38 protein-coding genes are annotated in these 40,691 nt (G+C 59.0%); 26 read left to right on the forward strand and 12 right to left on the reverse strand.

Annotated elements, in window-relative coordinates:
* Together RYB66_RS22830 and RYB66_RS22835 are read right to left on the reverse strand one after the other, a co-directional pair.
* On the reverse strand, nt 1-319 hold a 319-nt coding region (locus tag RYB66_RS22830), incomplete at its 3' end, for a contractile injection system protein, VgrG/Pvc8 family (RefSeq protein ID WP_316884662.1).
* Nucleotides 320-592: 273 nt separating this feature from the next.
* Nucleotides 593-1,540, reverse strand: a complete 948-nt coding sequence (locus RYB66_RS22835; protein WP_057404215.1) for a LysR family transcriptional regulator — start codon at nt 1,538-1,540, stop codon at nt 593-595.
* Nucleotides 1,541-1,698: 158 nt separating this feature from the next.
* Between RYB66_RS22835 and RYB66_RS22840 the strand changes: the two genes are divergently transcribed.
* The 3 genes from RYB66_RS22840 to ggt all read left to right on the forward strand — a co-directional run bounded on the left by RYB66_RS22840 (nt 1,699) and on the right by ggt (nt 6,079).
* A complete protein-coding gene (locus tag RYB66_RS22840) occupies nt 1,699-3,225 on the forward strand; it encodes a CoA-acylating methylmalonate-semialdehyde dehydrogenase (RefSeq protein ID WP_044295225.1) in 1,527 nt (508 codons plus the stop codon).
* 33 nt (nt 3,226-3,258) lie between these two features.
* Nucleotides 3,259-4,146, forward strand: a complete 888-nt coding sequence (mmsB, locus tag RYB66_RS22845) for a 3-hydroxyisobutyrate dehydrogenase (RefSeq protein ID WP_044295228.1) — start codon at nt 3,259-3,261, stop codon at nt 4,144-4,146.
* Between the two features lie 205 nt (nt 4,147-4,351).
* Nucleotides 4,352-6,079 carry a gamma-glutamyltransferase gene (ggt, locus tag RYB66_RS22850; RefSeq protein WP_005777773.1) on the forward strand — a complete coding sequence of 576 codons (1,728 nt, stop codon included), beginning with the start codon at nt 4,352-4,354 and terminating at the stop codon, nt 6,077-6,079.
* A 66-nt stretch (nt 6,080-6,145) separates the two neighbouring features.
* Here the strand turns inward: ggt and phnE are convergent, their stop codons facing one another.
* From phnE to RYB66_RS22870, 4 genes are read right to left on the reverse strand one after another with little or no spacing between them, the layout of a single operon-like run.
* Complete coding sequence (gene phnE, locus RYB66_RS22855; RefSeq protein ID WP_010203014.1) at nt 6,146-6,913, reverse strand: phosphonate ABC transporter, permease protein PhnE; 768 nt, start codon at nt 6,911-6,913, stop codon at nt 6,146-6,148.
* Nucleotides 6,910-7,737 (reverse strand): PhnE/PtxC family ABC transporter permease, encoded by an 828-nt coding sequence (locus tag RYB66_RS22860; RefSeq protein ID WP_005777778.1) that lies wholly within the window; start codon nt 7,735-7,737, stop codon nt 6,910-6,912. Before RYB66_RS22860 ends, phnE begins: the two co-directional genes overlap by 4 nt.
* Nucleotides 7,731-8,528 (reverse strand): phosphonate ABC transporter ATP-binding protein, encoded by a 798-nt coding sequence (locus RYB66_RS22865; protein WP_005777780.1) that lies wholly within the window; start codon nt 8,526-8,528, stop codon nt 7,731-7,733. The genes RYB66_RS22860 and RYB66_RS22865 overlap by 7 nt, the downstream gene beginning before the upstream one ends.
* Nucleotides 8,525-9,376 (reverse strand): putative selenate ABC transporter substrate-binding protein, encoded by an 852-nt coding sequence (locus tag RYB66_RS22870; protein WP_005777781.1) that lies wholly within the window; start codon nt 9,374-9,376, stop codon nt 8,525-8,527. Before RYB66_RS22870 ends, RYB66_RS22865 begins: the two co-directional genes overlap by 4 nt.
* A gap of 235 nt (nt 9,377-9,611) precedes the next feature.
* Here RYB66_RS22870 and selD point away from each other — a divergent pair, with 235 nt between their 5' ends.
* From selD to RYB66_RS22895, 5 genes are all read left to right on the forward strand, one after another.
* Nucleotides 9,612-10,646: a selenide, water dikinase SelD gene (selD, locus tag RYB66_RS22875; protein ID WP_054076516.1), complete on the forward strand. Its 1,035-nt coding sequence runs from the start codon at nt 9,612-9,614 to the stop codon at nt 10,644-10,646.
* Nucleotides 10,646-11,746, forward strand: a complete 1,101-nt coding sequence (gene mnmH, locus RYB66_RS22880; protein ID WP_117140706.1) for a tRNA 2-selenouridine(34) synthase MnmH — start codon at nt 10,646-10,648, stop codon at nt 11,744-11,746. The genes selD and mnmH overlap by 1 nt, the downstream gene beginning before the upstream one ends.
* Nucleotides 11,747-11,779: 33 nt before the next feature.
* On the forward strand, nt 11,780-12,544 hold the full coding sequence (locus RYB66_RS22885) for a sulfite exporter TauE/SafE family protein (protein WP_117140707.1): 765 nt from the start codon (nt 11,780-11,782) through the stop codon (nt 12,542-12,544).
* A 198-nt stretch (nt 12,545-12,742) separates the two neighbouring features.
* The gene (locus RYB66_RS22890; protein ID WP_011167644.1) at nt 12,743-13,330 is read left to right on the forward strand and encodes an NAD(P)H-dependent oxidoreductase; all 588 of its coding nucleotides are present in this window, start codon (nt 12,743-12,745) and stop codon (nt 13,328-13,330) included.
* A gap of 58 nt (nt 13,331-13,388) precedes the next feature.
* Complete coding sequence (locus tag RYB66_RS22895; protein ID WP_117140708.1) at nt 13,389-14,285, forward strand: LysR family transcriptional regulator; 897 nt, start codon at nt 13,389-13,391, stop codon at nt 14,283-14,285.
* An 81-nt stretch (nt 14,286-14,366) separates the two neighbouring features.
* On the opposite strand, the gene RYB66_RS22900 is transcribed toward RYB66_RS22895, so the two are convergent.
* On the reverse strand, nt 14,367-15,335 hold the full coding sequence (locus tag RYB66_RS22900; RefSeq protein ID WP_117140709.1) for a polyprenyl synthetase family protein: 969 nt from the start codon (nt 15,333-15,335) through the stop codon (nt 14,367-14,369).
* A 239-nt stretch (nt 15,336-15,574) separates the two neighbouring features.
* Between RYB66_RS22900 and rplU the strand changes: the two genes are divergently transcribed.
* The 5 genes from rplU to RYB66_RS22925 all read left to right on the forward strand — a co-directional run bounded on the left by rplU (nt 15,575) and on the right by RYB66_RS22925 (nt 19,340).
* Complete coding sequence (gene rplU / locus RYB66_RS22905) at nt 15,575-15,886, forward strand: 50S ribosomal protein L21 (protein WP_002551971.1); 312 nt, start codon at nt 15,575-15,577, stop codon at nt 15,884-15,886.
* Between the two features lie 32 nt (nt 15,887-15,918).
* Complete coding sequence (gene rpmA, locus RYB66_RS22910; protein WP_002551972.1) at nt 15,919-16,194, forward strand: 50S ribosomal protein L27; 276 nt, start codon at nt 15,919-15,921, stop codon at nt 16,192-16,194.
* 216 nt (nt 16,195-16,410) lie between these two features.
* On the forward strand, nt 16,411-17,634 hold the full coding sequence (gene cgtA / locus RYB66_RS22915) for an Obg family GTPase CgtA (RefSeq protein ID WP_002551973.1): 1,224 nt from the start codon (nt 16,411-16,413) through the stop codon (nt 17,632-17,634).
* An 89-nt stretch (nt 17,635-17,723) separates the two neighbouring features.
* On the forward strand, nt 17,724-18,842 hold the full coding sequence (proB, locus tag RYB66_RS22920) for a glutamate 5-kinase (RefSeq protein WP_005746379.1): 1,119 nt from the start codon (nt 17,724-17,726) through the stop codon (nt 18,840-18,842).
* A gap of 27 nt (nt 18,843-18,869) precedes the next feature.
* Nucleotides 18,870-19,340: a CreA family protein gene (locus RYB66_RS22925; protein ID WP_117140710.1), complete on the forward strand. Its 471-nt coding sequence runs from the start codon at nt 18,870-18,872 to the stop codon at nt 19,338-19,340.
* Nucleotides 19,341-19,541: 201 nt separating this feature from the next.
* Here the strand turns inward: RYB66_RS22925 and rpsT are convergent, their stop codons facing one another.
* Entirely contained in the window at nt 19,542-19,820 is a 279-nt protein-coding gene (rpsT, locus tag RYB66_RS22930; RefSeq protein ID WP_003344603.1) for a 30S ribosomal protein S20, read from the reverse strand.
* Nucleotides 19,821-20,070: 250 nt separating this feature from the next.
* On the opposite strand from rpsT, the gene murJ reads away from it, so the two are divergent.
* The 6 genes from murJ to ispH all read left to right on the forward strand — a co-directional run bounded on the left by murJ (nt 20,071) and on the right by ispH (nt 27,483).
* Nucleotides 20,071-21,609 (forward strand): murein biosynthesis integral membrane protein MurJ, encoded by a 1,539-nt coding sequence (murJ, locus tag RYB66_RS22935; RefSeq protein ID WP_044324238.1) that lies wholly within the window; start codon nt 20,071-20,073, stop codon nt 21,607-21,609.
* 122 nt (nt 21,610-21,731) lie between these two features.
* Nucleotides 21,732-22,658, forward strand: coding sequence for a bifunctional riboflavin kinase/FAD synthetase (gene ribF / locus RYB66_RS22940; protein ID WP_004659638.1), 927 nt, complete (start codon nt 21,732-21,734; stop codon nt 22,656-22,658).
* Nucleotides 22,659-22,678: 20 nt separating this feature from the next.
* Nucleotides 22,679-25,510: an isoleucine--tRNA ligase gene (gene ileS / locus RYB66_RS22945; RefSeq protein WP_004659637.1), complete on the forward strand. Its 2,832-nt coding sequence runs from the start codon at nt 22,679-22,681 to the stop codon at nt 25,508-25,510.
* Nucleotides 25,503-26,009 carry a signal peptidase II gene (gene lspA / locus RYB66_RS22950; RefSeq protein ID WP_316895536.1) on the forward strand — a complete coding sequence of 169 codons (507 nt, stop codon included), beginning with the start codon at nt 25,503-25,505 and terminating at the stop codon, nt 26,007-26,009. Before ileS ends, lspA begins: the two co-directional genes overlap by 8 nt.
* On the forward strand, nt 26,002-26,478 hold the full coding sequence (locus tag RYB66_RS22955; RefSeq protein WP_002551981.1) for a peptidylprolyl isomerase: 477 nt from the start codon (nt 26,002-26,004) through the stop codon (nt 26,476-26,478). Before lspA ends, RYB66_RS22955 begins: the two co-directional genes overlap by 8 nt.
* 57 nt (nt 26,479-26,535) lie before the next feature.
* Complete coding sequence (gene ispH, locus RYB66_RS22960) at nt 26,536-27,483, forward strand: 4-hydroxy-3-methylbut-2-enyl diphosphate reductase (RefSeq protein WP_004659634.1); 948 nt, start codon at nt 26,536-26,538, stop codon at nt 27,481-27,483.
* 6 nt (nt 27,484-27,489) lie between these two features.
* Here ispH and RYB66_RS22965 read toward each other — a convergent pair whose 3' ends face one another.
* Nucleotides 27,490-27,990: a GspH/FimT family pseudopilin gene (locus RYB66_RS22965; protein ID WP_004659633.1), complete on the reverse strand. Its 501-nt coding sequence runs from the start codon at nt 27,988-27,990 to the stop codon at nt 27,490-27,492.
* A 131-nt stretch (nt 27,991-28,121) separates the two neighbouring features.
* Here RYB66_RS22965 and RYB66_RS22970 point away from each other — a divergent pair, with 131 nt between their 5' ends.
* Genes RYB66_RS22970 through thiO form a run of 7 tightly spaced genes read left to right on the forward strand, consistent with a single transcriptional unit; the run spans nt 28,122 to nt 35,065 of the window.
* Nucleotides 28,122-28,598 (forward strand): GspH/FimT family pseudopilin, encoded by a 477-nt coding sequence (locus RYB66_RS22970; protein ID WP_004659632.1) that lies wholly within the window; start codon nt 28,122-28,124, stop codon nt 28,596-28,598.
* Complete coding sequence (pilV, locus tag RYB66_RS22975; RefSeq protein ID WP_016981462.1) at nt 28,588-29,103, forward strand: type IV pilus modification protein PilV; 516 nt, start codon at nt 28,588-28,590, stop codon at nt 29,101-29,103. Before RYB66_RS22970 ends, pilV begins: the two co-directional genes overlap by 11 nt.
* The gene (locus RYB66_RS22980) at nt 29,100-29,807 is read left to right on the forward strand and encodes a PilW family protein (RefSeq protein WP_004659630.1); all 708 of its coding nucleotides are present in this window, start codon (nt 29,100-29,102) and stop codon (nt 29,805-29,807) included. Before pilV ends, RYB66_RS22980 begins: the two co-directional genes overlap by 4 nt.
* Before the next feature lie 11 nt (nt 29,808-29,818).
* Complete coding sequence (locus tag RYB66_RS22985; protein ID WP_004663457.1) at nt 29,819-30,325, forward strand: PilX N-terminal domain-containing pilus assembly protein; 507 nt, start codon at nt 29,819-29,821, stop codon at nt 30,323-30,325.
* Nucleotides 30,312-33,512, forward strand: coding sequence for a pilus assembly protein (locus RYB66_RS22990; RefSeq protein ID WP_010202108.1), 3,201 nt, complete (start codon nt 30,312-30,314; stop codon nt 33,510-33,512). Before RYB66_RS22985 ends, RYB66_RS22990 begins: the two co-directional genes overlap by 14 nt.
* Before the next feature lie 11 nt (nt 33,513-33,523).
* The gene (locus RYB66_RS22995; protein WP_039847603.1) at nt 33,524-33,925 is read left to right on the forward strand and encodes a type IV pilin protein; all 402 of its coding nucleotides are present in this window, start codon (nt 33,524-33,526) and stop codon (nt 33,923-33,925) included.
* 27 nt (nt 33,926-33,952) lie between these two features.
* Nucleotides 33,953-35,065 carry a glycine oxidase ThiO gene (gene thiO / locus RYB66_RS23000; protein WP_117140714.1) on the forward strand — a complete coding sequence of 371 codons (1,113 nt, stop codon included), beginning with the start codon at nt 33,953-33,955 and terminating at the stop codon, nt 35,063-35,065.
* A 2-nt stretch (nt 35,066-35,067) separates the two neighbouring features.
* On the opposite strand, the gene RYB66_RS23005 is transcribed toward thiO, so the two are convergent.
* The 3 genes from RYB66_RS23005 to RYB66_RS23015 all read right to left on the reverse strand — a co-directional run bounded on the left by RYB66_RS23005 (nt 35,068) and on the right by RYB66_RS23015 (nt 39,962).
* A complete protein-coding gene (locus RYB66_RS23005; RefSeq protein WP_005746391.1) occupies nt 35,068-38,157 on the reverse strand; it encodes an efflux RND transporter permease subunit in 3,090 nt (1,029 codons plus the stop codon).
* Entirely contained in the window at nt 38,154-39,263 is a 1,110-nt protein-coding gene (locus tag RYB66_RS23010) for an efflux RND transporter periplasmic adaptor subunit (RefSeq protein WP_316895538.1), read from the reverse strand. Before RYB66_RS23010 ends, RYB66_RS23005 begins: the two co-directional genes overlap by 4 nt.
* Nucleotides 39,264-39,344: 81 nt before the next feature.
* The gene (locus tag RYB66_RS23015; RefSeq protein ID WP_002551994.1) at nt 39,345-39,962 is read right to left on the reverse strand and encodes a TetR/AcrR family transcriptional regulator; all 618 of its coding nucleotides are present in this window, start codon (nt 39,960-39,962) and stop codon (nt 39,345-39,347) included.
* Between the last annotated feature and the right edge of the window lie 729 nt (nt 39,963-40,691).

Genomic DNA, 40,691 nt, shown 5'->3' on the forward strand with positions numbered 1-40,691 from the left:
TGCGATGCCCGAGCCGGGCCAGATGCGGGCGCAGGGTGATCGAGTAGTGCGTGAGACGTCTGCCGGAGTCGCCTTGAGATACCTGATCGATCAAGCCATGAATGCCCCCTTCGTCAGGTGCGAACTGCAGAAACGCAGGACGATTCAGCAGGTCTTCAAGGTCGAGCGACATGCGCTCGCTGACCAGCTCAAGCGTAAAGCAGAAGGGCTTGTTGATGGCCTCATGGCCGGTAAACGCCATTACCTGAAAACCATGATCAATGCCGTTGTGGCTATCGATGTTCAGGCTGAAACGAGGCTGACTGGCAGGTGCGAACATCCGAAACTCTCCGCGGTAACGGACGAATGCGCCCGCTGAATAGCGTGAGAGATAACAAGAAAGGTGCCAGATAATATTTTTATATATGAATCAGTAGGTTGGCGACGTTAGGGATGGGTTTTAGGTGCGTGGAGCAAAAAAAGCAGCAAAATCTGCGCATCATCTTGCGCGCTTTTTCGCGATGTTGCGCAGCGCCTCGAAACGTACGTGAAGCTTGCTCCTCAGCTATCCAGTGCCTCTATTACACAGCATGACAAGGCAACTTCTTGCGCATCATCTTGCAAAGCGTAATTCCGGCTTATCCCCCAACAAAAAACCCTTGTTCAACTCTGTCACCTCCCGGATGTACTCCCACAACAATGTAATCCGCTTGAGCTTCCTGAGGTCCTCCCGACAGTACATCCAGAATTGACGAGTGATGTTCACTTCTTCTGCCAGCACCGGCAACAGCCGCGGGTCTTGAGCGGCCAGAAAGCATGGCAGGATCGCCAGTGCGCGGCCTTGTAGCGCGGCGGTGTATTGGGCGATGACGCTGGTGCTGCGCATTTGTGCCTGGGCGTTGGGCAGCAGGTTGCTCAGGTACAGCAGCTCGGAGCTGAACGCCAGATCGTCGACGTAGCTGATGAAGACGTGTTCGCTCAGGTCAGCTTTTTGCTCGATGGCCGGGTGGCTATCCAGATACGCCTGGGTCGCATACAGGCGCAGGCTGTAGTCGCAGAGTTTGCAACACACGTAGGGGCCGTGTTCCGGGCGCTCCAGGGCGATGACGATATCCGCCTCGCGCTTAGACAGGCTGATGAAGTGCGGCAGCGGCAGGATGTCCAGCGAAATGCTCGGGTAGCTGTCGAGAAAGTGGCTCAGTTGCGGGGTGATGAAGAAGCTGCCGAAGCCTTCGGTGCAGCCCATGCGCACATGCCCTGATAGCGCGACGCTGGACCCGGAAACCTGTTCGCAAGCCATGTGCAGTGTGCTTTCGATGGACTCGGCATAACCCAGCAGGCGCTGACCTTCGGCGGTCATGATGAAGCCGTTGTTGCGCGATTTCTCGAAGAGCAGTGTGCCCAGTGAGGTTTCCAGCGAGTTGATGCGCCGCGACACGGTGGTGTAGTCAACGCCCAGACGCCGGGCCGCGCTGCTGACTTTTCGGGTGCGTGCCACTTCGAGGAAAAACTTCAGGTCATCCCAGTTCAACAGCCCCAGGGAGGTGATGTTTTTTTGCATGTTGACCCTGCTTTTATCTGCATTCTTGTTAGAAGTTTGCACATCTATACTCCAAAGCACGCCCCCTGACCAACTCAAAAACAAGACTGCCGGGAGACCACGGCGATCCATCTGCACATGCGCTGGATGCGTGGTTTGCTGGAGGGAGAACCGCTGAAATGAACGCCTCGTTGAACGACACCACAACCACCGTTGCTCGCGTAAAACTGCTGATCAACGGCGAGTGGATAGACTCGCAAAGCAGTGAATGGCAAGACATCGTCAACCCTGCGACTCAGGAAGTCCTCGCCCGGGTGCCATTTGCCACGGCCAGTGAAGTGGACGCTGCTGTCGCTGCGGCTCACGCGGCCTATCGCACCTGGCGCGAAACGCCTGTCGGTGTGCGTATGCGCATCATGCTCAAATTGCAGGCGCTGATCCGCGAACACTCCAAACGCATTGCGGCAGTATTGAGTGCCGAGCAAGGCAAGACCCTGGCCGATGCCGAGGGCGATATTTTTCGCGGCCTTGAGGTGGTCGAGCACGCGTGTTCGATCGGCACGCTGCAAATGGGCGAGTTTGCCGAAAACGTTGCCAATGGCGTGGATACCTACACCTTGCGCCAGCCCATCGGCGTCTGCGCGGGCATCACGCCGTTCAACTTCCCGGCGATGATTCCGCTGTGGATGTTTCCGATGGCGATTGCCTGTGGCAATACCTTTGTCCTCAAACCTTCTGAGCAGGACCCGCTGTCGACGCTGTTGCTGGTTGAGTTGGCGATTGAGGCCGGAGTGCCGGCCGGCGTGCTGAATGTGGTGCATGGCGGCAAGGAGGTGGTGGACGCGATCTGCACTCACAAGGACATCAAGGCTGTTTCCTTTGTCGGTTCGACCGCTGTCGGCACGCATGTCTACGATCTGGCCGGTCGGCACGGCAAGCGTGTGCAGGCGATGATGGGCGCGAAAAATCACGCGGTCGTGCTGCCTGATGCCAACCGTGAGCAAACGCTGAATGCATTGGTGGGCGCAGGTTTTGGTGCAGCGGGCCAGCGTTGCATGGCGACCTCAGTAGTGGTGCTGGTCGGTGCGTCGAAACAGTGGCTGCCGGACCTCAAGGCGCGGGCGCAGAAACTCAAGGTCAATGCCGGCCAGGAGGCAGGGACGGACATCGGGCCGGTGATTTCCAGAAAGGCAAAGCAGCGCATTCTGGACCTCATCGAGAGCGGTGTGCGTGAAGGCGCGACGCTTGAACTGGATGGTCGGGAGGTTTCGGTGCCGGGTTACGAGCGCGGCAACTTCGTAGGGCCGACGCTGTTCTCGGGTGTCACCACCGACATGCAGATCTACACCCAGGAGATTTTCGGTCCGGTGCTGGTGGTGCTTGAGGTCGACACCCTTGATGAGGCTATCGCGCTGGTTAACGCCAACCCGTTCGGCAACGGCACTGGCTTGTTCACCCAGAGCGGGGCGGCGGCGCGCAAGTTTCAAAGCGAGATTGATGTCGGGCAGGTCGGGATCAATATTCCGATTCCCGTGCCGGTGCCGTTTTTCAGTTTTACCGGCTCGCGAGGTTCCAAACTGGGCGATCTGGGCCCGTATGGCAAACAGGTGGTGCAGTTCTACACTCAGACCAAGACCGTTACCAGCCGCTGGTTCGATGACGACAGCGTGAACGACGGCGTGAACACCACGATCAATTTGCGTTGAGCACAGCCTGTCAGTCGGGCCAGGAGAACAATAATGAACATCGCATTTATCGGTCTGGGCAACATGGGCGCGCCCATGGCCCGCAACCTGATCAAGGCCGGACACACCTTGCAGGTGTTCGATCTCAACAAGAGCGTGCTGGCTGAATTCGCCGGTCTGGGCGCACAGGTCAGCGACTCACCCCGGCAGGCCGCCGAAGGCAGCGAGCTGCTCATCACCATGCTGCCTGCTGCGGCGCATGTGCGTAGCGTGTACCTGAACGACGACGGCGTGCTGAAAGGCATCTCACCCGGCGTTCCGGCGGTTGATTGCAGCACCATCGACCCGCAGACCATCCGTGACATCGCCGCTGTCGCCGCACAGCAAGGCGTGGTGTTGGGCGACGCGCCGGTGTCAGGCGGCACCGGTGGCGCGCAGGCCGGGACGTTGACGTTCATGGTCGGCGGATCTGCCGAGCATTTTGCCGTGCTCAAACCGGTACTGGAGCAGATGGGCCGTAACATCGTGCATTGTGGCGACGTGGGCACCGGCCAGATTGCCAAGATCTGCAACAACATGCTGCTGGCGATTTCCATGATCGGCGTGTCCGAGTCCATGGCATTGGGCAATGCGCTGGGCATCGATACTCATGTGCTGGCCGGCATCATCAATACCTCGACTGGCCGTTGCTGGAGTTCCGAGGCGTACAACCCGTGGCCCGGCATTGTCGAAACCGCTCCAGCGTCACGCGGTTACAGCGGCGGCTTTGGCGCTGAGTTGATGCTAAAGGATCTTGGCCTGGCAACCGAGGCTGCGCGCGCTGCGCATCAACCGGTCATCCTCGGCGCAGTGGCGCAACAGCTGTACCAGGCCATGGGCCTGCGCGGTGATGGCGGCAAGGATTTCTCGGCGATCATTGAGGGGTATCGCCCGAAAGCCTAGGCGTCACCCGTGTCGGGAATCAGTGGGGCGTAGCTTTGTATCCGGTTTTTACATTAGGAAAACGTGGCAGAACCGGCTACTTTGGACCTCGTCAGATCAGCGCAGGGATGCTCGGTACGCTTCGACGAGAAGCGCCGCATCCTCGCCTGGAGGCTGGCGCTCCACTCATCAAACGTCCCTGACTCAGAAAAAGAAGAGATCGACCATGAAGTTCGAACCCCTCGCCAGATCGCTGATAGCGACGGCATTGATCGTCGCTTATTCCCCCTCATTTGCTGCATCACAAGCCCCGGTTGCCGCCGAAAACGGCATGGTTGTGACGGCTCAGCACCTGGCTACCCATGTGGGTGTCGATGTGCTCAAGGCTGGCGGCAACGCCGTCGATGCGGCTGTAGCGGTCGGTTACGCGCTGGCGGTGGTCTACCCTGCGGCCGGTAACCTCGGTGGCGGCGGCTTCATGACCGTCCAGTTGGCGGACGGGCGCAAGACTTTCCTCGACTTCCGCGAAAAGGCACCTCTGGCCGCGACGGCCAACATGTACCTGGACAAGGACGGCAAGGTCATTCCTGATCTCAGTGCCAAAGGTCATCTGGCCGTTGGCGTGCCGGGCACCGTGTCCGGCATGGAAATGGCCCTGAGCAAGTACGGCACCCGCAAACGCGAAGAAGTTATCGCCCCGGCGATCAAGCTGGCCGAGGAGGGCTTTGTGCTGGGTCAGGGCGATGTCGACATGCTGTCGAGCGCCACGGAGGTGTTCAAGGCAGATATGGCTGATTCCGGGTCGATCTTCCTCGACAAGGGCGAGCCGATGCAGGTTGGTCAGAAGCTGGTGCAGAAAGACCTGGCCAAGACTCTTAAAGAAATCTCCGATAAGGGCAGCGACGGTTTCTACAAGGGCTGGGTCGCCAAGGCGCTGGTCGATTCAAGCCAGGCTGGCAAGGGCATCATCACCCAGGCCGACCTCGATCATTACAAGACCCGCGAGCTGGCTCCGGTCGAATGCGACTACCGTGGCTACCACGTCGTGTCAGCGCCACCTCCAAGTTCCGGTGGCGTGGTCATCTGCCAGATTCTGAACATCCTCGAGGGCTACCCGATGAAAGAGCTGGGCTTCCGCTCGGCGCAGGGTATGCATTATCAGATCGAAGCCATGCGTCATGCCTACGTAGACCGCAACAGCTATCTGGGCGACCCCGATTTCGTCAAGAACCCGGTCGAGCACCTGCTGGACGTGAAGTACGCGGCCAAGCTGCGTGAGGCCATCGAGCCGCAAAAAGCCGGCGACTCGAACAAGATCAAACCGGGCGTCGCGCCCCATGAAGGCAGCAACACCACCCACTATTCGATTGTCGATAAATGGGGCAATGCGGTCTCGGTGACCTACACTCTGAACAACTGGTTCGGCGCGGGCGTCATGGCCAGCAAGACCGGTGTGATTCTCAACGACGAAATGGATGACTTCACCGTCAAGGTCGGCGTGCCCAACATGTACGGTCTGGTGCAGGGCGAAGCCAACGCCATCGCGCCGGGCAAGACGCCGCTGTCTTCGATGAGCCCGACCATCGTCACCAAGGACGGCAAGGCCGTGATGGTTGTCGGCACGCCAGGTGGCAGTCGCATCATTACCGCGACGTTGCTGACCATGCTCAACGTCATCGACTACGGTATGAACATTCAGGAAGCTGTGGACGCGCCGCGTTTCCATCAGCAATGGCAGCCTGAGGCGACCAACATCGATACCTTCGCGGTCAGCCCCGACACGCTGAAGATTCTTGAGAGCTGGGGCCACAAGTTTGCCGGTCCGCAGCCACTCAATCATGTGGCAGCGATTCTGGTAGGCGCGCCTTCGCTGGGCGGCAAACCGGTCGGTAACAACCGCTTCTACGGTGCCAACGACCCGCGTCGCAACACCGGGTTGTCACTGGGCTACTGAGTCACTCTGTGATCACGCCACGGTTCCGAGCTTCAGGACCGTGGCGTTTTCGTTTCTGGTGCCGGGTCAGTTGCTTACCCAACGCTGTCTGCTCCAGCCGCTCAACGCGTCAACGGCGAACACCAGGATCAGCATCGCCAGAATCACGGTGCTGGCCTGCGCTTCCTGAAACAGGCTGAGACTTATGTAAAGCATCTGGCCCAACCCACCCGCGCCAACAAAACCCAGCACGCTGGCCATGCGAATGTTGTTCTCCCAGCGGTACAGCGTGTAGGCCAGCAACTGCGGCCACAGGTTGGGCAGGGTGCCATAGCCGAATGCCTGCCAGGCACTACCGCCTTGCATGCGAATGGCAGCGGCGGGCTCGGGTGCAGTGTTTTCCAGTGCCTCGGCAAACAATCTGCCGAGTACGCCAGTGGTGTGCAGTGCAAGCGCCAGAGTGCCCGCGTTGGGTCCAAGACCTGCGGCGAGCACCATCAACACGGCCCACACCAGTTCCGGAATGGCACGCAGTGCATTGAGCAGCAGACGACTCACGCTGCGCAACGGCCAGCCCAGGCGACCGGCAGCGGGCAATGCCAGCAACAAACCTGCGATGGCCGCCAGCAATGTGCCCAGTGCAGACATTGCCAGAGTTTCCAGAGCGCCCTGGCCGATTGCCTGCAAATGCTCACTGCTGAGGTCCGGGCTCATGAAGCGCAATGCGTAACGGCCCATCTGCGTCAGGTTGTCGTGACTGCCCAGGGTGAAGAGGTCGAGGCCGAGGTACATAAACGATGCGATCACTGCCTTAATCATCGCCAGCACCAGCAGCAGATTGCCTGCGCGCTTCATGTGAACTGCCTGCGCAGCAGGCGGCTGAGCTGGTCGGCGAGCAGCACCAGCAGCAGGAAGGTCAGCAGCATGCTCGCCACTTCGTCACCGGCGAACATGCGCATCGACAGGTCGATCTGCTGACCCAGTCCGCCTGCGCCGACGAAACCCATGACCACCGAAGCGCGCACGGCGCACTCCCAGCGGTACACAGTGTAGGACGTCAATTCGGCTGCCGCACTGGGCAGGATGCCGTAAGCCAGCGCGGCGAGGCGTCCGCTGCCCGATTGAAGCAGGGCGTGGGCCGGGCGTTGGTCCACCGATTCGAAAATCTCGGCGTATACCTTACCGAGCATGCCTGCGTAAGTGATGGCGATTGCCAGCACGCCCGCGGTCGGACCCAAGCCGACCGCGCGCACGAACAATAGCGCCCAGACGATTTCCGGCACGCTGCGCAGGAAGATCAACATGCCGCGCACCGGCCAGCGCAGGCATTGGCCGAGCCAACCGGGACGCCCGCCGCGTGAGGCGGCCGACAGGGACAGCGCCTTGCTGGCGAGCAGGCTTGCCGGTACAGCCAGCAGCAGAGCAAGGGCGATGCCAGCCGTGGCGATAGCCAGCGTTTGCAATGTCGCCTCCAACAACAGCCCGAGGAATTCTGCAGAGTGCGCCACAGGCCAGAACCCAGCGAGAAAGCTGCCCATCGTCCGCGCATTATCGGCTTGCAGCAGTACCAGCGGATTCAGTTCGGCCAGACGAATGCCCGGCCAGAGCAGGGCGACCGCCAGCAGCGTCAGCAACAGGCGTGGCGTTGCCGCCGGGTCGCGCTGATCCTGAGTCAGCATCGCGGCGTCCAGGGTGTTTCAGACACATCCGGGGCAGGCTGAGGGCTCAGTTGTTCATTGGCATACAGGGTGTCGAGATGCTGCCGGTCGACCTCGTTTGCGGCGAGGTCGAAGTGAACTTGCCCGTCGCGCACCCCGATGATTCGCGGAAAGTGCGCCAGCGCCAGCTCCACCGCATGCAGGCTGGCGACCAGCGTCACGTGGTGCTCGATGGCGTGCTGGCATAACAGCGCAAGGGTGTGATCGGCCAGACGCGGGTCCATCGCCGAAACCGGCTCGTCGGCCAGCAGCAGTTCAGGTGCCTGATACAAGGCGCGGGCGATGCCAACGCGTTGCAGCTGCCCGCCAGACAACTGCTGGCAGCGCTCGAACAGTTTGTCCGCGAGGTCCAGACGTGCCAGCACTTCGCGGGTGCCAGAAACGTCCAGTGGGTGCAGCAGGTTCAGCAGACTTTTGCCCAGCCCCCATTGACCAAGTTTGCCCGCCGACACCGCAGTGATGACCCGTTGGCGCGCGGGTAACGGCGGTGCCTGATGAATCAGCGCAATGCGGCTGCGCAGGCGCTGGCGGCGTTTGCTGGAAAGCTGCCAGGGATCAGCCCCCAGCACTTCCAGTTGTCCGGCACTGGGCGGCAACGCGCTGGCCAGCAGGTTGAGCAGCGTTGTCTTGCCCGCACCCGACGGCCCGATGATCGCGACCCGCTCGCCACGAGCGATGTTCAGATCAAGGCCGCGCAACGCCAGTGTGCCGTCGCTGTGGCGCAGTTCGATGCCGGACAGACGCAGGGTCATTTCAGCAGGTCGGCAGCGCGAGCGGCTTCTTCGATGCCTTTGTAGTTCTCTGGTTTGGTCTCGATGAAGCGGCTGGCAGCCTGAAGATCAAGGATTGCCTTCTGCTCCGGGTTAGCCGGGTCAAGGTCAAGGAAGGCCTGTTTGATCTTCGCCGCCAGCGCCGGGTCGATGCTGCCGCGTACAGTCCAGTTGTAGTCGAAATACGTTGGCGTGGTTTCGAAGACGTGAACCTTGCTGGTGTCGACCTTGCCGCTGGCGACCAGTTTGTCCCAGACGCTGGCGTTGAGCACGCCCGCATCGACCTTGCCCGCCTGAACCCATGCGGCAGTTGCGTCATGCGCGCCGGAATAGGCGACGCGGCTGAAGAACGTTTCCGGCTTGATGTTTTCCTTGAGCATGAAATAACGCGGCATCAGGCTGCCGGATGTCGACGACACCGAGCCGAAAGCAAACGTCTTGCCCTTGAGGTCCGCCAGGGTTTTCACGTTCGGGTCGGAGGTGATGAATTTGCTGGTGAATTTCGCATCCTGCTCACGCTGTACCAGTGGCACCGCATTACCGGTCTTGAGGTTGACCTGAACGAAGGTGAAGCCGCCCAGCCAGGCCATGTCGAGCCGGTCAGTGGCCAGTGCTTCGACCACTGCCGGGTAGTCGGCGACCGGAACGAACTCGACTTTCATGCCCAGTCGTTGTTCCAGATAGGCACCCAGCGGCTTGAACTTGCGCAGCAGTTCGGTGGGCGCTTCATCGGGAATGGCCGAGACGCGCAGGGTGTCGGCAGCGTGGCTGGTCAGGGCGGAGAAGGACAGGGCAAGGCCGGCGGCGAGCGCCAGGGTACGCTTGAGCATGGAGGTTCTCCGGTTCAATAGCGGAAAAAGGATAACGTGACGCCCGCCAGCACGAGCAGGCGGCGCTTCACAGGATTCGGTGGTGATGCGCGGGGATTATAAGATGCATGGCGAGAAAGGCCAGTTCGGCAGATTCATCGCCCGAGTGCACGATCGGCGCACGACGCGGTTTGCGCTGATAAGGGAACAGCCCCTAGACTCCACAGCCTGTTTCCCAGTAACCGAGAGTGTCGCAATGAATGAGCCAATCCGCCTGACCCAGTACAGTCATGGAGCAGGGTGTGGCTGCAAGATTTCCCCCAAGGTGCTGGACGTGATCCTCGCTGGCAGCGGCGCTCAGAACCTCGACCCCAGGCTCTGGGTTGGCAATGCTTCGCGTGATGACGCAGCGGTCTATGCGCTGGATGACGAGCGCGGCGTGGTCTCGACCACTGACTTCTTTATGCCTATCGTCGATGACCCGTTCGACTTCGGCCGTATCGCCGCGACCAATGCCATTAGTGATATCTATGCGATGGGCGGCGATCCGCTGATGGCCATCGCCATCCTCGGCTGGCCGGTCAATATCCTCCCGCCAGAAGTGGCGCGTGAAGTCATTCGCGGTGGTCGTGCCGTCTGCGACGCTGCCGGTATTCCTCTGGCGGGCGGGCACTCCATCGACGCGCCGGAGCCGATCTTCGGTCTGGCTGTAACTGGCGTGGTGCAGAAAAAGCACATGAAACGCAACGACACCGCCCAGGCGGGGTGCACGCTGTACCTGACCAAGCCGTTGGGCATTGGCATTCTCACTACTGCCGAGAAAAAGTCGAAATTGCGCGATGAAGACATCGGTCTGGCGCGGGACTGGATGTGCACCTTGAACAAGCCGGGCAGTCGCTTCGGCAAGCTGGCCGGGGTGCTGGCAATGACCGATGTCACCGGCTTCGGTCTGCTCGGGCATCTGGTTGAAATGGCTGATGGTGCAGGCCTGACCGCTCGTCTGGATTACGCCGCTGTACCGCGCCTGCCCGGCGTCGAGCATTACATTGCCGAGGGCTGTGTGCCGGGCGGCACGTTGCGCAATTTTGAAAGCTATGGCGACAGGATCGCTGCGCTGAGCGATGCCCAGCGCGACCTGCTGTGCGACCCACAGACCAGCGGCGGTCTGCTGGTCGCGGTCAGCCCTGAAGGTGAGGCGGAGTTTCTGACGGTGGCTGCCGAACTGGGCCTGCTGCTCAACCCTATTGGCACCCTGCGTGAGCGACAGACCCACGCCGTCGAGGTGTTCTGATGGCCGACAACAGCAGCGACTACCGCACACTTTTTCTCAATGACGTGCCGATGATGGACGCTCGCGCTCCGGTCGAGTTTTCCAAGGGCGCGTTTCCGGGCGTGATCAACCTGCCGCTGATGAATGACATCGAGCGGCAGAAGGTCGGTACCTGCTACAAGCAACATGGTCAGGACGCCGCTATCCAGCTCGGGCATCAATTGGTCTGCGGTCAGGTCAAGGACGAACGTGTCAGCGCGTGGATCGAGTTCGCCAGGGCGAATCCGGATGGCTACCTGTATTGCTTTCGCGGCGGGCTGCGCTCGCAGACGGTACAGCGCTGGCTGAAGGATGCCGGGGTCGACTACCCGCGCGTTCTTGGCGGCTACAAGGCGATGCGCACGTTTCTGCTGGATACCCTGCACGAGGCGGTGAGCGAGTGCGATATCGTCGTGCTCGGCGGAATGACCGGCACGGGCAAGACCGAAGTGTTGACGCAGCTGCGCAACAGCCTGGACCTGGAAGGCATCGCCAACCACCGCGGCTCCAGCTTCGGCAAGCGTGCCACCGGGCAACCGGCGCAGATCGACTTCGAGAACCGGCTGGCCATCGACCTGCTCAAGAAGCGCGCAGCCGGTATCGAACAATTCGTTGTGGAAGATGAAAGCCGTCTGGTCGGTAGTTGCAACGTGCCGCTGGAGCTGCACCAGGCGATGCAGGGCTGCGCGATGGTCTGGCTGGAAGACAGCTTCGAGAATCGCGTCGAGCGGATTCTCGATGATTACGTGATCAACCTCTGCGCAGAGTTCATCAGCGTCAAAGGCGAATCGCAGGGCTTTGGCCTGTTCGCCGAGCGTCTGTTGCAGAGCCTGAACAACATTCACAAACGCCTGGGCGGCGAGCGTCATCAACGCTTGTCCGGCCTTATGCAGGCAGCGCTGGACGAGCAACAGCGCAGCGGTAAGGTTGATCTGCACAGGGGCTGGATCGAGGGCCTGCTCGGCGAATATTACGACCCGATGTACGCTTATCAGCGCGAACATAAAGCTGCGCGTATCGAATTCGCCGGCAACCAAATGGACGTGCTGGCCTATTTGCGCGAGCGGTCTGACAAACGTTAGGCCCCACCCTTTATCAACGTGGCCAGGGATGCCATGCATTCGATCTTCGACTTCTATCAAACCCTCGGCTGGGGCTTTTCGGCGCTGGTGATCGGCACTTTTCTGCTGGCCGGCACGGTCAAAGGTGTCATTGGCCTCGGCCTGCCCACTGTAGCGATGGGCTTACTGGGGCTGGCCATGCTGCCGGCGCAGGCTGCGGCGCTGCTGATCATTCCATCGACCTTCACCAACGTCTGGCAATTGGCGACGGGCGGAAACCTGCGACCGCTGCTGAAGCGGCTATGGCCGATGCTGGGCATGATTCTCATTGGTACTCTGGCCGGGGCTTTCTGGCTTGGCATGAGCGGCAGTCATTCGATGACGCGAGCGTTGGGTGGCGCATTGTTTCTCTACGCACTGAGCGGGCTGTTTTTGCCGACCTTCAAGGTTGCTGCCGCTGCCGAGCGCTGGCTGGGCCCGCTGTGCGGCCTTATTACCGGGGTTATCGCTTCGGCCACCGGCGTGTTCGTGATTCCCGTGGTGCCTTATTTGCAGACCTTGGGGCTTGAACGCAATCAACTGGTGCAGGCGCTGGGGTTGTCCTTCACTGTTTCCACGCTGGCGTTGGCAGCGGGCTTGTCGTGGAACGGTGCGCTGGGCGGCGCAGAACTGGGCGCATCCACATTGGCGCTGATGCCAGCCCTGTTGGGCATGCTGCTGGGGCAATGGCTGCGCCAGCGAATCAGTGCGGTGCTGTTCAAGCGCGTGTTCTTCATCGGCATGGGCCTTTTGGGGCTGCACCTGCTGATAAAAGGTTGAGCCTGATGAGGTAAACCTGTCTTCATCCGCTCACGCATTTCGCTCAATAGTCTTCGCGCCATTCGTGACTGTGAGGCAAGAGTATTTTGCCCTTCGCTGTCTTACTCACAGGCGCGCATCTCTTTACTCTCTGCTCATCCATTAATCACCTCCACCTCAGCCTCAAGACGGCCGGGGTCGGGTTGCGAGAGATCAGCCATGAAAAAAGTATTGTTCCTCAACGGCGGCAAGCAGTTCGCGCACTCCGATGGTCGCTACAACGCGACCCTGCACGAGGCGGGCGTAGCGTTCATGGACCGCGCCGGTTTTGATGTGAAGGAAACCTTCATTGACGGCGGTTACAACGTGGCCGAGGAAGTGCAGAAGTTTCTCTGGGCCGATGTCATCGTCTGGCAAATGCCTGGCTGGTGGATGGGGGCGCCGTGGACAGTGAAAAAATACATTGATGAAGTGTTCACCGAAGGGCACGGCAGCCTATACGCCAATGACGGCCGCACCCGTTCGGATGCGTCGCAGACGTATGGCAGCGGTGGCTTGCTGCAGGGCAAGCAATACATGATTTCCGCGACCTGGAATGCGCCACAGAAAGCCTTCGATGACGCTTCTGATTTCTTCGAGGCCAAGGGTGTCGACGCGGTGTACTTCCCGTTTCACAAGGCCAACGAGTTTCTGGGTATGACCGGGCTGCCGACGTTTCTGGCAGTGGACGTGATGAAAATGCCGAATATCGAAGCGGATGTGCAGCGTTACGAGGCTCACCTGGGCAAAGTGTTTGGTGCGCAGTAAGCACAACCTTTGCACTGAACAGCGCTAATATCCTCTGAGCGTTGAGCAGGGGACAACAGTGAAAGCCAGATCTGATGAATTGCAGGTGTTTGTCTCGGTCATCGAAAGCGGTTCGATTTCCGCGGCGGCAGAGAAAATGGGCCAGACGCCCTCCGGTGTCAGCCGTACCCTGTCGCGTCTGGAAGCCAAGCTTGAAACCACGCTGATCAACCGCACGACGCGGCGCATGGACCTGACCGAGGAGGGCAAGTTCTTTCTGGAACGGGCCCGCCATATTCTTGAGCAGATGGAAAGCCTGGAAGAAAGGCTCTCTTCCTCCCGGCAGACGCCCGCCGGCCGCTTGCGTATCAATGCCGCATCACCGTTCATGCTGCATTGCATCGTGCCGTATGTGGCGGAGTTTCGTCAGCGTTACCCGGATATCGAACTGGAACTCAACAGTGATGACTGGTTCATCGACCTGCTTGAGCAGAGCACCGATATTGCCATTCGAATCGGCGTGCTGCCTGACTCGACCCTGCATGCCCGCTCGCTGGGCAGTTGCCTGCTGAATATCGTCGCCAGCCCGGCTTACCTGCAACGCCACGGCACCCCGAAAACCGCAGAAGATCTGGCGCAACACGTATTGGTGGGTTTCACACACGTGGAATCTCTCAATCAATGGCCGTTGCGCCACGCTGAGGGCGATCGCCTGTCTATCAAGCCTGCCATCTCGGCATCCAGCGGTGACACCTTGCGCCATCTGGTGCTGGAGGGCGTGGGAATCGCCTGTCTTTCCGACTTCATGACCAATGATGACCTGCGCGAGGGGCGGCTGGTCTGTCTGTTGAAGGGCGCCAACAGTGGCTATCGTCAGCCGATTCATGCCGTGTACTACCGCAATTCGCGACTGGCGTTGAGGATTCAGTGTTTTCTGGATTTCATGCAGGAGAAACTTGCTGGCTACACACACTGAAGGTGCTTGAGCGCGATGGGCGTTGTGCGCAGGTAATAAAAAGCCCGTCACGCTGGACGGGCTTTTCGGCTGCGATGGCTGTCAGTGTGTGCGGGCGACCGCAAACTCGCTCAGCTCGACCAGTGCATCCCGGTACTCGCTGGGCGGCAGGGCGTCCAGACAGGCAATCGCGCGGGCGGCATAGTCACGGGCCAGTTGTGCGGTGTAGTCCAGCGCTCCAGCGCTTTCCACAGCATTGCGGATGCTTTCCAGATCTTCCAGACCACCTTTCTGGATCGCCTGACGAACCAGCGCGGCCTGCTCCGGGCTGCCTTCACGCATGGTGTAGATCAGCGGCAGGGTCGGCTTGCCTTCGGCGAGGTCGTCACCGACGTTCTTGCCCAGTGTCTCGGCATCGCCACGGTAGTCCAGCAGGTCATCCACCAACTGGAAGGCCACACCCAGATGATCGCCGAAGGTGCGCAGTGCTTCGCTCTGTTCCTGGGGGGCGTTGCACAGGGCCGCGGCGCTGTGGGTCGAGGCTTCGAACAGCATGGCTGTCTTGCCGCGAATCACTTCCATGTAGGTTTCTTCAGTGGTGCTGGCGTCGCGAATCTTCGACAACTGCAGCACTTCGCCTTCGGCAATGATACGGGTCGCCTTAGACAGGATTCTCATGACTTCCATCGAGCCCAGTTCGACCATCATTTCGAACGAGCGCGAATACAGGAAGTCACCCACCAGCACGCTGGGCGCATTGCCCCACAGCGCGTTGGCGGTGGATCGACCACGACGCATGCCGGACATGTCGACGACGTCGTCATGCAGCAGGGTTGCGGTGTGGAGGAATTCGATTGTGGCGGCCAGCAGGCGAAGGTCATCGCCTTCGCGGCCCAGCGCCTTGCCACACAGCAGTACCAGCAACGGACGCAGACGCTTGCCGCCTGCCGACGTAATGTAATCACCGATTTTCGAGACCAGCGGTACGCGCGACGTCAGTTGCTTTTTGATGATAAGGTCAACGGCACTAAAGTCGTCCGCCACCGCGCGATAGAAGGCTTGGGGTTGCATCAGCGACACGTGCTCCGGATAGGTTGCGCCGCATGCTAGGTCGCGGGGTAGAGCGTGTCAAGGTATGACGACCCGCCTCTTGCAACACACGAATGCCTTGCGTACAATCGCGCACCCTAACTTTCCTGGGCAGCACCTGCCTTACGCAATGCAAACGGGCCGTTCCAGCCCCATGCAGCCATGCCAGCCGATACTCTTCTTATAAAGAGCTGGGTGAGCAGGATTTTCGGAGAAATACCATGTACGCAGTAATTGTTACCGGTGGCAAGCAGTACAAAGTCGCCCCAGGTGAATACCTGAAAATTGAAAAACTGGAAATCGCTACTGGCGAATCCGTCACTTTCGACCGCGTTCTGCTGGTTGGCAATGGCGACGACGTCAACATCGGTGCTCCAGTTGTTGCTGGCGCTACCGTTGTGGCTGAAGTGGTTTCGCAAGGTCGTCACGATAAGGTTCGTATCATCAAGTTCCGTCGTCGTAAGCACCACATGAAGCGTATGGGCCACCGCCAGTGGTACACCGAGATCAAAATCACAGGTATTCAGGCTTAATTCAGCCTAATCCTCATTTGGAGAATTGACTCATGGCACACAAAAAAGCTGGTGGTAGTACCCGTAACGGGCGCGACTCAGAAGCCAAACGCCTTGGCGTGAAGATGTATGGCGGCCAGGCTATCATTCCTGGCAACATCATCGTGCGTCAGCGCGGTACCCAATTCCACGCTGGCTACGGCGTTGGCATGGGTAAGGATCACACCCTGTTCGCGAAAGTGGAAGGCGTGATCAAGTTTCAGGTCAAGGGCGCCTTCGGTCGCCGCTACGTGAGCATCGTTCCGAAGACTGAAGTCTCCGCAGCGTAATCACGCAGTTGCTTAAAAGCCCTGTCTTGCGACGGGGCTTTTTTGTTTGTAGAGGTAGAGAGGCAGGTGAGTCTCTTGCAAAACTGTTTGTGCGGGCTGTTGTGATGTTGACCCCTGGGGTCGCTGGTTTCTGATCGGTATCGCAACGCTCATTTTTGCAAGAGTCTTATGTAATTTATGTGGTTCTGCTCGTCCCTGTGGCGGGAGGCGTGCGTTATGAAATTTGTAGATGAAGTATCCATTCGAGTAAAAGCCGGTGACGGTGGCAACGGTTGCATGAGCTTCCGTCGCGAAAAATTCATTGAAAACGGTGGTCCGAACGGTGGTGATGGTGGTGATGGTGGCTCGATCTTCATGGTCGCCGACGTCAACCTGAATACGCTGGTCGACTACCGTTATACCCGTCACTTCGATGCCGAGCGCGGCTCCAATGGCGGCAGCGCAGACTGCACGGGTCGCAAGGGTGAGGAGCTGGTACTGCGTGTGCCGGTCGGGACCACCATCATTGACGCCACTACCCAGGAAATCATCGGTGACCTGACTAAAGACGGTCAGCGTCTGATGGTCGCCCAGGGCGGCTGGCATGGTCTGGGTAACACTCGATTCAAATCCAGTACCAACCGTGCTCCGCGTCAGACCACGCCGGGCAAGCCGGGTGATCAGCGTGATCTCAAGCTTGAGCTGAAAGTGCTGGCCGATGTTGGTTTGCTGGGCTTGCCAAACGCTGGCAAGAGCACCTTCATTCGCTCGGTATCCGCTGCCAAGCCAAAAGTCGCCGACTATCCATTCACCACGCTGGTGCCAAACCTGGGCGTTGTCAGTGTCGATCGCTGGAAGAGCTTTGTGGTGGCCGACATTCCAGGTCTGATCGAAGGTGCATCCGATGGTGCCGGTCTGGGGATTCGCTTCCTCAAGCATCTGGCGCGTACCCGCCTGCTGTTGCACCTCGTCGATATGGCGCCGCTGGATGAAAGCAGTGCTCCTGATGCCGCTGAAGTGATCGTCAACGAGCTGGAAAAATTCAGCCCGTCGCTGGCCGAGCGTGATCGCTGGCTGGTGCTGAACAAGTGTGACCAGATCCTCGAAGAGGAGCAGGAAGCGCGCAAGCAGGAGATCGTTGATCGTCTGGAGTGGACCGGCCCTGTTTACGTGATCTCTGCGATTGCCAAAGAAGGTACCGAGCAGTTGACCCGCGACATCATGCGTTACCTCGAAGAGCGCAGCCAGCGTATCGCCGAGGAGCCTGGTTATGCTGAAGAGCTGGCCGAGCTGGATCAGCGCATCGAAGACGAAGCCCGTGCTCAGTTGCAGGCCCTGGATGATCAGCGTGCACTGCGTCGCAGCGGCGTGAAGAGCGTGCATGACATCGGTGACGATGACTGGGACGAAGAAGATGTGGACGATGAAGACGGTCCGGAAATCATTTACGTCCGTGACTGATCGCTTGAAGTAAACTTGAACGCCGCTACGATTGTCAGCGGCGTTTTTGTATCCCGAATTTGAAAATCTCTGGCTAAGGTTGGAAGAAGATGCGCAGCAAAGTGACGGGCGCCCAGCGCTGGGTTGTGAAGATTGGCAGTGCCTTGCTGACCGCGGATGGCAAGGGCCTGGATCGCAACGCCATGGGTGTTTGGGTGGAGCAGATGGTGGCGCTGCATGAGGCGGGTGTCGAGCTGGTGCTGGTGTCTTCCGGGGCAGTGGCTGCCGGTATGAGCCGTCTTGGCTGGACGGCTCGACCCAGCGCCATGCATGAGCTCCAGGCTGCTGCGGCCATCGGTCAGATGGGCTTGGTGCAGGCGTGGGAATCGAGTTTTGCCGAGCACGGCCGGCATACCGCGCAAATTCTGCTGACCCATGACGACCTGTCGGACCGCAAGCGCTACCTCAATGCCCGCAGTACCCTGCGCACGCTGGTCGAGCTTGGGGTTGTGCCGGTCATCAACGAAAACGATACAGTGGTCACCGACGAAATCCGTTTTGGCGATAACGACACGCTGGCGGCGCTGGTTGCCAATCTGGTCGAGGCCGATCTGCTGGTCATCCTTACTGACCGCGACGGCATGTTCGACGCTGATCCGCGCAACAACCCGGATGCACAACTCATTTACGAAGCGCGCGCCGATGATCCGGCGCTTGATGCTGTGGCCGGTGGTACAGGCGGCGCACTGGGGCGCGGTGGTATGCAGACCAAGTTGCGCGCTGCGCGTCTGGCGGCGCGTTCCGGTGCGCATACCGTCATTGTCGGCGGGCGTATCGAGCGTGTGCTGGCGCGGCTCAAGGGTGGCGAGCGTTTGGGTACATTGCTGTCTCCCGAGCGCGGCATGCTCGCGGCGCGCAAGCAGTGGCTGGCAGGGCACCTGCAGACTCGCGGCACGCTGGTGCTGGACGATGGCGCTGTTGCGGCGCTGGCCAAGGATCAGAAAAGTCTGCTGCCGGTGGGTGTCAAGCTGGTGCAGGGCAGTTTCCGGCGTGGCGAGATGGTGGTATGCGTCGCCCCGGACGGTCGCGAGATCGCTCGTGGGCTGAGCAACTACAGTGCCATCGAAGCCCAGAAAATCATTGGTCACTCTTCCGAATCCATCGTGCGCGAGCTGGGCTACATGGCCGAGCCTGAGCTGATTCATCGGGATAACCTGATCCTCGTCTGACTCGAGGCTGCAAAAAAGGACTATTTGATGCGCTTCATGAAAAGTTTGTTGGCGGCCGCGTTGCTGATGCCGGTGTTGGTCTCGGCTGAAGAGATCGGTCAGGTGTCTACGGTGTTCAAGATGGTCGGGCCGAACGATCGCATCGTGGTCGAGGCGTTTGACGATCCCAAGGTCGACGGTGTGACGTGCTATCTGTCGCGCGCCAAGACCGGTGGCGTGAGGGGTGGTCTGGGGTTGGCCGAAGACCGTGCCGAGGCGTCCATTGCCTGTCGTCAGGTCGGGCCTATCCGCTTCAAGGAAACCCTCAAGGATGGCGATGAGGTCTTCAAGGAGCGTACGTCGCTGGTCTTCAAGACCATGCAGGTGGTGCGCTTCTTCGACAAGAAGCGCAATGCGCTGGTGTACCTGGTCTATAGCGACCGGGTCATTGAAGGCAGCCCGCAGAATGCCGTGACCGCAATCCCGATCCTGCCATGGACAACCGCGCCAGCGCCTTGATGTGGCTCAGGGGTGGACGCAGAGCGTCCAGAAAGGCATGCCGACGCGGAGCGTCGCACGATAGTTGAATTATCGTTCCCCACGCTCCAGCGTGGGAATGCCTGTCGTGACGCTCTGCGTCACAAGTTCCGTTGCACCGGCTACTTTCCAGCAGGCAATAAAAAACCGACCCTGAGGTCGGTTTTTTAACAAGCTGGTCGCTTAGGCTGCAGCAGCAAGGCTCAGAGCCTTGATGTGACCGTTCAGACGACCTTTATGGCGAGCAGCCTTGTTCTTGTGGATGATGCCTTTATCGGCCATACGGTCGATAACAGGAACAGCCAGAACATAAGCGGCTTGCGCTTTTTCTGCGTCTTTTGCGTCGATGGCTTTAACTACATTCTTGATGTAGGTACGAACCATGGAACGCAGGCTGGCGTTGTGGCTGCGACGCTTCTCAGCCTGTTTTGCACGTTTTTTGGCGGAAGGTGTGTTGGCCACCGTCGAGCTCCTCGAAAGACTTTGTGAAATAGCAAACAAAATAGGCCGCGAATCATGCCGATGAGTTGAAGTCTTGTCAAGGGCAGTTAAGGTGTTCCGCTGAGTGGTTGCTACATTTGACCGGAGGATTTATTTCCGGCCTGTGACCTGTAAACTCGCGGCCTTTGCTTCGGGCGTTTTTGCGGCGCGAAGTATCGCATAAATGGCGGGCTTAATCGCCCATCCTTTGCCAAGGCGCACAACTCTTTCAATGAATCTACTCAAGTCACTCGCCGCCGTAAGCTCTATCACCATGGTTTCCCGGGTTCTGGGCTTTGTTCGCGACACCATCATCGCGCGCACTTTCGGAGCCGGAATGGCCACCGATGCGTTCTTCATCGCCTTCAAACTGCCCAACCTGCTGCGCCGGATTTTCGCTGAGGGCGCTTTTTCCCAGGCGTTCGTGCCTATCCTGGCGGAATACAAGAGCCAGCAAGGGGAGGAGGCGACCCGCACCTTTGTCGCTTACGTCACGGGGTTGCTGACCCTGGCACTGGCGCTGGTAACGCTGCTCGGAGTGATCTTTGCACCCTGGGTGATATGGGCCACCGCGCCCGGCTTTGTCGACACCCCTGAGAAGTTTGCGCTGACCTCGGACCTGCTGCGGGTGACCTTTCCTTATATATTGCTGATCTCCCTGTCATCGATGGCCGGGGCGATCCTCAATACCTGGAACCGTTTCTCGGTGCCTGCGTTCGTGCCGACGCTGCTCAATGTCAGCATGATCTTCTTCGCGCTTTTTCTGACCCCGTACTTCGATCCCCCGGTCATGGCGCTGGGTTGGGCGGTGCTGGTCGGCGGCCTGCTACAGCTGCTCTACCAACTGCCACACCTGAAAAAGATCGGCATGCTGGTGCTGCCGCGCCTGAATCTGCGTGATACCGGCGTCTGGCGCGTAATGAAACAGATGCTGCCCGCCATCCTTGGCGTTTCTGTCAGTCAGATTTCTCTGATCATCAATACGATATTTGCCTCGTTCCTTGTCGCCGGTTCGGTGTCATGGATGTACTACGCCGACCGTCTGATGGAATTACCCTCCGGCGTACTGGGTGTTGCGCTGGGTACGATCCTGCTGCCGATCCTGTCGAAAACCTACGCGCAGCGCGATCGTCAGGAATATTCGCGGATTCTCGACTGGGGGCTGCGACTGTGTTTCGTGCTGGTCCTGCCTTGCACATTGGCGCTGGGGTTGCTCGCCGAGCCGTTGACCGTTTCGTTGTTCCAGTATGGTAGATTCGATGCGCTTGATTCAGCCATGACCCAGCGTGCTCTGGTTGCCTATTCAGTCGGGTTGCTGGGGATCATCCTGATCAAGGTGCTGGCTCCCGGCTTTTATGCCCAACAAAATATCCGCACCCCGGTGAAAATCGCGATCTTCACCCTCATAGTGACTCAGTTGCTCAACCTGGCCTTCATCGTGCCCTTGCAACATGCCGGTCTGGCGCTGGCCATTAGTGTGGGGGCGTGTATCAACGCCGGGTTGCTGTTCTGGCAGTTGCGCAAACAGGATCTGTTTCAGCCGCAACCTGGCTGGACGGTGTTTCTGTTGAAGCTGGTGGTGGCTGTTGCGGTGATGTCGGCTGTGCTGCTCGGGCTCATGCACGTCATGCCGGCGTGGGACGAAGGTCATATGCTGGAGCGCTTTCTGCGTCTGGGTGCGCTGGTTGCGGCGGGTGTCGTGACTTACTTCGCCATGCTTCTGTTGCTGGGCTTTCGCCTAAGGGATTTCGCCCGCAAGGCCATTATGTAGGCCCGGTTTGATCGTTGTTTTCTGGGGCCACGCCAAGAACCTTCATCCGGTCTTGGTGTGTTGCCTGTCGCCCACGGCCGTGTGTGGTTATAATCGGCCACTTTATGAGCAAGAAGTGCGTTATGCAGCTGGTTAGAGGCCTTCACAACCTGCGCCCCGAACATCGGGGCTGCGTCGCCACGATTGGCAATTTCGACGGCGTTCACCGCGGCCACCAGGCTATCCTGGCGCGTCTGCGCGAGCGTGCCGTCGAATTGGGTGTGCCCAGCTGTGTGGTGATTTTCGAGCCGCAGCCGCGTGAGTTCTTCGCTCCCGAGACCGCTCCGGCACGTCTGGCCCGACTGCGTGACAAACTCGAGTTGCTGAGTGCCGAAGGCGTTGACCGGGTACTTTGCCTGTCCTTCAATCAGCGACTGTGCAAGCTGAGTGCCGCGAGTTTCGTCGAAACCGTGCTGATCGACGGCCTCGGCGTTCAACACCTCGAAGTAGGCGACGATTTTCGCTTCGGTTTTGACCGGGTCGGCGATTTTGACTTCCTGCAACAGGCCGGCACGACGTATGGATTTACTGTAGAAGCGGCGCAGACCGTTGAAATAGATGGCATCCGGGTCAGCAGTACCAAGGTACGCAAGGCCTTGGCTGCGTCGGATTTTGCACTGGCCGAACGTATGCTTGGTCGTCCGTTCCAGATCACTGGACGGGTATTGCATGGTCAGAAGCTGGCGCGTCAATTGGGTACGCCCACCGCCAATGTGCAACTCAAGCGTCGTCGTGTGCCGTTAAGCGGGGTTTACCTGGTCAGCACGGAAATCGATGGCAAAACCTGGCCGGGGGTCGCCAACATCGGTGTGCGTCCGACGGTAGCGGGTGATGGCAGTGCCCACCTTGAAGTGCACCTTCTGGATTTTGCCGGCGATCTTTACGACCGGCGTTTGACGGTGGCTTTCCACCACAAGCTGCGTGATGAGCAGCGTTTCGCCTCACTGGAGGCGCTCAAGACGGCGATCAATGCGGACGTCGCCGCCGCCCGTGCCCATTGGCATGGCTAACCGCTAAACAAGAGCCTGAAATGACTGACTATAAAGCCACGCTAAACCTTCCGGACACCGCCTTCCCTATGAAGGCCGGCCTGCCCCAGCGCGAGCCGCAAACTCTGCAGCGCTGGGACAGCATTGGCCTGTACCAGAAGCTGCGCGAGATTGGCAAGGATCGTCCCAAGTTCGTCCTGCACGACGGTCCTCCGTACGCTAACGGCAATATTCACATCGGTCATGCGGTCAACAAGATTCTCAAGGACATGATCCTGCGTTCCAAGACCCTGGCGGGCTTCGATGCCCCGTACGTGCCGGGTTGGGACTGTCACGGTCTGCCGATCGAGCACAAGGTTGAAGTGACCCACGGCAAGAACCTCTCCGCAGACCGTACGCGTGAGCTGTGCCGCGCCTATGCGTCCGAGCAGATCGAAGGCCAGAAGTCAGAATTCATCCGCCTGGGTGTGCTGGGCGACTGGAGCAATCCATACCTGACCATGAACTTCCCCAACGAAGCCGGGGAAATCCGCGCGCTGGCCGAGATGGTCAAGGGCGGTTTCGTCTTCAAGGGCCTCAAGCCGGTCAACTGGTGTTTCGATTGCGGCTCGGCACTGGCTGAAGCCGAAGTCGAGTATCAGGACAAGAAGTCCTCGACCATCGACGTCGCGTTCCCGATCGCCGATGAGGCAAAACTTGCGGCGGCGTTCGGCTTGCCCGCGCTGGGCAAGCCTGCCTCCATCGTGATCTGGACCACCACACCGTGGACGATCCCTGCCAACCAGGCGCTGAACGTTCATCCCGAGTTCGAATACGCGCTGGTCGATGTCGGCGACAGACTGCTGGTACTGGCCGCCGAACTGGTCGAAAGCTGTCTGGCCCGTTACAAGCTGGAAGGCACGGTCATCGCGACCACCACCGGTCAGGCGCTGGAGCTGATCAACTTCCGCCACCCGTTCTACGACCGCCTGTCGCCAGTCTATCTGGCTGACTATGTCGAGCTGGGTGCCGGCACCGGTATCGTTCACTCCTCGCCTGCCTATGGCGTAGACGACTTCAATATCTGCAAGCAGTACGGCCTGAGCAACGACGACATCATCAGCCCGGTGCAGAGCAACGGCGTGTATGTCGAATCGCTGGAGTTCTTCGGTGGCCAGTTCATCTTCAAGGCCAACCAGAACATCATCGACAAGCTGGTCGAAGTCGGCAGCCTGATGGACACCGAAACCATCAGCCACAGCTACATGCACTGCTGGCGCCACAAATCGCCATTGATCTACCGCGCCACCGCGCAGTGGTTCGTGGGCATGGACAAACAGCCTGAGAGCGGCGAGACCCTGCGCAAGCGTGCGGTCAAGGCCATCGAAGACACTGAGTTCGTTCCGGCATGGGGCCAGGCGCGTCTGCATTCAATGATCGCCAACCGTCCTGACTGGTGCATCTCGCGTCAGCGCAACTGGGGCGTGCCGATTCCGTTCTTCCTGCACAAGGAAAGCGGCGACCTGCACCCACGCACCGTCGAGCTGATGGAAGAAGTGGCGCAGCGCGTCGAGAAAGAGGGCATCGAAGCCTGGTTCAAGCTGGACGCCAGCGAACTGCTGGGTGACGAGGCTGCCAAGTACGACAAGATCTCCGACACCCTGGACGTCTGGTTCGACTCGGGCACCACGCACTGGCACGTATTGCGCGGTTCGCATCCGATGGGCCATGAAAGCGGTCCACGTGCTGATCTGTACCTGGAAGGTTCCGACCAGCACCGTGGCTGGTTCCACTCGTCGCTGCTGACCGGTTGCATGCTGGACGATCACGCACCGTATCGCGAACTGCTGACCCACGGCTTTGTGGTCGACGAGAACGGCCGCAAGATGTCCAAGTCGCTGAACAACGTGGTAGCACCTCAGAAGGTCAACGACTCGCTGGGTGCGGACATCATGCGCCTGTGGGTATCGGCGACTGACTATTCGGGCGAAATGGCCGTTTCCGACCAGATCCTGCAGCGTAGCGCCGATGCTTACCGTCGTATCCGCAACACTGCGCGCTTCCTGCTCTCCAACCTGTCGGGCTTCAACCCGGCAACCGATATCCTGCCGGCCGAAGAAATGCTCGCGCTGGACCGTTGGGCCGTTGACCGCACGCTGCTGCTGCAACGCGAACTGCAAGAGCATTACGGCGAATACCGCTTCTGGAACGTGTACTCGAAGATCCACAACTTCTGCGTGCAGGAGCTGGGTGGGTTCTATCTGGACATCATCAAGGATCGTCAGTACACCACGGCTGCCGACAGCACCGCGCGTCGTTCCTGCCAGACCGCACTGTTCCACATCTCCGAAGCGCTGGTGCGCTGGATCGCGCCGATCCTGGCGTTCACCGCCGACGAGCTGTGGCAGTTCCTGCCAGGCGAGCGCAACGAATCGGTGATGCTCAACACCTGGTATGAAGGCCTGACTGAAATGCCTGCCGACTTCGAAATGGACCGCGCCTACTGGGAACGGATCATGGCGGTGAAGACGTCGGTCAACAAGGAAATGGAAAACCTGCGCGCGGCCAAGGCCATTGGCGGCAACCTGCAGGCCGAAGTGACCCTGTACGCTGAAGATTCGCTGGTCGCCGATCTGTCGAAGCTGAGCAACGAACTACGCTTCGTGCTGATCACTTCGACTGCCAGCGTTGCTCCATTGGTGTCTGCTCCGGCTGATGCGGTGGTTACCGAGGTCGCGGGCCTGAAACTCAAAGTGCTCAAGTCCAGCCACGCCAAGTGTGCCCGTTGCTGGCACCATCGCGAGGATGTGGGGGTAAACCCTGAGCATCCGGAAATCTGCGGCCGTTGCGTAGACAACATCAGCGGTGCAGGCGAGGTCCGTCACTATGCCTGACACCTCGTTTGGCCGTCTGGCCTGGCTGTGGTTGAGCGTGCTGGTTCTGGTCATTGACCAGGCCAGCAAGTACTACTTCGAGAACGCCTTGAGCCTGTACCAGCAGATCATTGTGATTCCGGACTTCTTCAGTTGGACCCTGGCCTATAACACCGGTGCTGCCTTCAGTTTTCTGGCAGACGGTGCCGGCTGGCAGCGCTGGTTGTTTGCCCTGATCGCCATTGCGGTCAGTGCCGTGCTGGTCGTCTGGCTCAAGCGTCTGGGGCGCGACGATACATGGTTGGCTGTTGCACTGGCGTTGGTACTTGGCGGCGCACTGGGCAACCTATACGACCGTATTGTGCTGGGCCATGTGATCGACTTCATTCTGGTCCATTGGCAGAACCGCTGGTACTTCCCGGCGTTCAATGTCGCTGACAGCGCGATCACTGTCGGCGCAATCATGCTGGCGCTGGATATGTTCAAGAGCAAGAAAACCGGAGAAACCGTCAATGACTGAGCAGTCTTCGACTCAAGGCTCGTCTGGTGAGCTGCGCATCGGTCAGAATACGCAGGTCACCTTGCACTTCGCCCTGCGTCTGGAAAACGGCGATACCGTCGACAGCACCTTCGAAAAGGCCCCGGCCACGTTCAAGGTTGGTGACGGCAACCTGTTGCCCGGTTTCGAAATGGCGATTTTCGGCTTCAAGGCGGGCGATCGTAAGACCGTGGAAATTCCGCCGGAAAACGCCTTTGGTCAGCCCAACCCACAAAACGTGCAGATCATGCCACGCTCGCAGTTTGTGGGAATGGAACTGTCCGAAGGGTTGCTGGTGATCTTCAACGACGCCGCCAATACCGAATTGCCCGGCGTGGTGAAGGCTTTCGATGATGATCAGGTCACCATCGACTTCAATCACCCGCTGGCAGGCAAGACACTGAGCTTTGAAGTGGAAATCTTCGAAGTGAAGGCGATTCTGGCTTCCTGACCTTCGCCATCAAGCCCGGCCCAGGCCGGGCTGCCCGTACCAACCATGAGGCACAGCATGCAAATCAAACTCGCCAACCCCCGCGGCTTTTGTGCCGGAGTGGACCGCGCGATCGAAATCGTCAATCGCGCTCTGGAAGTGTTTGGTCCGCCGATTTATGTGCGCCATGAAGTCGTTCACAACAAATTTGTCGTCGAAGACCTGCGCTCTCGTGGTGCGATCTTCGTCGAAGAGCTGGACCAGGTGCCGGATGATGTCATTGTCATCTTCAGCGCCCACGGTGTTTCCCAGGCGGTGCGTACCGAAGCAGCTGGCCGTGGCCTGAAAGTATTCGATGCCACCTGTCCGCTGGTGACCAAGGTGCATATCGAGGTCGCCCGTTACAGCCGTGACGGCCGCGAGTGCATCCTGATCGGCCACGCCGGTCACCCGGAAGTCGAAGGCACCATGGGCCAGTACGACGCCAGCAATGGCGGCGCGATCTATCTGGTCGAAGACGAAGAGGACGTCGCCAGCCTGCAGGTGCGCAACCCCGATTCCCTGGCGTTCGTGACCCAGACCACCTTGTCGATGGACGACACCAGCCGGGTAATCGACGCGTTGCGCAAGCGCTTCCCGGCCATTGGCGGGCCGCGCAAGGACGACATCTGCTACGCCACGCAAAACCGTCAGGACGCGGTCAAGCAACTGGCCGACGAGTGTGACGTGGTGTTGGTAGTGGGCAGCCCGAACAGCTCCAATTCCAACCGCCTGCGCGAGCTGGCCGAGCGCATGGCGACTCCGGCGTACCTCATCGACGGTGCCGAGGACATGCAACAAGGCTGGTTCGAAGGCGTCGAGCGTATTGGCATTACCGCGGGTGCGTCGGCCCCGGAAGTTTTGGTGCGTGGTGTGATCCAGCAATTGCAAGCCTGGGGCGCCACCGGTGCGGATGAACTCGCCGGTCGCGAGGAGAACATCACGTTCTCCATGCCCAAGGAATTGCGCGTCAAGTCGCTGCTCTGAAGCTGCCTACCCGCACAAAGCAACATCACGCTTCGTGTCCTCTATCCTGACCCGTCCAGTCGGCGCAACTATCACGCGATAGCTGCTGACCGGCTGGTCGTTTAGGCACACATGCAACGTGCCGTTGGTTCTGTTGCGCAAGTTGCCCAGGCCGTTGAAACTCAGTCGCTCCGTCACTTTCTGGTTGCCGACCACGCGGGTCATTCCGCCATTGGCGCGCTCTACAAGCAGCGTATCGTTTTCGTCGGGGCCTTTGCCGTCCAGGTCGAGTATGATCCGCCAGCCGTTGCTCCAGTCACCTTCAATGGCATGAATCGTCACAATCTGATTGCGCGTTATAGCGGCGACTCTTGCTGAACGGATACCGCTGGCCAGCTCCTGAGCGGCGGCGAGCCCGCGACTGGATTCGATCAGTTGCTTGAAAGAAGGTGTTGCGACGTTGGCCAGAATGCCGATCAGTGCAACGACGATCAATAATTCGATCAGTGTGAACCCTGCATGCCTCATATGCTTTCCTCCCTGGAAACCGCGGTTTCAGAACCTTGCGGGCGTTCGTCGTCACAAAACAACCGTACGTCCCGCTATGGATTTTCCTGCGGCATTGCTGCCTTATAGTCGTAACGTCTAGGAGACACTCAATGCGTCATATAGCCAAGGGATTCAGCCTCATCGAATTGTTAGTCACTGTGTCCCTGGTGGGCATCCTTGCGGCTATCGCTATCCCGAGTTTCACCAGTTCCATTCAGAGCAACAAGGCCGACACCGAGCTCAGCGATTTGCAGCGGGCGCTCAACTATGCGCGACTTGAGGCGATAAACCGGGGAGTGACGGTGCGTATTGCACCGACCAGCGGGACGGCGTGGACTGGCGAATTGCAGGTTTATCTGGTTTCCGATGCCAACAAGAAGGCGCTTCGTACAGTGGCTGCAATGAGCAGCGGCGGTACGTTGGTGGCGGATCCCAATGTGGCGGCATTCGATTTCAACAATCTGGGCGGGCTAATCGCGCCGTCTTCGCTGGTAACCATGACCTACACCCGAGGCAGTACTACCAAAACCATGAGTATCTGCCTGACAGGCCGGATCGTCCTCAGTGGAAGCTGCAATGCCCAATGAAACCCGACATCGCCAGAGCGGCATGACCCTGATCGAGGTGCTGGTTTCGGTACTGATCCTGGCGATTGGCCTGCTGGGGGCCGCCGCTATCCAGCTCAATGCCCTCAAATACACCGACAGTTCGGCCATGACCAGCCAGGCCAGCTTCATTGCCTACGACATGATGGATCGTATCCGGGCGAATGTTGATGGTAATTCGTCTGCCAATGGGTCGACCAATGTCCTGGCGAACTATGCCCTGGCGAGTCTGGCTACGGAGCAAGTCGCCAACCCGAACGATGCCAGGGTGCAGGATTTGTATGATTTCAAAACCAATATCGTTAACTTTGCGGGCGCAAGCGGCACGGGCAGTATTGATGTCAGCAAGGCTCCGGAGGTGACTATCATCATTGGTTGGAGCGATGCACGCGCTGCGGGTTCGAGCAATCATGCAACAGGGAATACGACCGTCAGCCCGACCACTCAGATCTTCAAACTGGTCTCCCGGATCGGGGTCAACCCATGAGAAAGCCGTCCAAAGGCTTCGGTCTGGTCGAAATCATGGTGGCGCTGGTGCTGGGGCTGGTTGTCAGCCTGGGTATCGTGCAGATATTCACCGCCGCCAGAGGCACTTATCAAAGCCAGAATGCAGCTGCCCGGATGCAGGAAGATGCCCGGTTCATACTGAGCAAACTGACTCAGGAAATCCGGATGACGGGTATGTATGGTTGCCTGAGTTTCAGCAATTACACGCCTGTAGCTCCCGCAGTCCCTTGGCCTGCTGCGCTGGATAATCCGATTCTCTGGGATAACCCGACCAAGACGCTCACCCTGGTGACGACCGATGTAGGTACCGCAGGCGGTACGCCGACCTGGACTATCGTTTCAAACTGCCAGACTACTACACAGCTCTACGCCAACAGTCGGGCACCTGCTGCGGGGGAAACGGCTTTTCCGCTGCGGCAGCTGGTTTACAAGCTTACCGGTACAAATTTGACCATCCAGTACGGTACGGGCGGCGATGTACAACCGCTATTGCAGAATGTCGCGGATTTTACAGTTTCCTTTGGAATGGCAGGCAACCCGATGTTCTATACCACGGCAGTCACCAAGGCCAATGCTGCTAACGTTCGTAGCGTTCGTATCAGTCTGACGCTGCAGGATGGGCAGAATGGCATCGTCAAGAGTCAGCAGTACAACGTTGTTGCTTACCTGCGTAATCGCTTGTGAACGGGCCGGGTATGAACAAGACCATGCATTTCACCTCAACACAGACTTATGCTTTCCCTGCCAGACAGCGCGGCATGGTGCTGCTGGTCAGTCTCGTGTTCCTGTTGCTGCTGACATTGCTGGGCATTTCCTCCATGCAGAACGCCACATTGCAGGAGAAGATGGCGGGCAGTGTGACGGTTCGTAATGTTTCGTTTCAGGCAGCCGAGGCACAGCTTCGTCTCGGTGAGTCCAGGATCATGGAGTCCAGTTTTGCAATGGCAGTCTGTAACTCATTTGCTGCCTGCGCCCCGCCTGTTGATTCGACAACGGTACAGAATCCGGGGCTGGGCACTTCCGGGGTGACCTGGATCGGAACTAGCGCTGCGATGTTTGGCATTCAGAATCTGGGTACAACGCCTACGCCCATAAAACGTCCTGCAAATTGTACGGGCTCGGTAACGATGTATCGGGTAACAGCCATCGCCATTCAAGGCACCTCGCGAACGGTGCTGGAGAGTATCTATGCCAATTGCTAAGGCGCTTCGTGGTGGCTTGAAATACCTCTATGGCGCGCTGCTTGCGCTGTATCTGGCAAGCCCGGTTTATGCCTTCACGCCAGCGCAAGTGCCCCTGTTGAGCTCTCCGGCGGTGCCACCAAACCTTATGTTGCTGGTCGATAACTCGGGCAGTATGTACAACATCATCTGGGATTCAGGGTTTGACGCATCGGTCAATCGTCCGGATATTGGTTACTACTCGACTCAGTGCCTGAGTGGCTTGATTACCGTAGCGTGCCCGTTCATGAGCACCATTTCGGACGACCAAACCCTGTCGGTGGGGGATATCAACGCCAACAGCATATTTACTCTTTCACTCATGTGTCCATTTGGCGGTCGTGCAGTATTTCGCAATGGCATTCAGTACTGCCTTAATTTGCCGGATCCAGCCGGTAGCGGGCTGACCCGTTATACCGCTGATTACCTGTCTTATCTCATTGATCTGGTCAGCCCCAACTTTTTTGGTGTTCGAAACTACACCAATGGCGTAATTCCCAATGACTATCGAATGAACGTCGCGAAAACCGTGGCGACCAATCTGGTGACCAACAATACATCGCTCAGGATTGGCCTCGCGTCTTTCAACCAACCCACAAACAGTGATCCTGGTCCCGGAGGCAAGATTGCCAGGGTGGTCGCGGACCTCTCTCCGGTAGCGGTCAGCACTTATCAAACCACTGGCGTCTCTCAACAGCAGGCTACGCAGAATATTACTGACCTCAAAACGGCCATTACCAACCTGACCCCGTCAGCCAATACCCCACTGGCTGAAACCTATTACGAGATCACCCGCTACTTCCGGGGGATGACGCCGTTCTATCAAAGCGGATCGACCTATGTGAGTCCGATCCAGTACCGCTGCCAGAAAAACTATGGCGTCGTGATTACCGATGGCTTGCCCACCTATGATCGTACGTTCCCCACCAACGACCCTGACGATGTCCTGGACACCACTCGCTCGCTACCCAACTGGGATTTGAACGCAGCCAATGACGGTGCCAACCTGTCTGGCGATGGTGAGGGAGATACGCTGTATCTGGACGATCTTGCCAAGTTCGCCTATGACATCGATCTGCGCCGGGATGCTGTGACTGCCGGGGGCGACCTGACCGGCAAAAGCTGGGACACCGCAGGCTTTGTGAAACAGAATATGAGCACCTATACCATTGGGTTCACTGCATCGAATCAGATGTTGAACGATGCGACCGATGATAATCATGGCCATGGCAAATACTTCCAGGCCAATGACAGCGCGGGGCTGACATCTGCCTTGAATCTGGCATTGAGCGATATCTATGCCAAGGTCGGCTCTGGCGCAGGCGGGGCGGCAAACTCATCAACGCTCCAGTCGGGGACTCAGTTCTACCAGACGCTTTACGACCCAACCGATTGGCATGGCACTATCAAAGCCTACAACCTGGATCAGACCAATGGAGCGTTGAGTGCACCGGTCTGGACTACCGACACCGCCATCGTCAGTGGGGCAACGGCACCGGTCTTCGAATCCTGGAACGTTGCCACTCCGGGGAGGATCGCTCTGGATTACAACGCCTTCAGCACTGCTCAACAGACGGCACTGAACGCTACTTTGCCAACCAATGCCACCGGAGCAGAGCTTATCGCCTGGGCCAAGGGGACCACCAACGCGAAGTTCAGGACACGTACCCGGCTGCTGGGCGATATAGTCAACTCTTCGCTTGGTACTGCATTCCCTTCACAAAAGACCGCCGCCGACCTGACAGGTGACACCACTTACACCACCTATCTGGCCACCAAGGCAAACAGCATGACTCCCAGCATTCTGGCCAATGCCAATGACGGCTTTTTCAACGTTATCAATACCAGTGATGGTTCAAGACGATACGCCTACATGCCATCCACCGCCCTGACTTCACTGGCTACCATCGCATCGACCACTTATGGATCCGGCGTGCACAAGTTCACCGTGGATGGGCAGATTGCAGTGTTTGATACGCAATTGTCAGCCGGTTCAGCGTGGCGCACCGTCGCTTATGGTGGGACCGGGGCTGGTGGCAAGGCGTTCTTCGCAATCAAGCTATTTGAGGGGACGAGTAACACCGTCAGCGCGTTATGGGAGGTCAGGGCACCTGACACGTCCGACACCAACAACAAATTCAACAATCTTGGATACGCTTATTCCAAACCGGATGTCGCGCGGATGGCGGATGGCACCGGGATTATGGTGGTCGGGAACGGTTATGGCAGTTTCACCGGCAGAGCGTCGCTGTATGTACTGAATGCCAATACCGGGGCGTTCATTGCCGAGATCCAGACGCCGGTGCTTAACAACGAAACCGATAACGGGCTTTCTTCGGTCAAATTGCGTGTCAACGCTCAGAACGTGGTTCAGGCTGCCTACGCGGGCGACCTGAAAGGGCGGCTGTGGAAGTTCGACATGAGTGGTGCAACCGCCGCCAGCTGGAAAGTGGCTTTTGGCGGCGCGCCTTTGTTCACGGCACCGCGTGGTGCCAACCAACCGATAACGGTTCAACCCTTCGTGCTCGATCATCCGCTCAACGGCAAGATCGTTTATTTCGGGACAGGCAAGTTTCTGGAAGTTGCAGACAAGCAAACCACTGCCCTTCAGGACTTTTACGCGATATGGGATGCCGACTCCGGAACGGGTAGCACTGTCGAGGCGAACCTGCAGGCGCAGGCGGTCAATGGCAGCGTCATCAGTAACGGAACTACCTATTTCACATCGACAACCAATGATGTGGATTGGTCAGTCAAGAAAGGCTGGTACATGCCGCTCTCCGCCGTAGCACCCTATCTGGGGGAGCGAATCATTTATCCCGCGCAGACCAGTAGGGGCCGGATTATTTTCTCGACTGCATCCGTAAACTCCGCCGACCCTTGTGAGAGCACCGGCACCGGTCGTTTATTCGAGCTCAATGCCGCGACTGGCAGCATGCTTAACTATCAGGTGCTCGATACCAGCGGCGATAGCGCTATCAACAGTTCAGACTTGCTTGTCGCGGGACTGGGGTACACCGGCATCCCGGTCGTCTCAGCTATCGTCTCGGGTGCCGGGAACGGCAATGATGTGAAGATCGTTAATAACTCCACGGGCAATCCGGCTGAGCCTCTGCAGGAAAAGGGCGGGAGTGGCAGCCAACGCATCATGTGGCGACAAATCCAATAGGGAAACGAATCATGCGAGCGATATCCAGGGGCTTTACGTTGATCGAACTCATGATCGTCGTGGCGATTGTCGGTATTCTGGCGGCCATCGCGTATCCCAGCTACACCGAGTACGTGAAGCGTACCCAGCGGTCGGCGATTGCCAGCCTGCTGTCCGAGCAGACCCAGGCGCTGGAGCGCTTCTATTCGCAAAAGGGAACTTATGCTGATTACAAGGGTGTGGTTGCCAGCAATGCGTACTACACGATTAATCCGGCCCTCAACGCCACCGACTTCACCCTGACGGCTACACCCATAGCCGGCACGCTGATGGCCGGTGACAAGTGCGGCAGTTTTGTGATCACCAACACCGGTGCGCGCAGCAACACTGGCGCTACCTCGGGCGTGACCACCAAAGACTGCTGGGGCCGCTAAAACCGTTTTTCTTGTCCCGAGACCAAGATGTCCAAGCAAAAAACAGTCATTGTCGGCGGTGGCGTCATAGGTCTGCTGACCGCCTTCAATCTCGCCTCTGAGCAGGTCAGCGTCGTTTTGCTTGATCGTTCGGGCGTTGGTCAGGAGTCTTCCTGGGCGGGCGGCGGGATTGTTTCGCCGCTTTACCCGTGGCGCTACAGCCCGGCAGTCACCGCGCTGGCGCACTGGTCGCAGGACTTCTACCCGCATCTCGCCGAGCGGTTGCTCGCACAGACCGGCATCGATCCCGAGGTTCACAAGACAGGCCTGTACTGGCTCGACCTTGACGACGAACAGGCCGCGCTTGAATGGGCGGTGCGCGAGAAACGCTCATTGACCAGTGTCGATATCTCGGCGGTGAATGATGCCGTACCGGTTCTGGGGGAGGGCTATTCGCGGGCCATCTACATGGCCGATGTGGCCAACGTGCGCAACCCCCGGCTGGTCAAGTCGCTCAAGGCTGCCTTGCTGGCGATGCCCAATGTCGAGATTCGCGAGCAGTGCGAAGTCAGCGGTTTTGTGCGCGAGGGTAGCAGGGTTTCGGGCGTGAGCACGCCTTCGGGCGATGTAACCGGGGATCGGGTGATTCTGGCAGCGGGGGCGTGGAGTGGTGAACTGCTCAAGACCCTTGGTCTGGACCTGCCGGTCGAGCCGGTAAAAGGCCAGATGATTCTCTACAAGTGTGCGTCGGACTTTCTGTCGAGCATGGTGCTGGCCAAAGGGCGCTACGCGATCCCGCGCCGTGACGGCCACATACTCATAGGCAGCACCCTGGAACATGAAGGGTTCGACAAGACCACCACGCATGCCGCGCTGGAAAGCCTCAAAGCGTCGGCCATCGAATTGCTTCCGGAACTGGCCAACGCTGAGCCTGTCGCCCAATGGGCAGGCCTGCGTCCCGGTTCGCCCGAGGGCATTCCGTTCATCGGGCCCTTGGCCGGGTTTGATGGCCTGTGGCTCAACTGCGGTCATTACCGCAACGGTCTGGTGCTGGCCCCGGCTTCCTGCCAGTTGATCACTGACCTGCTGCTGAACCGCGAGCCCATTATTGATCCTGCGCCTTATACACCTTCAGGGCGTCTGCATTTACCGACTGACTGAATTCAGGCGGGCTGTGTCTCCAGTCGTCGCCCGCTGCCATCCGGCCTGATCCTGAACCAGATCGAGTACATGGCCGGCAGAAACACCAGGGTCAGCACCGTACCCGCAAAGGTGCCGCCGATCAGCGTGTAGGCCAGCGTGCCCCAGAATACCGAATGGGTGAGCGGGATAAAGGCCAGAATGGCGGCCAGCGCCGTCAGTATCACGGGGCGCGCACGTTGTACGGTAGCCTCGACCACCGCTTGAAACGGGTCGAGCCCCGCCTGCTCGTTGTGGTGTATCTGGCCAATCAGAATCAGCGTATTGCGCATCAGAATGCCGGACAGTGCGATCAGCCCGACCAGTGCATTGATGCCGAATGGCTGCTGAAAGAGGATCAGCGTAGGCACTACACCGATCAGCCCCAGCGGACTGGTCAGGAAGACCATGACCATGGCGGATATCGAACGCACCTGAAGAATCAGAATGATCAGCGTGACCGCAAGCATGATCGGAAACAATGGCAACATCGCTGTCATGGCCTTGCCGGACTCCTCGATTGAACCTGCCTGCTCGATCCGGTAACCGCTGGGCAGCTTGTCGATAATCGGCTGTAACTGTCGGGTTATGGCTGTCGACACATCCGGTGGTTGCAGGCCGTCGGCTATGTCGCCTCGCACAGTGATGGTCGGCGTGCGGTCGCGCCGTCGCATCACCGGTTCCTCCATACGCACATCAACGGTACCAATCTGCGACAGCGGAACACGTTGCCCGTCGACGCCGGTGAGGGTGAAGTCCATTATCCTTGCCGGATCAAGTCGGGTGTCGCCAGCGGAGCGTGCAACCACCTGCACGGTGCGAATATCCTCGCGCACTGCCGTAACGGGCAGACCTGTCAGGAGAAACTGCAGTTGCTGAGCCACCTGACTGGAACTCAGCCCCATGGCCTGCATACGGTCCTGTTGCAAAGTGAAATGCAGCGCCGGAGTACGTGTGCCCCAGTCGGTATTGACGGTGCGCATCATCGGGCTGGCGTTCAGAACCTGTTGCACCTGCGCCGCAATGCTGCGCAGTGTTTCCGGGTCGCGTCCGGCAATACGGTAAGCGACGGGGTAGGGCGAATAGGGGCCGAAGACCAGTTGCGTGACTCTTACCTGTGCCTCGGCGGCCAGCCCCTCGGAAATAGCCTGACGCAATCGGTGCTTCAGCGTTTCACGCTGTTCCTGGCTGTCGGTACGTACCACGATCTTGGCAAATGACGGGTCAGGCAATTCCGGCCCCATCGCCATGTAGAAGCGTGGCGCACCCTGACCAATGTAGGCGGTGACGATCCCGGCTTCCGCCTGTTCAGCCAGCCAGCTTTCCACTTTTGCAGCGGCTGCACTGGTTTGAGAAATCGAGGTGCCATAAGGCATCTGCAGTTCGATCAATACTTCAGGACGATCGGACACTGGAAAGAACTGTTTCTTGACCAGTCCCATGCCCAGCACGGCCAGCACAAAGAGCCCGATGACCGAGCCTGCTACCAGCCATTTGCCTGCAATGACGCGCGCCAGAATCCGACGGAAGCGGTTGTAGCGCGGCGTGTTGTAAAGCGCCTGATGTCCGCCTTCGATCTGCTTCACATCAGGCAACAATTTGACGCCCAGATACGGGGTGAAAAACACGGCGACCACCCACGAGGCAATCAGCGCGATACCGACGATCCAGAACATGTTGCTGGTGTATTCGCCTGCCGTGGAGCGCGCGAAGCCGTTGGGCATGAAGCCGACGGCGGTGACCAGCGTGCCGGATAACATCGGCGCGGCGGTGTGGCTCCACGCGTACGCGGAGGCAGCGACGCGGTCGTATCCTTCTTCCATCTTCACCACCATCATTTCGATGGCGATGATCGCATCATCTACCAGCAGCCCGAGTGCCAGGATCAGCGAGCCCAGCGTGATCCGGTCGAAATTCTTGCCGCTCATGGCCATGATCACGAAGACCACCGCCAGGGTCAGCGGGACGGCGGCAGCAACCACCACACCCACACGCCAGCCCATGCTGATAAAACAGACCAGCATGACAACCAGCAGTGCGACGAAGAACTTGATCATGAACTCATCGACCGCCGAACTGATATTGACGGCCTGATCCGTGACCTTGCTCAGGCTCATGCCCAGTGGCAGTTCGGCGTTGATCGCGCCCACTTCCTGGTCCAGTGCCTTTCCCAGGTCCAGCCCGTTCCAGCCATCGCGCATGACAATCCCCAGCAGCAGCGCAGGCTCGCCGCCGTTGCGAATCATGAACGTCGCCGGATCTTCGTAACCGCGTTTTACTGTGGCAATGTCCGCCAGCTTCAATGTCCGGCCCTGTGCCACAACAGGCGTATCGCGAATTTTCTGCAGCTCATCGAAAGCGCCATCGAGCCTGATAAATACCTGCGGACCTCGGGTTTCGACCGAACCCGCGGCGGTCAGCGCGTTCTGGTCGTTCAGCGCGGCAAATACCGTTTGAGGGCTGATACCCAGCGTTGCCAGTCGCTCGTGAGAGAACTCGACGTAGACTCGCTCGGGCTGCTCACCCACGATATTGACCTTCTTCACTCCCGGCACATGCAGCAAGCGCTGGCGCAGCGATTCGGCGTCACGCGCCAGTACGCGTTGCGGCTCGCCTTTGGCCTTCAGCGCGAACAGCGCGAAGGTGACGTCCGAATACTCGTCGTTGACCATCGGCCCGATAACCCCGGACGGAAGGGTCATGGCCTCGTCACCGATTTTCTTGCGCGCCTGGTAAAACTCATCCGGCACTTGCGACGGCGGCGTGCTGTCGAGCAGAGTCAGGGTTGTGAATGCCATGCCCGGTCTGGTGTAGGTTTCAGCGCGGTCGTACCAGCGCAGCTCCTGAAGGCGTTTTTCGATCTTCTCCGCCACCTGATCCTGCATCTCCTGGGCGGTTGCTCCCGGCCAGACGGACACCACGGTCATTACCTTGACTGTAAATGCCGGGTCTTCGGCCCGGCCCAGTTTGAAAAAGGCAATGATCCCGGCCAGCGAAATCAGGCAAACAAGGAACAGGGTAATCGAGCGCTCGCGGACGGCCAGCGCTGACAGATTGAAACGGTCATTACTCATGGGCGCGCGCTCTGTGCCAAAGCCGCTTGAGCGGTCACTCTTACTTGCTGACCTTCGTGCAGAAGGTGCGCGCCAAGTGCGACTATTCGTGTGCCTGGCTTGAGCTGCGTACTGATGCTGGCTTGCTCGTCATCAAGCTGCTGAACCACTACTGGCGTCCAGTAAACCTGTGCTGGCTCCCCTTGAATGACCCAGATGCCCGGTCCCTTGCCTGCGTCATACAGCGCGCCGATTGGCACCCGCAACGTGCTTTGCCCGGCGCTATCTGCGCTGGGGATTTTCACGGTGATGGTGGTGCCCAGTGGGGCATTTGCCATCTCGCCCTCGAGTATCCAGCGAGCTTCAAAGGTGCGGGTCTGGCGGTCCGCAACGTCCGACAGCTGTCGCAACCGTGTTGTGGCGTTGAGGTCCTGATTGCCGAACAGCGTGGCCTGGGCGGTAGAGCCGATACGGGGGCGCAGGTTTTCCGGAAGTTGAATAACCGCTTCACGCGGTCCTGCGTGTGCCACGCGTACCACGGCTTGCCCGGCACTGACGACCTGGCCGGGCTCAACGAGGGTTTCCATGACAATGCCGTCGGCATCCGCCACAAGGTCTGCGTAGCGAGTTGCATTGAGAGCAACTTCTGCCTGCGCTTCGGCTGCACTGAGTCGAGCCTTGGCCGAATCCGCCGTCGACTTGATCTGGTCGTAGCTTGACGCTGAAATGGCGCCACTGCTGCGCAGGCTTCGGTAACGCACCTCTTCGTCTGCGGCCTGCTTTGCCTGGGCTCTGGCCGCATTCACTGCTTCGCGTTGGGCGTTGGCAGCGAGCTTCAGGTCGGCTGGGTCGATACGCATCAACGGTTGACCGCGCTTGACGGCCTGCCCGGTATCGACAAACCGCTCCAGCACCTTGCCGGACACCCGAAAACCAAGATCGCTTTGCACCCGCGCCGCTACGGTTCCGGTGAAGGAACGGGGCTCCAGGCCGACCTCCTGGAGGCTCGCAACGCGCACCAATGGCGCTTCTGTGCGCGGGTCCGCTGGCGTTTTTTCGTTGCAGCCGGCCAGGACAGCCGGCAGAACACTGGCGAGAGCAAGCAAAACGAATCGGTGCCGGAGCATGGGAATCTCAATGTGCAGTGATCAGTGTCTGCACTTTGATTCCAGTGACCAATTTAGTCAATAGTCACAATTGTTGTTTTGTTAAGGTGACAGACTGCGCAGCACCAGGCTGGATAACTGACTCGGCCCTTCGTCGGTGTGCTCGAAGCTGTATTGCAGCAGCAGCGGGTTGATGTAGGGGCGCATGACCAAATAGATCGCCATGACCGTTTCATCAAGAGGCGTCTTGCGCTCAAAGTCGCCGGTCTGTCGGCCTTCCTGCAGAATGTCCCGGAGAGTTGCCTTGAGGTGTTCCTCGTAAACCAACGTTGCCTGCCAGCGTTCGGTAGCTGCCGATGTGGCGATTTCGTACAGCTTGCGGTCCTGCGAAAACAGGCGAATGCTGGCTTCAACGACTGATTTGAACATGCGTCGCAGCTTTTCCGGTGGCTGGTCCGTTTGGCTGATTGCGGCGCTGACTTCGGCCTCGATTTCACTCAGGCAGTGGGCGCAGATCATCTCGCCGATGGCCTGTTTGGACTCGAAGAACTTGTAAATGTACGCCTTGGAAAAGCCGATCGCCCTGGCGAGATCGGACACGGTGGTCTTGCCGTAACCGTACTGGCTGAAATGTTCGGTGGCCGCAATCACGATCTGATCACGAATCTCATGGTCCACCGGACCGCGACCTGCTGCGGGATTGCTGATGTTTTTGCTCATGGGGCGGAGCTTACTGACATTGGAGTAAGTGGACAATAAGTGACATTGTTGGGGATTGGTCACGACCATAACGGTCTCAACGCACGCGACATCCAACCGGGACCGGACGCAGAGCGTCCAGAAATGCATGCCGACGCGGAGCGTCGCACGATAGTGGAGATTATCGTTGCCCAGACACTTATCGTTCCTCACGCTCCAGCGTGGGAATGCCTTGCGTGACGCTCTGCGTCACAAATCTGCGCTGCGCCGCCTATTCAGGATAGGACGCAGAGCGTCGCACGATAGTGGAGATTATCGTTGCCCAGACACTTATCGTTCCTCACGCTCCAGCGTGGGAATGCCTGGGGTGACGCTCTGCGTCACAAATCTGCGCCGCGCCGCCTATTCAGGATAGGACGCAGAGCGTCCAGAAATGCATGCCGACGCGGAGCGTCGCACGATAGTGGAGATTATCGTTGCCCAGACACTTATCGTTCCTCACGCTCCAGCGTGGGAATGCCTGGGGTGACGCTCTGCGTCACAAATCTGCGCCGCGCCGCCTATTCAGGATAGGACGCAGAGCGTCCAGAAATGCATGCCGACGCGGAGCGTCGCACGATAGTGGAGATTATCGTTGCCCAGACACTTATCGTTCCTCACGCTCCAGCGTGGGAATGCCTTGGGTGACGCTCCGCGTCACAAATCTGCGCCGCGCCGCTTATTCAGGATAGGACGCAGAGCGTCCAGAAA

Source organism: Pseudomonas syringae group sp. 243L2, assembly GCF_032587875.1.
Classification (GTDB): Bacteria; Pseudomonadota; Gammaproteobacteria; order Pseudomonadales; family Pseudomonadaceae; genus Aquipseudomonas; species Aquipseudomonas amygdali.

Coding starts and splice junctions, on each gene's coding strand:
- lspA (WP_316895536.1), top strand. CDS start 25,503: ATGCCTGACACCTCGTTTGGCCGTCTGGCCTGGCTGTGGTTGAGCGTG.
- rplU (WP_002551971.1), top strand. CDS start 15,575: ATGTACGCAGTAATTGTTACCGGTGGCAAGCAGTACAAAGTCGCCCCA.
- RYB66_RS22860 (WP_005777778.1), bottom strand. CDS start 7,737: ATGCTGACTCAGGATCAGCGCGACCCGGCGGCAACGCCACGCCTGTTG.
- selD (WP_054076516.1), top strand. CDS start 9,612: ATGAATGAGCCAATCCGCCTGACCCAGTACAGTCATGGAGCAGGGTGT.
- proB (WP_005746379.1), top strand. CDS start 17,724: ATGCGCAGCAAAGTGACGGGCGCCCAGCGCTGGGTTGTGAAGATTGGC.
- RYB66_RS22900 (WP_117140709.1), bottom strand. CDS start 15,335: ATGCAACCCCAAGCCTTCTATCGCGCGGTGGCGGACGACTTTAGTGCC.
- RYB66_RS22955 (WP_002551981.1), top strand. CDS start 26,002: ATGACTGAGCAGTCTTCGACTCAAGGCTCGTCTGGTGAGCTGCGCATC.
- RYB66_RS23015 (WP_002551994.1), bottom strand. CDS start 39,962: ATGAGCAAAAACATCAGCAATCCCGCAGCAGGTCGCGGTCCGGTGGAC.
- cgtA (WP_002551973.1), top strand. CDS start 16,411: ATGAAATTTGTAGATGAAGTATCCATTCGAGTAAAAGCCGGTGACGGT.
- pilV (WP_016981462.1), top strand. CDS start 28,588: ATGCCCAATGAAACCCGACATCGCCAGAGCGGCATGACCCTGATCGAG.
- mnmH (WP_117140706.1), top strand. CDS start 10,646: ATGGCCGACAACAGCAGCGACTACCGCACACTTTTTCTCAATGACGTG.
- RYB66_RS22870 (WP_005777781.1), bottom strand. CDS start 9,376: ATGCTCAAGCGTACCCTGGCGCTCGCCGCCGGCCTTGCCCTGTCCTTC.
- RYB66_RS22865 (WP_005777780.1), bottom strand. CDS start 8,528: ATGACCCTGCGTCTGTCCGGCATCGAACTGCGCCACAGCGACGGCACA.
- RYB66_RS22890 (WP_011167644.1), top strand. CDS start 12,743: ATGAAAAAAGTATTGTTCCTCAACGGCGGCAAGCAGTTCGCGCACTCC.
- RYB66_RS22965 (WP_004659633.1), bottom strand. CDS start 27,990: ATGAGGCATGCAGGGTTCACACTGATCGAATTATTGATCGTCGTTGCA.
- RYB66_RS22995 (WP_039847603.1), top strand. CDS start 33,524: ATGCGAGCGATATCCAGGGGCTTTACGTTGATCGAACTCATGATCGTC.
- phnE (WP_010203014.1), bottom strand. CDS start 6,913: ATGAAGCGCGCAGGCAATCTGCTGCTGGTGCTGGCGATGATTAAGGCA.
- ispH (WP_004659634.1), top strand. CDS start 26,536: ATGCAAATCAAACTCGCCAACCCCCGCGGCTTTTGTGCCGGAGTGGAC.
- RYB66_RS22980 (WP_004659630.1), top strand. CDS start 29,100: ATGAGAAAGCCGTCCAAAGGCTTCGGTCTGGTCGAAATCATGGTGGCG.
- RYB66_RS23005 (WP_005746391.1), bottom strand. CDS start 38,157: ATGAGTAATGACCGTTTCAATCTGTCAGCGCTGGCCGTCCGCGAGCGC.
- RYB66_RS23010 (WP_316895538.1), bottom strand. CDS start 39,263: ATGCTCCGGCACCGATTCGTTTTGCTTGCTCTCGCCAGTGTTCTGCCG.
- ileS (WP_004659637.1), top strand. CDS start 22,679: ATGACTGACTATAAAGCCACGCTAAACCTTCCGGACACCGCCTTCCCT.
- ggt (WP_005777773.1), top strand. CDS start 4,352: ATGAAGTTCGAACCCCTCGCCAGATCGCTGATAGCGACGGCATTGATC.
- RYB66_RS22990 (WP_010202108.1), top strand. CDS start 30,312: ATGCCAATTGCTAAGGCGCTTCGTGGTGGCTTGAAATACCTCTATGGC.
- mmsB (WP_044295228.1), top strand. CDS start 3,259: ATGAACATCGCATTTATCGGTCTGGGCAACATGGGCGCGCCCATGGCC.
- RYB66_RS22970 (WP_004659632.1), top strand. CDS start 28,122: ATGCGTCATATAGCCAAGGGATTCAGCCTCATCGAATTGTTAGTCACT.
- RYB66_RS22925 (WP_117140710.1), top strand. CDS start 18,870: ATGCGCTTCATGAAAAGTTTGTTGGCGGCCGCGTTGCTGATGCCGGTG.
- thiO (WP_117140714.1), top strand. CDS start 33,953: ATGTCCAAGCAAAAAACAGTCATTGTCGGCGGTGGCGTCATAGGTCTG.
- RYB66_RS22835 (WP_057404215.1), bottom strand. CDS start 1,540: ATGCAAAAAAACATCACCTCCCTGGGGCTGTTGAACTGGGATGACCTG.
- ribF (WP_004659638.1), top strand. CDS start 21,732: ATGCAGCTGGTTAGAGGCCTTCACAACCTGCGCCCCGAACATCGGGGC.
- RYB66_RS22985 (WP_004663457.1), top strand. CDS start 29,819: ATGAACAAGACCATGCATTTCACCTCAACACAGACTTATGCTTTCCCT.
- RYB66_RS22885 (WP_117140707.1), top strand. CDS start 11,780: ATGCATTCGATCTTCGACTTCTATCAAACCCTCGGCTGGGGCTTTTCG.
- RYB66_RS22840 (WP_044295225.1), top strand. CDS start 1,699: ATGAACGCCTCGTTGAACGACACCACAACCACCGTTGCTCGCGTAAAA.
- murJ (WP_044324238.1), top strand. CDS start 20,071: ATGAATCTACTCAAGTCACTCGCCGCCGTAAGCTCTATCACCATGGTT.
- rpmA (WP_002551972.1), top strand. CDS start 15,919: ATGGCACACAAAAAAGCTGGTGGTAGTACCCGTAACGGGCGCGACTCA.